Below are 57,671 nucleotides of genomic sequence, written 5' to 3' on the forward strand. Positions count from 1 at the left end.
TGCAAAAACTGCTCCCAATTCCAGGAGAGCGGGCGATCCACCAGACCGTCGAGCGCAAAGCTCCAATCCGCCGAATCGAATGTCGGAAGACGCGTCACGGTGTACACGCGAAAATGTCCTTGCGCCCCGCCTCCGATCACCTGCTGCGACTCGGGAAGCGGCTGCGGCGCGGGCAGCATCCGGTTCGGGTCCGTTTCCCCCGACCCGATGCCGCCGGCGGAGGAAAGTCCCGCCCCGCTCCCGAGCCATTCCAGAAAGGACGGCGCGACCGCCGCGGTCAACGCGATGCCGACCGACCAGCGGATAAACTGCCTGCGGCTCATCCACCGGGCGGGCGCCCCCGGAGCCGGAAACCGGCTTCCGGCGCCAAGCTCGCTTCCCTCCCCATCGGCGGCGGCATCCGGCCGGACCGCGCGGCGTTCCGGCTTCCGCATCCAGCGGAGCCTCGTGACGGAATGATAAAGGATGTACGGAATTCCGACCCACGTCAGCAAGTTGTGCGCGACGAGAGCGGCGTTCGCCCATTGCGGGGGAAAATGCCTCAGCTGCCACAGCACGATGCCGGACAACAGCCAGCCGACGAGCAACGCGGCGACGACCGCCAGATTGCCCTTTTGTCTCGGCCTCTCCTTAAGCTGCTTCAAATGGCGCTTCAGCATCGGAGCGTACATGACGAGCAAAATCCCCGACACGAGCCCGAGGTAAATATGCAGCTGCTTCACCCACGTTCTGCCGCCGCCAAGCCATCCGCGCGCGGCGCCCCAAGAAAGAACAAGCCCGCTTGCGGCAAGCGCGAGCACCAGCCATCCGTTCCAGCGATGCAAGTCTGCCAGCTTTTTTCCGAATCCGGGTTTGCGTCCGCTCACGACATTTTCCTCCCGCCCCATTTCAGGATGCCAAATTATAGCACCGCGACCTTAAAATAATATGAATTCGTTCGCTTACATACCGGAACATCCGTCGGGCTTTTGCGTCTAAACGTACAACACCACGTTTAACTGGAGGAATGATGATGATGCGCAGAATGCTCCCGCTGCTGCTTGCGGCTCTTCTTGCGCTTCCGTTTGCCGGCTGCGGCGCAGCGAGCGATAACGATTCCGGGCCGGCGGTGAAGGAAGCGCCTTCGACGGGTTCCCCGGCGCCGCAATCGCAGCTATCGTCGCCGCCTTCGGCGATCCCCGCCAAAAACCTCGAAAAGCAAAGACCTCCCGTGACGGAGGCTGCCGGGGAAGTCGTGGAAGCTCTGCGGGACCGGGACTTGTCCCGGCTCGCCGATTGGATCGATCCCGAGCTCGGCTTGCGTTTTTCGCCTTATGCCCATTTGAATAACGGCGATCTCGTTTTTATGCCTGACGAGCTGCCCTCCTTCCGGGATGCGTCCAAGCGTGTCTGGGGATCGTACGACGGTTCGGGCGAACCGATTGAACTGACGTTCCGGGAATACTTCGAAACGTTCGTTTACGACCAGGATTTCGCCGGAGCGCCGAACGTTTCCGAAGGGAAGCTGACCGGAACCGGAAATACTCCGTTTAACGGCCTGGAGGTTTATCCGGATGCCTCTTTCGTCGAATATCACTTCCCGTCGGCGGAGGCGCAAAATTCCGGCATGGATTGGAAAAGCCTCATCGTCATGTTCGTTCCAAATGGCGACGGATGGCGCCTGTGCGCGATCGTTCATTCGCAATGGACGATTTGACGGACGCCGACTCCAAAAAAACAAGCGGCCCGCGCAGAGATTCCCTGCCGGGCCGCTTGTTTGCCTTCTGGATTACAGTTGGCCTTGGATTTTCGCTTTGAGCGCGTCTTTGCTTTGCAGTCCGACCAGCTTGTCGACCGGTTGGCCGTCCTTGAACAGGATCAGCGTCGGGATGCTCATGACGCCGAACTTCGAAGCCAGTTCCGGCTCTTCGTCCACGTTCACTTTCGCGATCGTAGCTTGGCCTTTCAATTCTTCGGACAGTTCCTCGACGATCGGGAGCTGCATTTTGCAAGGGCCGCACCAGGGCGCCCAGAAGTCCAACAGAGATACGCCTTCGGAAACGGTCGTCTCGAAATTGTCTTTCGTTACGGCGACTGCCATTTGTCTCCACTCCTCTTGGGAATAATAGGTAAAGGTAAGCCAATTATAGATAAACCGGAAACCTGGGTTTCCGTTTCACCTCGCGTTCCAAGTTTTCACGCCATCTGGCGCTCCTTGATTCGGGACAGCATCTGCCCGATCGTAATCCCGGCGAAGTAGGCTTCAAGCTGCCGTTCCGCGCCGCTGAACACCGAATTCATGACTTCCTGCATATTCGCCGAAACCATGCAATCCATTTCCGGATCGCCGCTGCACCAATTGGGCGTCAAGGAGCCTCCCGCCATTGAACGGTAAATGTCGGCCAGCGTCAGGTCGTCGGGCTCTTTGCACAGGCGATAGCCGCCGCCGGATCCTTCCCTTGTCGCGACGAAGCCCGCTTTGCGAAGGCAGCCGAGCACTTTCCGGATACGGGCCGGATGCGTGCATACGTTGGCGGCGATTTCCTCGCTGGAAGCCATGCCGTCGGGCCGGTGAGCCAGCAGAACGAGACTATGAACCGCTATAATAAATTCGCTGTTCATTCCAAGCAGCCCCCCCGGTGATTACTGTAATAATATCAATTACAGTTGAGGTTGTCAAGCGTAAAATCGATCGGATTTCCGGCTGACGAAACCGACGGCTAATTTCATGATGAGCCTCCCTTTGCCCGCTTATGCATCTTGCCTTGCCGATTTTGCCGCCGTTCCCGGACTCAATCGCCGGCCGAGCCTTCTTCCGACGAGCCCGGCGGGGCCTTGCCCGTCACGTCTCTAAGCGTCTCCAGAAAAACCTCCAGCGTCCGCGTCCGCAAATCTCCGCTTCGAAACAGCACATGAAAGCTCCTTCGCACGGGCATGCCGGACACGGGGAGCAGCCGCAGCGAGCCGATCCGGAGTTCCTTCCGCAGCGCCCACCCGGACTGAAGCGTGATGCCGAGCCCGGCTTCCACCGCTTCCTTGATCAGTTGCGTGCTGCCGAGCTCCATCAGCCGCCGCGGCCGCAGGCCGAACTCCGCGAACATCCGATCCGTCGCCGCCCTCGTCCCCGAACCGGGTTCGCGGACGAGCCACGTTTCCTTTTCCAGTTCCGCCGGTTCGATCCGTTCGCTGGCGGCCAGCGGATGGCCGATCCCGGCCGCGACGTACATTTCATCCTCGGCCAGCTTTTCCGCCATCAGCCCGCTGCCGATGTCCTCCCCTTCCACGATGCCCACCTCCAGGTCGCGGCTGCGGACCCGTTCGGCGATATCCGCCGTATTGCCGATCGCGATCGAAGGCCGGATGCCGGGATAGTCCCGGTTCAGGCGCGCCAGCGTCAACGGAAGCACGTATTCGCCGAACGTGTAGCTGGCCCCGATCGGCAGCGGCCCTCCCGTATGGCGCATCAGCTCGTCCACCATCTCCTTCATCCGTCCGTACAAAAAATTGATTTCCTTCGCGTGATGCAAGACGATTTCCCCCGCCCGGGTCAGGGAAACGGATTTATTGCTTCTCGTCAGCAGCCGGGCGGCGAACGTTTCCTCCAGCGCCCGGATTTGCTGGCTAACGGCCGGCTGCGTCATATGCAGCTTCTCCGCGGCGCGGGTGAAATTCCTCAGCTCCGCCACGACGGCGAACACATGCAGGTGTGCGTCCATGTTCGGCTCCCATCATAATTATTTGCTTATGGTTATGATAATAATAATTCATTTTTCTTATTTTATCCGGAGCGCTATGCTGGAAACAATCCCGACAAACCGAACCTTTCCCAACCGAGGTGTTCCCCTATGACCGGCTCGTTTACTTCGCATAACGCAGGAACCGCCGCGCTGCCTCCTTCCAACGGAATCAAGCGATATTCCGGCTTGTTCGGAGGAGTGCTGCTCGCCTTGATTCTGACCCTTGCCGGGTGGCAGCTGGCGAATTTCCCCGGACTTTCGGCCGCAGGTCCGATGGCGTGCACGCTTGCCGTCGCCATCGTTTTCCGCCGGATTTTCGGCTATCCGGAGGCGCTGCGCCCGGGCCTCGCGTTCGCTTCGACCAAGCTGCTTCGGCTGGCCATCATCCTGTACGGCCTGAAGCTGCCGATCGGCGCCGTTCTGCACGGCGGCCTGCCCTTCCTGGCGCGCGGCGCGGCCGTACTCGCCGTCTCGCTTGCCGCCGGCATCGCGCTCGGCCGGCTGCTCAAGGCCGATCGCGAGCTGACGCTGCTGCTCGCGATCGGCACCGGCATTTGCGGCGCCGCCGCCATTGCGGCATCAGCGCCGCTGCTTGGGGCCAAAGCGCAAAAAACCGCGCTTGGCGCCGGCCTGATCGCAGCCGTGGGCACCTTGTTCGCGGTTGCGTATACGCTTCTTCTGCCCGTGCTGCCGATCGGCGATGCGGCGTTCGGCGCGTGGGCCGGCCTGACGCTGCACGAGCTCGCGCATGTCGCGATGACGGCCGGCACCGCCGGCCCCGAAGCGATGAACGACGGCATGCTGGCAAAGCTATGCCGCGTCGTGCTGCTCGTCCCGCTCTGCCTGGCGCTGTCCGCCCGCTCGAGTTTCCTCCGCCGCCGGGAAGCCGGGGAAGCCCGGGAAGCCCGGAAATCGACGGGTTTCCCTTTCCGCCCGAATGAGACGCAGGGCACGGACAACGCGCCTAGCACGGACGATGCGCCGGACACGGGCGACGCGCCGGGCAGCGGCCGGGCGCAAAGCGCAAGCCGCGCCAAACCGGCCCTGCCGTGGTTTTTGCTCGGCTTTTTGGCGATGAGCCTGCTCGGCTCCGCATCGCCGGAAGCGTGGCTGCCGCTGCCGGCCGGCTGGCGCGACGGCGTCTCGCAGCTGACGGCCGCGCTGTTCGCCGCCGCCATGGCCGGCCTCGGGCTAGGCGTCAACCTGCGCGACTTCCGGCTCGCCTGGCGCCCGCTGCTCGCGCTGCTCGCCGTCTCGCTCCTCGTCTCGGCCGGCGTCTACGTCACGCTCGCGTTTTAAAGCCCGGCCAGGCTCCAGTCCAGACTGCCCGGCCGATGCCGCCTCGCAGGCTCAGCCCGTCGCCAGCCGGACGTCTACCTGGACCGTCAGCGTCTGGTCCGACGTTCCGCGGTACACGCCTTTGACCGGGACGATGTCGAGATAATCCCGCCCGTGCGCCAGCTTGACGTACCGCCAATCGATCAGGTTCCGGTTGGTCGGATCGAAGCCCTGCCAGCCGACGCCGGGCACGTAGGCTTCGATCCACGCATGCGAGGCCTGCTCGAAGTCCGCGTCCCTTCCCTGCAAATCGCCGACAAAATGGTACCCGCTTACGTACCGAGCGGGGATCCCTTTGAGGCGGCAAACCGAAAGCAGCAAATGCGCAAAATCCTGGCATACCCCGGAGCCGATCCCGATCATCTCGTCGGCGGTCGTATGAACCCCGGTGGACAGGGGCTTGTACTCAAAATCAGCATAAATGCGCTCCGATGCCTTCTGCACGTAGTCGAAAACGCCTTCCCCCTCCACGCCGATGCTGCCGGCGTACGCCGCCACCGTCGGATGAAAGCTGGCGAACACGGACGGAAGCAAATACTCCGCATTGTCGTTCGCGAACGCTTCGCTGCGGATTTTGGCCCAGGCCAGCTCCGGCGGCAGCTCCGATTCCCGCTTGATCGGCGAATCCCGGGTGACGACCGTCGACTGCGACGTGATCGCAAGCTCCTTATGGGCATCGCTGGCCGTAAAGGAGTATACCCGATTGCCGAAATAATCCTCGTAAGACATCATCGAGACGTTGGGCTCCACGATCAGCCGGTGCTGGTAGCACGCCTGCCGTTCGTCCGTCCGCGGGGCGAGCCGAAGCTCATTGACACTGTCCGCCACCGGGTCGGCGTAAGCATACCTGGTCGTATGACAAATTTCCAGCCTCAAACGATAACCTCCCGTCCCGGGGAAAAAAACGTCTTCGCCATCGACTCCCCCAGCAGCCGATTGCCGTCCTGCAATCGAAGCAGCACGTCGCTGAGCGATTGAAGCGAAATCTCTTTCGGTTCGAGCCAGCTGAGCTCCGAACGCGCCTTGCCCGCCATCCGGATCGTCCGTTCGAGCGCGGCGACGCCGCCTTCCGATTTGCGGCGGAATTCCTTTAAATGGCTTTCCAACGAACTCAGCGAAAAATAAACGGATCGCGGAAAACTCTCCTCCAGCAGCAGGAACGACGACACTTCTTCCAGCGTCACGCCCTCGATCGCCAGTCTCCGGTACGCTTCGTAGCCGCCGACCGACTTCAGCACCGCGAGCAGGTACGCGTACGAGGAAGCGCCCGAATCGGCCGCCGATTGATAGACGGATTGCAGCAGCCGGACGATATTTTCCGAGCGTTCGAGACTTCTTCCGCTCTCCATCATGCTCCAGCATTCGTCCCTCAGGACGATCGACACCGCCGTGCCCTGATACGACGCAAGCCCCTCCTTGATCCGCTCGAAAAAGCGGTGCGGCTCGGCCCCGATCTCCTCGACGCTGATCTGCCGAAGCCAAAGATAGAAGCTGTTCAGCATGTTCCACAGCTCCGAAGGCAGCCGTTCGCGGACTTTTCGCAAGTTGTCCCTCGCCTGGGCGATGCACGTGATGAGCGAGTTGGGCTGGGACGCATCGAGCGTCAAAAACTGGAGCACGTCGCGCTCGCGGTACTCGCCGTACATCTCTTCGTAGCTCCGGGGGTCCCCGATCGCGCCGACGATGCGCCGCCATACGATTTCTCCCGTACCGTTCGATTCCTCGCGCAGATGATAATAAACGTCGATCAGCCGCGCATGGTTCTCCGCCCTTTCCGTGTAGCGTCCGATCCAAAACAGCGATTCGGCAATCCGATCCAGCATGGCGTCACCCTCCTTTTATCTCGTCAATACCCAAGTATCCTTGCAGCCGCCGCCTTGCGAAGAGTTGACGACGAGCGACCCTTCCTTCATGGCGACGCGCGTAAGCCCTCCCGGAAGCACATGGACGTTGCGCCCGTTCATGAGCGCGAACACCCGCAGGTCGATATGGCGGGACACGAACTGACCGTCCAGGCACACCGGCGCCGTCGACAGCTTGATCGTCGGCTGCGCGATGTAATTATCCGGGTTCTCGCGGATTTTCTCGGCGAAGCGTTCCCGCTCCCATTCCGTCGACGAAGGTCCGATCAGCATGCCGTATCCGCCGGACAGGGACGTTTCCTTGACGACCATCTGATCCAGCCGGTCCAGCACGTATTCTCTTTCCTCGGGTTTGCTCATCAGGTAGGTGGGGACGTTCGAAAGAATGGGCGTTTCGTTCAGGTAGTAGCGAATCATCTCCGGAACGTAAGAGTAAATGGCTTTGTCGTCGGATACGCCGGTACCCGGCGCATTGGCGATCGCGATGTTGCCGAAGCGGTAGGCGTTCATCAATCCGGGGACGCCCAGCAAAGAATCCGGACGGAAAGCGAGCGGATCGAGGAAATCGTCGTCGATTCGGCGGTACAGCACATCCACCTTGCGCAGGCCGTTCAGGCCGCGGATGTAAATTTTGTGGTCCCGGCAGACGAGATCCCGGCCTTCGACCAGTTCGATCCCCATTTGCTGGGCGAGAAAAGCATGTTCGAAATAAGCCGAGTTAAAGCTTCCGGGCGTGAGCAGCGCGATAAGCGGATCGCTCTTGTCGGGAGCCAGATTGCGCAGCGCGGCGCGAAACGCATGCAGCGAATGGTCGATGCCGCGTACGGAGTAGGAAAAATACAATTCGGGGAAATCGTGCGTCATAATGGAACGGCTCTTGAATATATAGGAAAAACCGGACGGCGAGCGCAAATTGTCCTCTAGAACGAAATAGCGCCCCTGGTCGTCCCGAATGAGATCGATTCCGGAAGCGGTAATATACGTTCCTCCGGGCACCGACATCCGCATCATCTCGGGCCGGAAGTAGCGGTTGCCGATCACCATCCGCCGCGGAACGAGGCCGTCCTTGAAAATGTTCTGATCGTGGTAAACGTCATTCAAAAAGGCGTTCAGCGCCCGCACTCTTTGGCTGACGCCCCGTTCGATCGTCTCCCATTCCTCGCTCGGAATAATGCGCGGAATGAAATCGAACGGGATCGTCCTTTCCAGGGCATCCGGCTGTTCGGGCTGCATGAGGGTAAACGTAATGCCTTCCTCCATCAGCCGGCGGTTCATCGCGGATTGCCGCGCGGCGCGCTCGTCAAAGCTGAGACGGGAAATGACCGTCCGAACCTTCTCATAATGAGGGCGTACGTTGGCCCCTTCGAACATTTCGTCATAAAACCGGGAGGAGGTTGGCACTCTTGAAGATACGGCATTCCATAGTTCCATTCGGAGCGGCTCCTCCTCAAGCAGAACGTGGAGGAGAGAAGCCTTTCCTCCTTTCAGACGGATTCAGCAATCCGAGCCGTGCGCACGCTGAGGATTGTTATTGATTGTTATCATAGTCCGAACGAACCACAATGTCAATATTTATTACATAATTACAATAAAAAATCAGAAGACATGACTTATATGTAACTTTTTCAGTTATATTTAGGTTAGGTTTTAACAAAAAATGTTCTTCTTTCTCGCTTGTCGCGTCCCATGCTTGCCCGCCTTGGGCTCGCCGCTATCTTCGCTAAAAAAGCAAAAGCGTCTTCGACGTCCGCAGACGGAAGACGCTTTATGCCGGCTTGCCGATCTCTTTGGCGGCTGCCCTGAATTTTTTCGCCATTGCAAGCCGCCAAGGCAGCAGCATGCCGAACGCCAGCAGAAAAAACAACGCCCCGGTCTGGGGGACGGTCACGTACCGCTCCACCGCGTCGTGCAGCAAAATCCGCACCGCAAGCAGGCCGACAATAAGCGCGACGAACAGCTTCGACCGCTTCAGGTAAACGGACCCGTTCGACACTTCGAAGCTTGACGTGGCGATCAGCGGGTAAGCGAACAGCAGCGCTCCCGCTCCGAAAGCGGCAAGCCCCCAGCTCCAGGGAATCCGTGTTATCGGAAAAAGGAACATCAAAAAACCCGTCGCCATCCCGAGCGGGGGAGCGATAATTTTGCGAAGCGTGGCCGGCTTGCGGCCCGCTCTCAGCCGTATCGCGATGACCGCCGCCCCGCCGAGCAGGGAAGCCAGCAAGAACAGCCCTTGCAGCCGGGAATCGTCCATGCTCCGCGCCCCTTTCGTCCATTCGGCCGTTCCGTTCCTTCTATTGTAAGCCGCCTGTCCGCCCGGAGCAAATCAGATTCTTCCGCCCGCCTGCACCGCGGGTCCGCGTCGGCATAGGAGGACATGGAGGCGACCCGACGCACCGCTTCGCGGGAAATGCAGGATCGAGCGGGTCGGTCGGGATAGCGCGGGCGCCGGAAGCTGCGCGTGGTTGTGCGTGATCAAACAGGGTTCGGCGATGCTTGGTTGGATTTTGTCCAATTAAAATCAGTCTTTTTACGAAATACGTCATCTTCGTTGGATTTTGTCCAATCAGGCGGGGCCTTTTCCGCGTTTTCACCCAAATTCCATGTTCCTCATTGGATAAAATCCACTCTAGCCAACGGTTTCCCCGTTTTCCGCTCCCTTGATTGGACAAAATCCATCCTAGACCCCATCCGCTTGGACGCCCCCCTTCCGCCCCTTAATGTCCAGAAGCTCTTTCGCAGGGCGAAGAAGTTAAACCCTTCCGACAGGCCAAAAAAAGACCGGCGGTTCTCCCGCCAGCCTCGTTCAAATGCTCTCGCAAGTCCGCTCAAGCCATATAGCTCCCGCGCAGCAGCAGCTCGTACAGCTCGGACAGCGCGCCCACCGTCACCGTCGGGACGACGGCGCGCGCTTCCCCGTCCGGCGCAGGCAGGAACGAATGGCGCACCCATACCGTCTTCATCCCGCTTCGCTCCGCCCCGGCGATGTCGGTCGCCAGATTGTCGCCGACCATCACGCATTCGGACGGAACGACGCCGTATTTGCGCATCGCCAGTTCGTACAGCCAGGCATGCGGCTTGCCGACGCTCGCGATCGGACCGCCCGCGATCGACTCGACGGCGGCGAGCAGGGAACCGGTCTCGGGCACGAGCCGCCTGCCTTCGCCCGGATGCGAGTAATCCGGATTCGTGCCGATGACGCGCGCACCCCGGGCGATTTCGTTGACGATTTGCTCCAGCCGGCGGTAGTCGAACTCGGTGTCCCGGCCGATAACGATAACGTCGGCGGAATCGGGACGCGCCCAGTCCAGCACACGATGGCCGGCGGCGGCCAGCGCGCCGCTCAGGCTCGCGCTGCCCGCCGCCTTCACCGCCACCCGCCCGTAGACGTCCCTCAAATATTCCGCGACCGCCTCCGTGGCGCTGACGATCAGCTCGCCCTCGAGACGGTGCCCCATCTCCGCCAGCCTGTCGCGTATTTCCGTTGCATTCTCCCGCGAGTTGTTCGTAATGAAGCCGATCCGATAGCCCTGGTCCCGAAGCAGCTCCAGCAAGTCGTTGGCCCGTTCGGCGAGCTTCCGGCCGAAGTAGATGCAGCCGTCGAGATCAAAAAACAAGGCGCGGGTTCCGTCCATCCATCGATTCATCCCGAAGCTCCTACCGCGACTCGGCCGCCTTTTTCACGTATGCGTCCAGCGTGTCCGTGCCGCCCTCGCCCTCCAGCAGGATGACTTCGAAGCGAGGAACGCCGCCGCGCATTTTGACCGACAGGATATGGTGAATGTCGCCCTTGCCTTCGAAGCAGTGCAGCCCGCCCGTTTTGCCGATCTGAATATATTGACGCCCGCGCTTCTCGGTGACTTCCAAATAGTGCACATGGCCGGATACGACGGTGTACGGACGGTCCGCCAGCAGGCTTTCCAGCCGCTCGAAGATCGGGTCCGGCTTTTTCAAGGCCGGCTGGTGCAGGCAGACGAACGTCCAGTCGACGTCCGCGTTGTCCGCCAGCACCCGCTCGAAAAAGTCGATCTGCTCGCCGCTTAAGTGCGGGTCGATGAGCGTATCCTCGGTCATCTTCAATACATCCGCCGAAAAACCGTCGCCCGCCAAATCCCGGAACAGATCGACGAACAGCGCCTCCGGATTGCGGATCAGCGCCCGATTCGCCTGCTGCATCAGCTCCAGCATCGTTTCGGGCAGCGACAGCGGCGCCGTCTCCGTGTTCGCGACGAGGAAGAGCGTACGGCCGTAGCGGAACGCGTAGTAATCGACCCCTTTGCGCTCGCGCCACACCCGGATCATCGCTTCCGTTTTGTAGTCGTGGTTCCCGACCGTCTGGAACACCGGAACGCCCAGTCCCGCCAGCATCGGATCGATGCGGTCCCACTCCTCGCGAGCTTCCGCCTCGTCCGTCCAGTATCCCTCCACCAGGTCGCCGATCGAGACGACGAAGTCGGGATTCAGCTTTTTCGCGGCCTCCAGCCCTTTTTCGAACATCTTGTGCACGGCGCCGCCGGTCCGGTCGCTGATGAAGGCGAAATCGAAATCGCCGCCCCGCGGGACCGGCAGTTCCCCGAACCAGGGACCTTTTGCCGTTCCCTTGCCGAATTTGGCCTCATCGATGAATAGTTGGCGAATCGTTGTCATGTTCGCATTCTTCCCGTTGCCCGTATTATTGGATTAACGCATTCGCTTGCTTGGCCGCTTCCTTCATCGCGTCCTCGGGCGTCCTTCTGGCCCTGCAGCGCGGCCTGAATCTGGTCCGTAATGATCTTCTGCACATCTTCTGCACGCGGGTGCCCCCCTCGCCCGGGAAGTTGAACCAGGGCACCATCTCGTCGATCTGGTCGTAAGTCGCTTTGTAAACCGGGTTTTCCTCCAAAAACTTCTCCATGTCCGGATCGTCCAGCGCCGTCTGCCGCGATACCATGTAGCCGGTGGACTTGGAGATTTGAACCGAACGCTTCGGATCGACCAGGAATTTGATGAAGTCCCATGCCGCCTCCTGCCTCGCCGGATCCTGGGCGAATGTACGCGGAGCACCCTTTTTTGATTAAGCGAATGTAAAAGCGCCGCCTCCTTCCTTCCGCGGGCGGAAGCAAGGGGCGGCGCTTGTGGCGTCATAACGTATCAGTACGTCACCTGGTTGTTCAGCATGATCCAGATGGACCCGACGATGATGATCAGGACGATCATCAGGCCGAGCAGAAGCGTCATCAGGTTCCAGCGCGGACTCGCTTCTTCCTTCAAGTGCATGAAGAAAAAGAGCTGGACGACGAATTGCAAAATCGCGGTCGCGAACAGCACCACGTAAGCGGCAGTGCCTTCAACGATGTCGTTGAGAACGAGAACGATCGGAATGATCGTCAGAATGATCGACAGGACGAAGCCGATGACATAAGACTTGAGCGACCCGTGCGCTTCGTGCGATTCGCCGTGCGAGCCGTGTCCGCCATGGGAACCGTTCGATTGCGCGGAATGCGGATGTTGCGCCATCTTACATCACCTCCATCATGTATACGACGGTAAAGACGAAAATCCAGACGACGTCGAGGAAGTGCCAGTACAGGCCGATGACGTTCACCTTCCGGCGGGTAACGGGCGTAATGCCGTGTTTGCCGAGCTGGATCATGATCGCGATCATCCAGAAAAGGCCGATCGTGACGTGAATTCCGTGCGTGCTGACCAGCGTATAGAAGGCGGACCAGTAAGCGCTCGTGCCGATCGTGACGCCCTCGTGCACGAGGTGGACGAACTCGTTCAGCTCAAGGCCGATAAAGCAGGCGCCGAGAGCGGCCGTGACGGCGAGCCAGCCGATCAGCCCTTTGCGGTCGCCGCGGTTCATGCACAGCAAGGCCAGGCCGCTCGTGAAGCTGCTCGTCAGCAGGATGAACGTTTCGGCGATAATGCCGGGCATCTCGAACATTTCGGCGCCGGTCGGCCCGCCGGCCGTGCTGTTGCTCAGCACGGCGTAGGTGGCGAACAGCGTTCCGAACAAAATACAGTCGGTGATCAGGAAGATCCAGAAGCCCATCAGGCGAAGGGATTCGAGATCGTGATGACCGTCGTGCCCGTGATTTCCGGCGTGGGCTTGCGCCGCGTGATTTTTGTTGCTGGCCATCAGACAGTCCCCCTCGCCGCGGCTTCCGTTCGTTCGATTTCGTCGACCGGAATGTAGTAGTCGGTATCGTAATTAAAGGAGTGGGCGAACATGCAGGCGAAGACGCCGAGGAAGCCCGGTATCGCCATCCACAGCCAGTCGAACACGAGACCGAAGCCGGCCAGGAACCAGAAGCCCGACATGATGATCGGGATGCCCGAATTTTTCGGCATGTGAATCGGTTCGAGCGGCGCAAGCGGCTTCTCCGGTTCTCCTTTTGCCTTGCGCTGTTTTTTCTCCCACCAATCGTCCAAATGCTCGACGACCGGCGTGCGGGCGAAGTTGTACATCGGAGCCGGCGACGGAATCGACCATTCGAGCGTGCGCCCGTTCCACGGATCGCCCGTCGTGTCGCGCTCCATGAACTTGATGCTGTGCAAAATTTGCCACACCATGATCAGGAAGCCCGCTCCCATCAAGAAGCCGCCGATCGTGGAGACGAGGTTCAGCCCCCACCAGCCGCTGTCCCAGCTGTAGGTGCTGACGCGACGCGTCATGCCCATCAAGCCGACGACGTATTGCGGCATGAAACAGACGTAAAAGCCGATGTTCCAAAACCAGAACGACCATTTGCCGAGCTTTTCGTTCAGCTTGAAGCCGAACACCTTCGGCCACCAGTACACGAGGCCGGCAATGTAACCGAAAACGACGCCGCCGATCAGCGTTTGGTGGAAGTGCGCGATCAGGAAGTAGCTGTTGTGGAACTGGAAGTCGGCCGGCGCGACGGACAGCATGACGCCGGTCATCCCGCCGACGACGAAGCACGGAATGAAGCCGAGCACCGTCCACAGCATCGGGGTTTCGAACGATACTTTCCCCTTGAACATCGTAAATATCCAGTTGAATACTTTAACGCCTGTCGGGATGGCGATAATCATCGTCGACACCGCGAAGAAGGCGTTGACGTCGGCGCCCGACCCCATCGTGAAGAAGTGGTGCGCCCATGTAATAAAGGAAACGACGCTGATCGCCATGATCGCAAACACCATCGATTTATAGCCGAACAGCTTTTTCCTTGCGAATGTCGCGACGATTTCCGAAAAAATGCCGAAAGCGGGAAGAACGACGATATACACTTCCGGGTGTCCCCACATCCAGATCAGGTTGATGTACATCATCGGGTTGCCGCCGCCGTCCAGGGTGAAGAAGTGCGCCCCGAAGTAGCGGTCGATAAACGAAAGCGCGAGCGTTACCGTCAAAATCGGAAACGCCAGAATGATGGCGAGACAGCTGCCGAGAACCGACCAGGAAAACATCGGCATCTTCATCAGCTTCATGCCGGGGGCGCGCATTTTGAGAATCGTCACGATAAAGTTGATCCCCGTCGCCAAGCTGCCGATCCCCGATATTTGGATGCCCCAAATATAGAAATCCTGCCCGACGCCCGGGTTGAACATCGTGCCCGACAACGGCGGATAGGCAAGCCAGCCGGCGTTCGGCGAACCGCCGATGACAAACGAAATGTTGAACAGCATCGCGCCGGCGAAGAACAGCCAGAAGCTGAGCGAGTTCAGGAACGGGAACGCGACGTCCCTCGCCCCGATTTGCAGCGGCACGACCAGGTTGAACAAGCCGAACATGAGCGGCATCGCCATGAACAGAATCATGATGACGCCGTGCGTCGTAAAAATTTCATTGTAGTGTTCCGGAGACAGAAATTCCATTTCCGGCATGACCAATTGCGTCCGCATCAGCAGCGCGTCCATGCCGCCGCGGAACAGCATGAGCAGCGACGCGATGACGTACATGATGCCGATTCGCTTATGGTCGACCGTGGTCAGCCATTCGGTCCAAAGCCACTTCCATTTTTTGAAATACGTCAGCACGAAGACGATGGCGGACATCGTCAGGACGATCGCCACGTCGGCGCCGTAAATGAGCGGGTCCCCCGTCACGAAAAAGTCCGCGGCGAAGTCCTTAATGTTTTGCCACATGGGACACCCTCCTTTTCTTAAGCTTTAATGATGCGCATGTTGTTCGGAACCCGTTTCCGTTCCCGATCGGCCGGCAGGCAAAGCGGCGGCATGCCCCGCATGCTCGTCGCTCCCCTCCCCGGATTCGGCGGAATCGGATTCGGCCTCCGTTGCGGAGTGCCCGCTATGGCCGCCATGGCCGCCATGGCCGCCCGATCCGTATTTCACCACGATCCAGTCGAAGAGGCCTTCAGGGAACGAGGAGAACGACAGTTCTTCGGTTACGCCCGGCAGGGCCAGTTCATTGTAGCCCTCCTGCGTCAGCGCCTCGGAGCCGTCCTTCACTTCCTGCACCCATTGATCGAATTCTTCCTGCGAGGTCGCCTTCGCGATGAAATTCATCTCGCCGAAGTGCTCGCCGCTGAAGTTCGCGCCCGACCCGTAATATTCGCCGGGCTCGTCGGCGATCAGGTGCAGCTTCATCGCCATGCCCGACATCGTATAGATTTGTCCGCCAAGCTGCGGAATCCAGAAGGAGTTCATCGGCGCGTCGGACGTCAGCTCGAAGCGAACCGGCACGTCTTCCGGGAATTGAAGGTAATTGACCGTCGCGATCCCCTGCTCGGGATACAGGAAAAGCCATTTCCAGTCGAGCGAAGCCACCTGGATCGTGATCGGCTCGTGCTCGGATTCGAGCGGCTTGGACGGCTCGAGCTTGTAAGTATAATGTATCGTTACGCCGGCAAGCACGATGATGATCAAAACCGGGATGCCCCACATGAAGGCTTCGATTTTCGTGCTGTGGGACCACTCGGGATCGTAGTCGGCTTTTTGCTTGCGCTTGATCCGGTACTTCCAGGCGATCCAGAACGCCATGACGATGGTCGGCACGACGATGATCAGACAAAGTACCGTCGAAATCATGATCAGATCGAGCTGCTCCTTGCCGACGGTTCCTTTCGGGTTGAGCACACCCATTTTGTCGCCGCAGCCCGCTAACATAACGGCCATTGCAGCCAACGATATCGTAGCGGCGAGGCGTCGATACCCTCTCTTCATTTTGCAAACTCTCCTTCCCTCGCTGCCACTTTGAACCGTTGACGGCAAAGTTGGCCGTGTTGGTACGTAATTTGAACATCTCTGTTATACCAGAAAGTCTTGTGAAATAGCGCACAGTTAACAAATGCGTCATCGAACCGTCTTAATTTCGCAATATTTTGTTCACCGTTTTGCCCCATGTTGAAAACCGGACCCGAACGGACATGAAAAAAGCCTGCGCAGCCATCCCGCGCAGGCATTTCCGATCTTTCGTTTAAACCGGCTCCCGGTTCCGGTCCGGGCCGACTTTCTTCCTCTCGTCTTGCATCTTCTGCATCAACGGCGCCGCAACGCCGAAAATCCAAATTTGCAGCCCGCCGACCAGAAATCCGATTCCGATCATCAAGCCCAGATTTTTATCGTTGAACTCCGCAATGTGAATCGCCGAAAAAACGACGCCGAACGCGATGATCACCAGCGCGATCCATTTGAGCATTTTGGACATATCCCGGTTTTGCATGCCGCAGACCTCCTTTTTGCAAACGCTATCTGTGAACATTGTATCACAAAAATGTGACGAAGTCTTGGATTTGTGAATATTTTTTGAACGGACTGCGCCCATTTTTATCGGTTATCCCCTTCCCCGTTTCCCCTACTTAAGTCGGGGAGCCGGTTCCTCCCTCCGATGGTTCGAACCGATTGGCGGATTGTGTAAAATGAACAAAGCAAGTACATGGATCAGGAGGAACCGGCGTATGATGAAGAGAGGGTTGTACACCGCAATCGGTCTCGTGTTGATAGCGATCGGCTGCGTGGCGCTTTATAACATGTTGAATGAAAAACCCGAAGAGGATTTTCGCCATGAGTGGCGTTTCGAGGCTGGCGAGCTTCGCGATTTGGCCATCGAGGGCGATTCCCGCGGGCTCAACGTCAAATACGAGGCAAGCGGGGACGGAACGGAATCGGTAAGCATCGAGGGCAGGGCCGACGGGGATGTCGTCGATCGAATCAAGCAAGCGAAGCTGCGGGACGGCCGGCTCGCCATCGACACGGATCCGGAATCTTTCCGGATCGGGATCTTCGACTGGGGCGATTGGAATAGCATAAACGACCGCTTCACAATCACGGTCAAGCTGGCCGATCCGGACGCCTTGGAGAAGCTTGAGGTGGAGAGCGATTCGGGAGGCGTGCAAATCGAAGGACTGTCCGCATCTTCGGCAAGCGTTTCGACGGAGTCCGGAAGCATCCGGATGTACGATTTCAAAGGCGAACGGCTGGAGGTCGAAGCGGACTCCGGCAGCATTCGGGGGGAACGGATCGAAGCCGACCTCGCGGTGGCCGCCCAATCCGGGAGCGTCAAACTGCAGGACGTCAAAGGAGAACGCCTGACGGCCAAATCGGACTCCGGAAGCATTCAGGCGGAGCGGATCGAGGCCGAGCTCGAGGTTTCCTCCGACTCCGGCAGCATTCAAATTCAGGGGCTGACGGGCAAAAGCGCCATCTCGTCCGATTCGGGGAGCGTCCGCCTGGATAAGCTCGACGACTCCGACGCCGATATCAAGACGGAATCCGGAAGCGTCAAAATCGACCTCCCCGCGTCGTTCGCCGGCTTTTACGACCTGCAAAGCGATTCCGGATCGATTCGGGCTCCGGAGTCGAAACGGGAGACGAACGGCTATATAAAGGTAAGGACGGATAGCGGAAGCATTCGCGTCGACGAAAAATAAGTTCCGGGCACGACGGGCCGGATACGATTGAATTTGTTCCGGAGGGATCGAGTATGAGTACGGTTTGGACTTTAGCGGAAAATGGCTGGCTTGCGTTGACGGCGTTGTTCGGATGGCTTGCGGCCGCGGGCGCCGCAGGACTTCGTCATGGCGGAAGCGCCGAGCGCGTGCGGCGAAAAGCCCGCAAGCCGCTCGTCCGAAGCGCCTGGCTGCTGTTCTCTATCGCCGGAGCCGTCAGTGCGGCGCTGCTCAACTGGAAGGCCGCCGGCTGGCCGGCGGCGCAGGATGCCCTCACGCTGCGGCTGCCGCTCGTGCTGCTCCCCGCCCTGCTGGCCGCATCCGTTTCGTTTCCGCGCATCGCCCGCACCCGATGGCCCTCGGCCGCCGCAGCCAAGCGCGAGACGGGCGGCGCCGAATGGCGGGCCGTTCATCTCGCCCATCCGCTCGTGGTCGTCCCTTACCAGGCGACCGCTCTCGGAGCGTTGGCGGCGTTGTGCCATTCGGTGCTCGCGCCGCTGACGCCCGGGCCGCTGCTAGCGCTCGCGCCCGTCGCCGGAGCGGTTTTTCTCGTCGCCGCGCTTTATTTGCTCCAACTAAAAAAGTGCAACCGGCACCGGCATCCCGAAGTTCGCCATTCCGTGCTCCCGCCCCTGCTGAGACGCGCGCTGGGCGTCCTGACCGTAGCCGGCGCCGCCGTCGGCATGTGCATCCTGTACGGAACGCATATCAACCACTCGCCCGTCGAGCTCGCCCTGACCGCCGAAAACGGGCGCGCCCCGGCAATCGGGGCGGCGGACGGCCCCCGCTGACGTCTATTCTTTCCGCCCTTACTGGCGAATATCGACAAAGTATGAGAGAATAAGCGTATATTGTTTTTTGGGGGCTGAAACGTGACGAGGCATGAAGAAGTGGTCGAACTGTTTTCCATGGTACGGCGGCACTCCCGGATGTGGAGACAGGAATGGTCTAAAGACAATCCGCAGGATCTATCTTTAAGCCATGCGCAAACTTTGGACATTCTCGTTACGGAGGGACCTAAGCCCAGCACCTATTTGTCCCTATCCCTGGGCGTCACTTCCGGCGGCATGACGGTCATCTCCGACAAGCTCGTCAAGATGGGGCTGGTCAGGCGCCTGAACGACGAGAAGGATCGCCGGGTGGTCATGCTGGAAATTACCGATGCCGGGAAAGCCGCGCACAAGGAACTGCAGGAGAAGCGGCTGTCCTTAATGGAGAAAATGTTCGCCCCCCTCGACGAATCGGAGCTTCATCAGATGGTGGATATTTACCGCAAATTGATGAACGCATACGACGACGCGTTCAATAAATAAGTCGTGCGCGCGAGGCCGGAACGGCCGGGCAGCCAAAGCATTTGCCGTCTAATTCCTGTCTTAAGACTGAAGGGGCTGTCCCTCAGGCCGATTTCGGCCTTTTGGGACAGCCCCTTGTTTCGTATCGTTTTACCACATGACGTAACCGGGCGAACCCGTTCCTCCCGTCATCATGCCGATCAGCGGAACGGTGTAAGCGATCAGAATGAGCACGGCCGAAACCGCGATCCACAGCCCCCACCGCTCGAACAGTCTGGGCGTCCGCTCCGCCTCGTCGTAAACCTCACCGACCGGATATTCCGTTTCTCCTTTCGGGGATTGCAGCAACCCGACGACGACCCGGATCAGCACGAGCAGGCTGATGAACAGAATGATGCCGCCGACCGCCATCGCGGTATGATACGGCATCCACAGCACCGCTTCGGGGCTGTCGTTGTACGTCGTGTAGTCCGTGCGGCGCGGATCGCCGAGCAGGCCCGAGCCGTGCATCGAGCCGGACATGAACAGCATGCCGAGGCACCAAAGCACCGTCTGCACGATGCCCAGCTTGTTCATTCCCGCCGTCAGCGTGCGACCGGTCACGGCCGGGATCAGCCAGTAGCCGATGCCGAAAAACGTAAGCGCGACGCTCGTCGCCACCGTCAAATGGAAGTGCCCGGTGACCCACAGCGTATTGTGAACGACGGCGTTCATCTGGTGACTGGCGTTGATGAGACCGCCGGCCCCGGCCGGGATGAACACGAGCATGCCCATAAACGGCGCGAAAAATCGGACGTCTTTCCAGGGGAGCTTGCGCACCCAGCCGAACAGTCCCGTCGAGCCCTTGGCCCGGCCGCTGAGCTCGAAGGTGGCGAACAGCGAAAACGCCGTAATGAGCGTCGGCACGACGACCATGAAGGTCAGCACGACCTGCAGGAACTTCCAGAAGGGCGAAATGCCGGGCTCCATCAGCTGATGGTGGAAGCCGACCGGGATCGAGAACAGCAGCAGCAAAATGAACGACAGCCGCGCGAGCGCGTCGCTGTAGATTTTTCCGCCGATGATTTTCGGGATGATGACATACCAGCACATATACGCCGGCATAAGCCAGAAATAGACGAGCGGATGCCCGAAATACCAGAACAGCGTCCGGCTTAGCAAGACGTTGATCGTTTCCGTCCAGCCGAACGACCACGGAATGAACTGCAGCAGCACCGTCGCCGCTACGCCGAGCGTCGCGATCTGCCACATGAGCATCGTCACGACCGCCATAAAGGCCAGCAGCGGGGACAGCTTGCCCCGGTTCACCTTCCGCCACCCTCGGTATTGCGCGAACACGCCGTAGCCGCTGATCCAGCTGCCGACGACGAGCAGCACGAGCGCGATGTAGAAGAACGGAGAGGCTTTGAGCGGCGCATAGAAGGTATACAGCACCGTCGCCTTGTTCAGCAAAATCATGACCGTGCCGAGCAGCGTCCCCGCCCCCATCAGGAAGAAGCCGATCCAGCCCATCCTGCGGGCAGCGTCGCCAAGCTTGCCGCCGAGCGTGCGGCTGACCGCCGAATACAAAAATCCGATGATGAAAAACGTGGTGAACACGAGCGCCATCAGCACGCCGTGGGCCGTCAGCAGCTGATAGTAGCCGATGCCGGCCGGCAGCGTAATGGAGCCGCTTTTGACCATGCTTTGAAGCATGCCGCAAACGCCTCCAAGCAGCAGCGCTCCGTAAGCGAACAGCAGGTGGGCAAGCACGAGCTTGCCGTCCTTGCGGTCGAATGTCGAATTCATGGCTATCGTCCTTTCGGCCTGTTAGGTCACGACCAGCTTCGTGAACATCGCCTGATGTCCGGTCCCGCAATATTCGTTGCACAAAATGAGATACTCTCCCGGCTTGTCGAACGTGTACGACAAATGGCCGACCTCGCCGGGGATCGCCATCATGTTGACGATGGTGCCGGGGATTTGGAAGCCGTGCACGACGTCCGCGCTCGTAACGGTAAAGTTCACCGTCGACCCGGCCGGAACCTCGAGCGTGTCCGGGCTGTAGCCGAACGCGTAGGCGATCAGGACCGCGTCGTACTCTTTGTCTCCGATTTGCGTCAGGCCCGGCTTGTCGAACGGCGCGGTCTCGTCGAGCTTCGTCGGATCGACCGAATGCGAATGCTCGCCGATCGGCGTTCCCAGCCCCATCGAAAAGGCGGATACGCCCAGAATCAGCAAAAACAGCGCCAGCATCGACATGCCGAAAGCCAGCCATATTTTTTCCAGACGGTGAATATGCATGATGCGCTCCTCCCGCTTCGCGCGATTATCGGTTCGGATTAACTTCTATGAAGATACAGAACGAACACCGCCGCCCATGCCGCCGCCAGAAAAGCGCCCAGCAGCATGACGGAGACGAACGCCCCTTTCAAAGAAGCCGGTTCCGGAGGCTGAATCCCGGGTGTCGGCCCCTCCGGAGCCGCATCGCCCCGGTGCGTCGGAGCTCCCGATCCCGGTTCCTGCCGGTTCGGAATCGCGCCCTTGCCGGTCGCGGGTTGTGCCATGTCCAACGCCTCCTTTCCGTTCGTTTATTCGACAATCAGCTTGCCGACCATGTCCGCGTGCCCCGTTCCGCACATCAGATCGCAGTAAAATTCGAATTCGCCCGCCTGATCGGCCGTAAACGAGATCGTCTTGCCCGCCTTCACCGTCTGCTCGTAGCCGTCGATTTTGAGCGTGTGGTTGCCCTGCTCGTTTTCCAGCGTCAATTCGATCGTCTGCCCTTTCGCCGCCCGGATCTCGGGCTGATCGAACTTGAAGTTGCTCGCTTTGATCGTCACGGCTTTGACGTCCGAAGCGGCGGCCGACGAAGCCGACGGCGCCGAATCGTCCGCGGGCGCATTCGCCTTCCGGTCTTCCCCTCCCCCGCATCCGGCGAGCAGCAGCGCCGCCGCCATCGTCCATACAGCCGCAGTCAAACCCCATTTTCTTGCCGCCATTGAAATCCCTCCACCTTGATCGGTCCAAATTGGTGATCCGCGTTCATCATAACGATTGCCGGCTTCCTGTCACTGTGAAAAAAATCACATGAACAAACGGCGGGAGTGAACATTGTGTGAAAAACAAAAAACCGCCGCCGCGGAGCGCGGGACGGGTCAGACGGGTTTGACGGCGTTGCGGTTCGATTCGGCGTTCAGCCGCCGTAGCCCGGCGGCGTCGGATAGTAGTAGCCCGGATAAGCGCGGGGCACGTCGTACGGAGAGTAAGCGGGCTGCGCTTGCAGCCACGCGTTCGGATAAGCGTAACCGACGGGAAAACCGGACGCGAACGGCTGGCCTTGGAACGGTTCGGACAGCGCCTGGGGCTGCGGTTGAGCCGGTTGTCCTTGAACCGGCGGCTTCTCTGCCCCATCGCGTCTTTGGCAATCGGCCGGCGGCCCGATGACGACCGTTTGCTTGATCGGGGCGATCGCCTCTTGATACTCGGCCTCGTTCAGGCAATACGTGTGGGCCATCACGCTCGCGGGCGTCAGACGCAGCATATCCGACGCGAAAATCGCATCGGGCACCGGAGCGTCGAAAATGGCCAGCAAGTGCGTATTGTCCTCGGTCGCCATTTCGTAATGCCACCAGCCTTGCGGGACGTTGGCCACTTCGCCGGGTTTGATCGCGAAGTTCAGCAGCTTTTTCGTGAACGGGTTGATCAGGGAGACGATGGCGCCTCCCGCAATGCAGTAGACCAGTTCGGAAGCGTTCTGGTGAATGTGGGGCTCGACCACGTTGCTTTTGCTCAGGAAAATGTCGAGCAGCGACACGTTGCCGAGCGTGTTCAGCTGGTTGATCGAGAGCGAGTTGATATAATTTTGCTCGTCCTTTTTGAACAGAGGGTTTTCGTCGAGATCGTAAGTAAATTGCACGGACGGAGCGGTGAAGTCCATGTACGATACCGCCACTTGCGAGCCACCTTTCGGATAGGATAGGCGCGAACCTATCGATATCGTATGTGGCTGCCCGCCGGAAGGTTCGCTTATCGCCGATTCGCGTCGCCGCCGCTATCGCTCGCCGCGTCCTGCCTCTCGTCTCCTTGAGCCTCAGGCCCGGGGGCGCAAGGGCTTGTCCGCTTACGCCTGCGGAGAGCCCGTTTGCTTTTGATATTTTTCCCCCCAGGACTTCATCTGCATGACGAGAGGAACGAGGGAACGGCCCAGCTCCGACAGCCTGTAGCCTACGCGCGGCGGGATTTCCTGATAAACGATGCGGTCGATGATGCCGTTTTTTTCGAGATCGCGCAGCTGCAGGGTCAGCATCCGCTGCGTAATGCCGGGCATCTGCCTGCGCAGCTGGTTGAAGCGGATTTCGCCTTCGATCAAATGATAAAGGATGATGCCCTTCCATTTGCCGCCGATAATTTGCACCGTCGTTTCAACGGCTATTTCAGGCCACTTGCGGGCCGTTTCTTCTTTTTCCATCAGCTTGCCCATAGGATCCTCCCGCTTTCGGTATATAGAATGGTTCTACAATCCTTTTTAACACTTTCCGCTGAACAAATTCTGAAAAAACGGCTGGAAGCCGATCGAAAATCCCGAGAAATTACGATTTTTAACAAATCTTAATCCTAAAAGCGCCAATGTTTCCGCAACACTCCTTTGACATTGACTGCCGGTAGCCGCATAATGTTAATGCATGATTACGGTATTGTAAAATTGTTGAATATTTATAGAAGAGCAGGCGATTCGAGTTTTCGGCCTGTATTTAGGGTTGGGAACGCAAGTTCGCACAGCTCTCGTCCGTTTTAGGAGAAAGGAAGGGTTATCATGTCGTTGCTTCCGCCCCATCGATTGCTGCGGAACAAGCCTTTTGTCTTTTTTACCCTTATTTTATTATTAAAAAGCTGCGTGGCCTGGTTCGTCATCTTCGACAACGGGCCCTCGTGGCGGACGGTGTTGACGGAAATTCCGTTTTTCTGGATTTTGTTTTGCCTGATCGAATGGTTTTCCCGCAAACATAAGCTTGTGTGGTATTTGGTCGTCAATTTGTTCGTCACGATTATTCTATTTTCCGTGTTTATGTATTACAAGTATTACGGCGTTATCGCGACCTACCACGCCCTGGAGCAGGTCAACCAGGTGACGGCGGTCAGCAACAGCGTGTTCTCGTTGATGGACCCTTATTACGTGCTCATTTTTATCGACGTCGTCATTATCGGCATCATGCTGTTCTCGAGCAAAAAGGTGCAAAACTGGAAGCAGATGAGCGCGCGGCGGGAAAGCCGCAAAGTCATTACCGCGTTGTTCGTTTTGTCCGTATTTTTGTGCCTGTTCAACATCTTGCCGAACCGCGCGAGCATGAACGAGCGGACGAAAGCGCAGGAAATGGGCATTCTCAACTACGAGCTCTATTCGATTCTCGATCAGTCCGAAGAAGAAGTCGTGGACAAAAACGAGATCACCCAGGAAGCCATCAATGCCTTGAAAGGCGTTCAGCCGAGCCAGACTCCGGCGTTCGCGCAAGCGGCCGAGGGCAAAAACCTGATCATCATCCAGATGGAATCGTTCCAGAATTTCCTGATCGGCATGAAGCTTGACGGGCAGGAGATCACGCCGAATCTGAATCAGCTCGCGAAAGGAAATTTCTATTTCCCGAACTTTTATCAGATGGTGGGCCAAGGGAATACGTCCGACGCCGAATACGTCGTCAACACGTCCTTGTACATTCCGCCTCACGGCGCGGCGACGATGAATTACGTGGAAAAGGCGCTGCCGAGCTTGCCGAAGCTGCTGAGCTCGCACGGGTACGATACCGCTACGTTCCACACGAACGTCGTGGAGTTCTGGAACCGCGGAGAGCTGTACAAATCGGTAGGCTTCGACCGGTACTACGACAAGGAATTTTTCGGGACGGAGGACGAAATCTTTTTCGGGCCTTCGGACGACGTGCTGTATGAAAAAACGGCCGCGGAGCTTGCGAAGATGGATGCGGCGGAAAAGCCGTTTTACGCCCATGTCATTTCGATGACCGCGCATCATCCGTTTACGATTCCGGAAGACAAGTATAGAATGGAGCTGCCGGAGCGCTTCGAAGGCACGTTCGTCGGCGACTACATCCGTTCGCAAAACTATGCCGACTACGCCTTGGGCGAGTTCATCGCGGAGCTGAAGGCGAACGGCGTATGGGACAACAGCCTGATCCTGCTGTACGGCGATCACCTCGGCCTGCCGATCTATTCGCTGGACAACGACGAGAAGGCGCTGATGGAGGAAATTTTCGGCCGTCCGTACGGATACACCGACATGATCAACATTCCGCTTATTGTCGCCTCGACCGGCATGACTTATCCGGCGGAATTCACGCAAACCGGCGGCCAGGTCGACGTGCTGCCGACCGTCGCCAACCTGCTCGGCGTACCGCTTGACGGCCAGATCCATTTCGGCCAGGATCTGTTCAACTCGACGCAGAACTTGCTGCCGGAACGCTACTACCTGCCTTCGGGCTCGGTCATTGACGGCAGCACCCTGTTTATCCCGGGAAGCGGCTACGAGGATGGCGTTCAGTATTCGCTGGAAGACGATTCGGTCGCCTCGAGCGGCATCACCGAAGATCAATACGAGCGCGCGCTCCAGCTGCTGCGCCTGTCGGACAGCTACGTGAAACAGCTTCCCGACAAGGATCCGCAAGCTTCGGACGAGGAATAGGAGAAAGATTTTCTCGTTTAGCATCGGGCCTTGTTGGCCCCTTGCCTCCCCCCTTGCGTTAATCCACCCCTGCCCCCCACCTCCGTTCCGCCTGGCGGTGCGGGGGTATTTTTTTGCGATGCCGACCGCTCGATGGCCCATGTAGTGCACCGGGTGCACTTCTTTACGCTCGTTCGGCCGCTTCATGTTCGATGTAGTGCACCGGGTGCACTTCTTTACGCTCGTTCGGCCGCTTTATGCCCGATGTAGTGCACCGGGTGCACTTCTTTACGCTCGTTCGGCCGCTTTATGCCCGATGTAGTGCACCGGGTGCACTTCTTTGCGCCCGGTCGGCCGCTTTATGCCCGATGTAGTGCACCGGGTGCACTTCTTTGCGCTCGTTCGGCCGCTTTATGCCCGATGTAGTGCACTGGGTGCACTTCTTTGCGCTCGTTCGGCCGCTTTATGCCCTATGTAGTGCACCGGGTGCACTTCTTTGCGCCCGGTCGGTCGCTTCATGCCCGATGAAGTGTACTGGGTACACCTCTTTACGTCCGTTTGACCGCTCGGTGCCTCATGTAGTCCGTCTAATCCCCTTCTCGGCACGCAAACACGCCCGTTCCCCCTCATGTAGTCCGCCCAGTCCCCTTCCAACGATCTCTCCGAACAACCGTTCGCTTCGCCCGTCTCCGGATAAAGAAGACCGCCCCGCCAGACGAGTGGCGAAGCGGTCCGATATGGATGGCCGATTTCGTATGCGACGCGCATGCTCAACCGTTATAAAAAGCCTCCAGCTCGCGCGCCACTTCCTCCAGGGAAGCGTCCACGACCTTCTGGCGCTGCGGCTTGTCGAACAGGCGCGCGATTTCATCCGGGAACGTCTGCTCGATCCCGCACAGCCGGATCGCCTCGTCGAACTTCGCCGGATGCGCGGTGGCGAGCGAGACGCAGATGACGTCGTCGTCGCTGCAATTTTCCGCTGCCGCTACGCCGCAGGCGGAGTGAGGGTCGAGCAGATAGCCTTGCGCGTCGTGCTTTTTGATCGTTTCCAGGCACTCGGGCCCGTCAACGCCGTAAGCGTCGAACTCGATTTGCGCGATGGCGAGAAGATCGCGCGCAATGGCGATTTTTCCGTCGCGCTTGTACCCTTCCATCAGCTCGGCAACCTTGTCCGGATTTTCGCCTACGAGGTAGTACAGGTAGCGCTCGAAATTGCTGGCCACCTGGATATCCATCGAAGGGCTGTACGTGCTCTTGAATTCGCCCGGCGTATAGATGCCTTCGCGAATGAACCGCTCCAGAATATTGTTCTCGTTCGTCGCGATGATCAGCTTATGAACCGGCAGCCCCATCCGTTTGGCAAGGTAACCCGCGAAGATGTCGCCGAAGTTCCCCGTGGGAACGCTGAACTCGACCGCGGCCGCGCCCGTTTGCTTCCGGACTTGAAAGTAAGCGTAAAAATAGTAGACCGTTTGCGCCAAAATCCGGACGAAATTGATCGAGTTGATCGCGGCCAGCCGGTTTTTCTGTTTAAATTCGAGGTCGGCGAACAAATCCTTGATCATGCCCTGGCAGTCGTCGAAATTGCCGTGAACCGACAAGTTGAGCACATTTTCGTCCTGGACGGTCGTCATCTGCAGTTCCTGCACTTTGCTCACTTTCCGGTGAGGGTGCAAAATGCAAATTTTGATGCCTTCCTTGCCCCGCACGCCCTCGATCGCGGAAGCCCCGGTGTCGCCCGAAGTCGCCCCGAGGATGTGGATTTTCAAATTCCGCTTGGCGGCAACGTACGAATAAAATTGGCCCATGAACTGAAGCGCGATATCTTTGAACGCGAACGTGGGTCCGTGGAACAGCTCCAGCAGGTACAGACGATCGTTCAGCTTGCGGACCGGGGTTACCTCGGGATGGCGGAACGATGCGTAGCTGGCCTGCACCATCGCCTCGAGGTCCTCCTGCGGCACTTCATCGTTCGTATAATAGGAGAAAATCTCCAGTACAAGCTCCTGGTAGCTCAGCGACTCCCATTCCTTCAGCTTGGCGGCGGAAACGACGGGAATTTCCTCCGGAACGAGCAGGCCGCCGTCGTTCCCGAGTCCCATCAGAAACGCGTCGATGAACCCGATTTTCCCGACGTTGCCGCGGGTACTGACATATTGCATGAATGGCTCCTCCTTAGTGTGCAGCAAATAAAAACGTCTACCGCGTCCTTGAACGCGATGAAGCTTCGATATGTGAACGAAGCCGTCCGCCCGGGATCGGCTTCCTCGTAGGACTCCGGTCGCGAATACACTTTATTATCGCTTAACGTCCAGTCCGAATCAATGCGTTTAGGCGTATTTTCCGCTTCAATCGACAAAAAAACCGCATGATCCGAATCCTTTTCGCGCGTTTCGGATTATGGCGGTTATTCGGTTTCCAAATATGCGCAATCAACCCGTAAGCCATCTAGATCCTTTGGGCGATGTCGAGACTGATGTCGGCCATCGTCACTTTGGCCAATTCGTTCTCCATCGCAAGCTGCGCCCGGCCGAACGTCGTTTCGAGCGCTCCCTGAATGTTGCGGCCGACCGGACATGCCGGGTTCGGGTTCTCGTGCATGGAAAACAAGGCCTCCTGCTCGCCCTGAACGGCCCGATAGACATCGAGCAGCGTAATTTCGCTCATTTCCCGCGCGAGCCTCGCCCCCGCCACGCCCGCGCTCGTATGCACAAGCCCGGCTTTGTTCAGCATCCCCATGATGCGCCGGATGACGACCGGATTCGTATTGACGCTGTCGGCGATCGAATCCGAGGTCAGGCGCTGATCCTTGAACATGTCCAGCAAAGACAAAATATGAGCCGCCACGGAAAAACGGCTGCTGATCGTCAAATCTGCCACCTCCATTCGCCGAGCTCAGGCTTCTTCGACGCTTAATTTTCCGTGGGCTTCTCCGGCCCGCCTCCGCGCTTCTTCGACCGTTTCGGCCGTCGCCAGGGCGACCGCCACGCGGCGGCCGGCTTTCGTAACGGGCTTGCCGAACAAGCGGAGCTGGGTATCTTCGACCGCAAGCGCTTCTTCCGCTCCCGCAATGCGGTAGTCGCCAAGCTCGCGCTCCGCTTTCAGCGGACGGCTCGCGCCGCAGGCGGCCAATTTGATTTCCGGAATGGGCAAGCCGAGAATGGCCCGGACGTGCAGGGCGAACTCCGACAGATTCTGGCTGACCAGCGTCACGAGGCCGGTATCGTGCGGCCGCGGCGACACTTCGCTGAAATACACTTTGTCCCCGGACAAAAACAGCTCGACGCCGAACAGCCCCGACCCGCCAAGCTCATCCGTAATAATTCGGGCAATCCGTTTCGCTTCGGACAGCTGCGCTTCCGTCATCGCGTGCGGCTGCCACGATTCGATATAGTCGCCGTCCTGCTGAATATGGCCGATCGGCGGGCAAAACAACGTGCCGGAAGCCGACCGCACGGTCAGCAGCGTAATTTCCGATTCGAAGCGGATAAACTCTTCGACGATGACGCGGCCTTGCTGCACCCGCCCGCCTTCCATCGCGATTTTCCAGCTGTCGGCAATGCCCTCTTCCGAGCGGCATACGCTCTGGCCTTTGCCCGAGGAGCTCATCAGCGGCTTGACGACGCAGGGAAAGCCCATCTCGCGCACGGCGGCGGCGAACTCCTCGTACGTATCGGCAAACCGGTAGCGGGCGGTCGGAAGCCCGAGCTTCTCGGCCGCGAGCCGCCGAATGCCTTCGCGGTCCATCGTAAGCCGGGCGGCACGGGCCGTCGGAATGACGCGATAGCCTTCCTCCTCCAGCTTGACCAGCTCCGATGTCGCGATCGCCTCGATTTCCGGGACGATGAGATCGGGATTTTCCTTCTCGACCAGCTCCCGCAGCGCCCGGGCGTCCAGCATATCGATCACATAGCTGCGATCGGCGACATGCATCGCCGGCGCGCCTTCGTAGCGGTCGACCGCCACCGTCTCCGCGCCCAATCGCTGCGCTTCGACGATCACTTCCTTGCCCAGTTCCCCGGAGCCGAGCAATAACAGCTTCTTCGTATGGTACATCGCGTCGCAAGCCCCCTGCGATTCATTTGGATAAGCCCATTATACACGAAAAAGCGGCCCCCGGGCCGATCCCGAACCGACGAAAAAGAGCCCGGGATTTTTTCCCGAGGCTCTAATGGGTTATTGTTGTCTCGCGATCAGTTCGTTATGCCGTTTGACGATGCTCTCCATGGCTTCGTCAAGGGTTTTCGGTATGAACGGCCGGTTTTTCACCCATCCTAAGAGGAGGATCGGAGGTGATCTGACGATGGCCAAGGATGTGCTTTGCGAAGTGAACTCGTGCAAGTATTGGGCGGCAGGCAACCAATGCGCGGCATCCTCGATTTACGTGGTGAACAACCGCGAACGGGACGCGCGCAATTCGGGCGAAACCGACTGCAAAACGTTCGAGCCGAAGATTTGACGGACGGAAGCAGCCGCGGCGATACCGAGCCCCTAACCGCGCGAATCGCGAGCGCCGAAGTCTGACGGCAATCCTGTGCCGCCGACGATCTGGCAGCCCGAAAGCGGCCCGGACTGGCTGCTTTTGGGCTGTTTCGCTTCTTTTTGCAGTATGCCCGTTGATGAGAACAATTATCAGAGAACGGAAAAATTTTTGCGAGAGCCGGAGTGAACGTTCCCGATCGGTTTATTTGCGGGCGGACGGCCGTTTGTTGTAGCCGCGCTCGCCGTACGGTTCGATTTTTTCCAGCCAAATTTCCTTCAGCACTTCAAGCTCGTCCTTGTACGGCTTCAAATCGGCGATGTTGTCCACATATTCCTCGCGCGGCTTGATCTGCTCCAAAATTTCGAACTCGAAATCGGCTTCTCCCAACTCGTTCCAATCCTGCTGCAGCTCCCGGTTGCTGAAATTGCCGAAATCGAGCATAAACCGGTCGCGGTTGAACGCGCCGTCAAGATCCATGCTGGCCCCGACGTACACTTTGCCGTTCGTCTTGCCGCGAATCTGGTACACGCCCATCTTGCGAAAGCTGTGCGCGTATTCGTTCGCGATTTCTTTTCTTTTCTGCTTGTCCATCTTCGTGGCTCCTTTCGTTTTTGCCGGCGCCGGCGCGCGTTTGTCCGTCTTGACCCAGTACCGGCTTCCGTCCGGTTCCCGGTCCATGAATCCGTACTCGATCAAGTACCGGCGCAGCGTGACGTAATCTCCGAAACGGCGCTTCAGCACCTCGTTGACTTCCTTTTCGGCGTATTTCCGGCCCGGCTCGAACGATCCGATCAAATGCTGCAAAATCGCCAGCTTCCGCTTTTCCTTTCGCGGAAATTCTGCGAGCGGACCGTCCGGGCCTTCCGGAAAATAGGCGCGGATCGTCTCCTCCTGCTCCCGCTCCGTCATCGCGTAGCGGTCGTCCGTCATCGTCGCCGCGGCGTGGACCGGAACGAACCGTCCGCGCCGATCCGCCTTCTCCTCCGCCAGCTCCATCGCGGCGACGAAAAGCTTGGCCTGCTTCGCCCGCTCCCGAAGCGCGAAACGATGATTCCGCACGGTGGAGGCGCTTCCGCCCAGCTCTCTTACGATCTCGTTATCCGGCAGCCCTTGGCGAAAATAGCGGAGCATCGTTTTCTGCACGTCGGTCAGGCCGGTCGCCTTCTTGTCCAAGGCCAGCAGCACCTCGAACATCGAGCCGTGCTCCGCCTCGACGTGACGTTCGGCGAATTTGGCCGCCTCGTACAATACGCCGTCCGACGGATAAACAATGCCCTTCACGAACCGCGCCCCGCAAACGAGACACGAATAAGCCTGTTCCGCCTCGCTCCATACGTATCCCCGTTTGATCTCTTCGATGGAGACATCCGGCAGGGATTCCGAAAACTCGAATTTTTTCATAGACAAACCACCACATTATTTTATTATTTATGGACAATATAACCATAACGTTTGGTTATTTCAAGTTTTTCGTAAAAAAACGCCCCCGACATAAAACGGGGTCGATCACTATCGGCCGCCGCAAAGTATGTGCATGGCGAGTTGAGACGGGCAGCCGCGACTCGATTCGATCCGCGGAAAGCCGAGCCGACTTCCGGATTGGATGGGAGATGTCGCCGGAGAAACGTCTCCGCTGTCCGGGCGGCGCGCCGCCGCCCTGCAAAAAAAAAAACGCACGGAATTCCGTACGGTTTGACGAACCTATGTTATTGCCGGCCCCGAACCCCGCCGTCTCCCCACGCGCCACGGCTGAGAAAACTTCGGGATCGCACGGCCGGCCGGCGAAAAGGCTCAGGCAAACTTGCCGTTGCGATAATCCTCGTACGCCTGAACGATCTCCTCTTGCGTGTTCATGACGAACGGGCCGCGGGCGACGACCGGCTCGCGAATCGGCTGGCCGGCATAGAGCAGCGCGCGGAGCTTCGTCTCGGCCGTCAGCCGGATCTCGCTCGCCGCATGGCCCTCGGCCGATTCGAGGAACAGCACGTCGCGCGCCTCTCCCTTCGCGTCCCCGCTGCCAAAACGTCCTTCCCCTTCCAGCACGAACAAAAACCCGTTGTACGAACCGGGAAGCTCCTGCTTGACCGACGCTCCCGGCTCCAGCGTAAATTCGGCCATCGTGACGGGCACGATGTTGGCCGTGGCCGCCACGGCCTCGCCTGACGAACCGGAAAAGACCCGGATCGTCGCTCCCGGTTCGGAGCGGACCGGCATGTCGGCGGCGCGCAGATTTTGATACCGCGGCTCGGTCATTTTGTGCGAGCGGGGCAAATTGACCCACAGCTGAAGCGAATGAACCGTTTCCCCCGGCGCCGGGTCCTCCTTATGGATAACCCCGCGTCCGGCCGTCATCCACTGGGCGTCCCCCGGCAGCAAATAATCGACCTCGTTCGTATTGGTGTCGAAATGCTCCAGCCTTCCTTCCATGACATAGGTGACCGTCTCGATTCCCCGGTGAGGGTGGAGGTCGAAGGAGCCGCGCTGAAACCAGTCCTCCGCCAAAAACAAAAACGGATCGTGCTTCTCCCACAGGCCCGGCTCCAAAATATAGCTGTTCCGATGCCCCGAACCGACCTGCCGAATACCGGCATGCCGAACCTGGCGGATGCCGCGTGCGTAGACATTTGCTTGTTGCTCGTGCTTTTGCGTCATTTTGCGCCCTCCTCGGTCGAACGGATTGCTTTTTTTTTAAAGTATACACCTTTTACTTATAATTTTAAAGTAACTATAGAAATTTATCCGCATTATGAACTGGAGGAAGGTTTTGGCGCGATGGTACGAGTAGCGGCAATATGGATGCGCGGTGGGCTGTTTGGGAGGTTAAACAGATGGCGGTAGCTTGCGGGTGCGCCACGGGCTGTTAAGGGAGGTTTATGCGAGGGGGCGGCTTGCTTGGACTAGTGCGGGCTTCTTGGCGGACACGCGAAGGCGATAGTTTGTTGAACCTAGACCGGATTCTTGGCAGGTTATGCGAGGGCGGCAGCTTGTTGGGACTTGAACGTGCTTCTTGGCAAGTTTGCGCGGGACCGTCTAAGCTTTCGTTGGATTTTGTCCAATCAAAAACGGCTTTTTCGCGATACTCGCCGGCTCCGTTGGATTTTGTCCAATCTGGCGAGGCTTTTTCGGAGATTTCGTCCGAACATCAAGTTCCTCGTTGGATAAAATCCATTCTAGACCGAGGTTTCCCCGTTTCCCGCCCCGGCGGTTGGACAAAATCCAACATAGGCTCCTTCCGCTTGCGCCGATCTCTTCACCGTCTCGCAATTGGAATTGCATTGCACGCAGCTTCCACGAGTGGCACGAGCCAGAAACCGCACATCCCGCTAGGCCCACGGGCCGCAAGCCGCACGGCCGCTAGGCGCACGGCCGCTAGGCGCACGGCCGCTAGGCGCACCGCGCGCGGCTTCGACGCGCGGTGCGGCGTTGCCGAACCCAGTCTTCGCTTCGTCCCGGCGAAGAGGATCGATCGTCAAAACGGCCGCTTATGACGCAAGCCGGTCAGCCGATGACGTACAGCCGGCTCGTTTCCTCCCACAGCTCGCCCGGCTCAAGGCCGAGCAGCCCGATCTCCTCGGCCGGCAGGTCCACGTTTGGCGCGTTGACCAGGTTCACCTGCGGCTCGGGACAGAAAAATCCGCCCTCCGCGCCGTTGTTCCAGATCATCCACATTTTGTACGCGGTGCCGACGTCGTACACGAGCTTGACGCCGATGCGCGTGTCCGTCAGCTCCATCCGGTTGCGGCCGCCCTGCGGGCTCGCGGTGTAATGATTGTCCATCGGCTCGAAGAACGGCGATTGCCCTTCCTTGATCCGCGCCTCGGCCTCAGTCAACGGCTGGAATTTGCCGGTCGGCAGCATTCGCTCGTCCATTTCCCAGCGTTCGCCGATCGTCGCTTTGAACCGCATGTCTTCATTCGCGCTCCCCGGCGCGAACGGCGCGTTGACGGCGGTATGGAACGCCAGCAGGCACGGCATGCGCTCCGTCCCATCGTTGCGAATCCATACCCGCTGGCGCAGTCCCTCCTCCGACAGCCCGTACTCCAGCTTGATCGTGAACGCGAACGGCAAAAAAGCGTAAATCGCGTGCGAGGCGTCTACTTTGAGCGCGAGGACGACTCGGCTTTCGTTATCTTCTGCGCGAACGCTCTCGACGTTCCAGGCCGCCGTATGCAAGAAGCCGTGCAGATGGTTGCCCCGGGCGGGCTCGTTGACCGGAAATTCGAGCAGCTTGCCGTTCCACGGAAACCTGCCCCCGTCGTAACGGTTCGGCGGAAACAGCACCGGTATGCCGTGAACGCCCGGATTGGCCCGGAACGCTTCCATCCCGTCCTCTCCCGGCTCCCGCAAAAAGGCGTATCCTTTCTCCGTATCGCGAAAGGCGATCAGATTCGCCCCGATCCCCGGCAGCACCGCCGCTTCGTAAGGTCCCGACCGCAGCCATACCGCCGGCTCGCCGCAATATACGCCCTCGAATGCTTCATTCGCCATATCCAAAACGTCCTCCCGTCAACTCATGTGCTTGTACGTACATCTTCACCTTAAGATAGCACATTTGCCGCAAAAAGAGGAGATTTCGAAGCAAAGATAACCCCGCCCCGGAAGGGGCAATCCAGACAGAAGAAGATCCAGAAAATAAAGCGGGCCGAGCGGATGCAAGCCCGGCCGTCCGTACCGGTTCGGCGGAAAGGCAACGAAGCCGCCATCCGCAAAAAAAGTCTTTGACAATTCGCGAGCGACGAGGTAATTTAAATGTTAGTCAGCTAATTATCTAAAGGGGTCGATTTCGATGCTTCCGCCTTCCGAGCCTCTTTCCCGTTTAATGCGCCATGCGCTCAAGCGCCACCGCGATCTGGTCGACCGGCTGATCGCCCCGTACGACGTCTATCCGGGCCAGCCGCCGCTGCTGATGCAATTGTCCCGCGAGGACGGGCAAAGCCAGCGGGAGCTGGCGGGGAAAATGAGGGTCGCGCCCGCCACGCTCAACGTCATGATCGGACGAATGGAAAAAGCGGGCCACCTGCGGCGCGAATCCGACGACCGGGACCAGCGGGTGTCGCGCGTTTTTTTGACCGACAAGGGGCGGGCGGCCGCCCAAGCGGTGCAGGAAGCGCTGCAAACGGTGGAAACCCGGGCCTTTCGGGGCTTTTTGCCGGAGGAGCTGCTGCTGTTGCGCCGGTTCGTGCTGCATATGCAGGCCAATTTGGATGATGAAAATTCATTAGCCAACGAATGATTGAGGTGCCCTTTTCATGAAATGGATGTTTTCCTATTTGAAGCCTTACCGCGCGGCCGTCGTTCTCGCTCCGCTGCTGATGATTCTCGAGGTTTGCATGGACCTGATGCAGCCGCGGCTGATGGCCGGCATCGTCAATGACGGCATCCTCAAGGGGAACCTCGAGCACGTATGGCAAACCGGCGGCTGGATGCTCGCGGCCGCGGCCGCCGGCCTGATCGGAGGGGCAGGCTGCACCTACTATTCCGTTCGGGCGTCCATGGGATTCGCGACCGACTTGAGAGACGCGCTGTTTCAAAAATCGCAGACATTTACGTTCCGCAATCTCGACCGGTTTACGTCGGGCTCGCTCATTACCCGGTTGACCGGCGACGTCGTGCAGGTTCAAAACCTCGTCCAGATCATTTTGCGGATGCTGATCCGAAGCCTGTTTCTTTTCCTCGGCAGCATCGTCATGGCGCTCGCGATCAGTCCGAGCCTATCGCTGCTGCTCGCCGCCGCCGTTCCCGTGCTCTTTGCGTTTTTGTACGTGCTGCTGCGGCTGTCCGTACCGTTATACCGCGACGTGCAGAAGAAGCTGGACCGCGTCAACACCGTGCTTCAGGAAAATCTGGCGGGCATTCGCGTCGTCAAAGCGTTCGTACGTGAGCGGTTCGAAAATTCGCGGTTCCGCAAGGCCAACGAGGAACACTACGGCATGTCGGTCCGCGCGGGCCGGCTGCTCGCCGTGAACATGCCGTTCATGACGCTTGCGCTCAATTTGTGCATCGTCGCGGCGCTCTGGCTGGGCGGGGCCCAGACGTGGGAGGGCGGCCTTGAGGTCGGCAGCCTGGCGGCGTTTTTGACGTATACAACGCAGGCGCTCATGTCGATGCTGTCGCTCGGCAATACGCTCGTGAACATTTCGCGCGCCAAAGCGTCCGCCGAGCGGATCGACGAAGTGCTGCGCACCGTGCCGGACATGGCCGAGCCGGAGGCGGACCGTTCCCGGAGTGCCGAACCTGAGGAAAAAACCGGCGCGGCGGCTTCCCCGGTTTCGAACGGCCCCCGGCCGATCCGGATCGCGCCGGGCCGCATCGAATTCGACAACGTCATCTTCCGTTACCAAGCTTCCGAAGGGGAGCCCGAGCTGCAAGGCATTTGCCTGACGATCGAGCCGGGGCAAACGGTCGGCATTCTCGGCTCGACCGGCTCCGGCAAGTCGACGCTCGTCAGCCTGCTTCCGCGGCTGTACGATCCGACCGAGGGCCGCGTGCTCATCGGCGGCGTCGACGTGCGCGACATTCCGTCGGACCGGCTGCGCCAAGAGGTCGGCATCGTCCTGCAGCAGGCGATTTTGTTCAGCGGCACGATTCGGGACAACATCCGGTTCGGCCGGCCCGACGCCGCGCAGGAAGAAGTCGAGGCGGCCGCCCGGGCGGCGGAGGCGCATGACTTCATTTGCTCGTTTCCGGAAGGCTACGATACCGTCATCGGGCAGAAGGGCGTCAACTTGTCCGGCGGGCAGAAGCAGCGCATTTCCATTGCGCGGGCGCTCCTCGCCGAGCCGGGCATTCTCATTTTGGACGACAGCACGAGCGCCGTCGACCTCGCCACGGAAGCCCGGATCCGGCGGGCGCTGTCCGAACGCCTTCGGGGCTGCACCCGGCTCATCATCGCGCAGCGGGTCACATCGGTAATGGAAGCCGATAAAATCGTCGTGCTGGAGGACGGGAAAATCGCGGCCGAAGGCACGCACGAGCAACTGCTCGCCGGCAGCGCGATCTACCGCGACATTTACGAATCCCAGACGGGCAAGGAGGCGATCCGCCATGCTTAACCCGAACGCGAGGCCTCCGCGCGGGATGCCGGTCGCCAAGGAGCGCGCCCGCCATACGACGGCGACGTTAAAAAGAATATGGGACTACCTGAGCCGGAGCCGCTACGGTCTCGTCGCCGTCGTTCTGCTCGCGATCGCCGGAACCGGGGCCGGGCTCGCCGCCCCCTACCTGCTCGGCACGGCGATCGACCGGTTTATTTTGGAACGCGACCGCGAGGGGCTGCTTCGATTGTGCATGATTTTGGCGTCCATTTATGTTTTCAACGGGGTGGCCGGCTGGCTGCAGGCCCATTTGATGGCGGGAATTTCCCAGCGGACGGTCCGCAGCCTGCGCGACGATCTGTTCGCCCGCCTGCAGAAGCTGCCGGTCCGTTTTTTCGATCGGACCCCGCTGGGCGACTTGATGAGCCGGGCGACCAACGATATCGAAAACGTTTCGACGACGCTCAACCAAAGTTTTATCCAAATCATGACCAGCATGGTCACGCTCGTAGGTTCGTTGATTCTGATGCTGACCTTGAACGTCTGGCTGACGCTCGTCAGCATCGTGACGATTCCGCTCGTAACGCTGGCGACCAAGGCGATATCGGCGCGGACGCGACAGCACTTCGCGGATCAGCAAAGGAGCCTGGGCGAATTGAACGGGTTCATTCAGGAGACGCTGGCTAGGCAAAAGGCGATCAAGGTGCTGCGCCGCGAGCGCCCGTCGATCGAGCGGTTCGGCGCCATGAACCGCGAGCTGCGGGCGGCCGGAACGAAGGCGCAGACGCTGTCGGGCCTGTTCGGGCCGGTCATGAACGTGTTCGGCCACCTGAACTTCATCCTGATCGCGGCGATCGGCGGCTGGATGGCGTTCCGGGAGTGGACCACCGTCGGCATGATCGTCAGCTTCCTGAACTATTCCAAGCAGTTCAGCGGGCCGATCAACGAACTGGCCAACCAGTACAACATGATCCAGGCCGGGGTGGCGGGCGCCGAGCGGGTGTTCGAGATCGCGGACACGGCCACCGAGCACGAGGACGAAGCCGCCGTCGGCGGACTCGACCGGGTGCAGGGCCGCGTCGCGTTCGAAGGCGTCTCCTTCGGCTATCGTCCCGACAAGCAAACGCTGCGCGACGTCACGTTTGCCGCCGAGCCCGGCCAACTGATCGCGCTCGTCGGCCCGACCGGCGCGGGCAAAACGACGATCATCAACCTTCTCACCCGATTCTACGAGCTGGATGAGGGCCGCATTACGATCGACGGCAAGGACATCCGCGCCATCGACAAAAACGAGCTGCGCAGCCGGCTCGGCATCGTGCTGCAGGACGCGTACACGTTCTCGGACACCGTCCGCGAGAACATCCGGTACGGCCGCCTTGACGCAACCGACGAAGAGGTCGTCGCCGCGGCGAAGCTGGCCAACGCCGACGGCTTCATCCGGCGGCTGCCGCACGGCTACGACAGCCCGCTCGCCGCCGAAGGCGGCAATCTGAGCCAGGGCCAGCGGCAGCTGCTCACGATCGCCCGGGCGATTTTGGCCGACCCGGCCATTCTCATTCTCGACGAGGCGACGAGCAGCGTCGACACGCGGACGGAGCTGCACATCCAACAGGCGATGGCCGCGCTCATGCGCGGGCGCACGAGCTTCGTCATCGCGCACCGGCTCAACACGATCAAGAGCGCCGACCTCATCCTCGTCATCGACGGCGGCCGCATCATCGAGCGCGGCACCCATGACGAGCTGCTGGGACAGCAGGGCTTCTACGCGCGGCTGTACAACAGCCAGTTCGCGCAGCCTGCCGGTTAAACGCGCAAGGAGCGCCTTCCGAGGGAGGGCGCTCCTTGCTTCCTTTTGGTGCGGGTTTTGGGGGGTGGGGGTTGCTGTTTCGCTGATTTGCGGCCGGTTCCGGGCGATTCCGCTGCTTTTGGCGGTTTCGTCCGCTTTTTGCTGCACGAATCCGGCTCGATACACCCGTTTAACGGCCTCCCGAGGCCGCTATCCGCTCAAGCCCGGCTCGCTCTACACGTTTAACGGCCCTCCGAGGCCGTTATTCGACCATGTTCCGCTCCCTCCACCCAATTAACGGCCCTCCGAGGCCGTTATTCGACCATGTTCCGCTCCCTCCACCCAATTAACGGCCCTCCGAGGCCGTTATTCGACCATGTTCCGCTCCCTTCTCCCAATTAACGGCCCTCCGAGGCCGTTATTCGACCATGTTCCGCTCCCTCCACCCAATTAACGGCCCTCCGAGGCCGTTATTCGACCATGTTCCGCTCCCTTCTCCCAATTAACGGCCCTCCGAGGCCGTTATTCGACCATGTTCCGCTCCCTCCACCCAATTAACGGCCCTCCGAGGCCGTTATTCGACCATGTTCCGCTCCCTTCTCCCAATTAACGGCCCTCCGAGGCCGTTATTCGACCATGTTCCGCTCCCTCCACCCAATTAACGGCCCTCCGAGGCCGTTATTCGACCATGTTCCGCTCCCTCCACCCAATTAACGGCCCTCCGAGGCCGTTATTCGACCGTGTTCCGCTCCCTTCTCCCAATTAACGGCCCTCCGAGGCCGTTATTCGACCATGTTCCGCTCCCTCCACCCAATTAACGGCCCTCCGAGGCCGTTATTCGACCATGTTCCGCTCCCTCCACCCAATTAACGGCCCTCCGAGGCCGTTATTCGACCGCGCCCGGCTCGCTCCCACGATTAACGGCGGATGTGCTCGATTGCGGTCTTCTCTACTCTAAACAACTTATTTCCATCGTTATTCGACAAATTCGCGAACGCCCGCAGCCTCTTCTTCCTCTCGCCGGCCCTGCTTGCTCAGCTTTTGCGCCTCGCCGGTCCCATTTCGCTCCGCCAACGCAGCCCGGCCGCTCATGCGAAAAACGCAGCCCGACCAACCTCATCCCGAAACATAGTTGGCAATCTCGACGAGATTGCCGTCCGGGTCGCGGACGTACACCGATTCGATCGCCCCCAGCGCCCCCGTTCTCCTGACCGGTCCTTCTTCGACCGGAACGCCTTTCGCCTCCAGCATAAGCAGAACTTCGCGGATCGGCGTGCGCGCAACGAGACAAAAGTCGCCGGAGCCCGGACAAGGCGTCGACGCCTTCGGCTCGAATTCGCGCCCTTGCTCGTGAAGATTGATTTTTTGGCTGCCGAACGAGAGCGCTTTGCGACCCGCTCCGAACTCTACCGGCTCCATGCCCAGAACGTCCGCGTAAAAACGGATCGTCGCCTCGATATCCTTGACCGTCAGCACGAAGTGATCCAAACGATCGAGCTCCAATTTCAACGGTCTCGCCCCCCCTTTCCCCGAATGAATCTATTCTTCTTTGATGACCAGCTTTCCGATTTTGTGCCCGATCAGCACAAGCGGGATGACAAAAAGCCCGGCAGGCGCATACGTCAAAATCTCCCGGAGCGTCAAAATCTCATCCTCGATCAACCGATAAAACAGGTAAATCCCGTAAGGAAGAAGGATCAGCACGCTCGTCACGACTCCGGGCGTAAGCGACCTGGCGAACAAAGACTGCCCCACATGCGTCAATACGTGAAAAAGCATGAGCGCGTTCGCGCCGACGAACAAAACAAAGCTTTGCCGCTCGACCGCTAAGTAGGTGACGGGAACGAAAACGACGAATTCGGTCAATACGGCCGCCGCGAACTGCGACGATTTCACGCCGGCCATACCGTTTACCAAGCCGCCGGCCCAGCCGGGCGCGATTCCTTTTATTCTGGCGCCGTGCTTTTTCCACCAGGACTCGACGAAAATGATTTCTTCCAAATCGTGAATCATAAACGCGGCCAGAAACAGCCACATCAAGGAACCGATCGTGATCGCGGATTCGACGTGAACCAAATGTTCTTCACCCTTTTTGCCGAATTTAAGCCCTGTACCCTATTATTCTGTGCATATATACTAAGCCTGGGTCTAACGACTTTTCCGAGAGATAAAAGACGCTTTCGATCACGCCTTAAATATTTCGCCATGCAAATTGTTTGCCAGGCAAAAGAATACCCTCATTTAAGGTTCGCTGGAATAAGGTTCGCCGGAAAACCTGCAAAACCTCTTTTTTCCCTCCTCCGGAACGCTTCGGCCACCCGATTTTGCCAGTTCCGGCTTTCTATGCCTGGCTTCGCTTCAGTGGATTTTGTCCAACCCAAAATGGCTTTTTTGCCGATTTCGCAAGCTTCAGTGGATTTTGTCCAATCTGGCGAGGCCTTTTGGGCAATTCCGTCCAAATTCCAAGTTCCCCGTTGGATAAAATCCACTGTAGACCGGGATTTCCCCGCTTTCCGCTCCGCCGATTGGATAAAATCCAACACAGGCTCACGGTCACGGGCCTGCCACACTGGTTTGACGCACTAGCTCGCGGTCACCGGCCTCCGCCCCCAAAGCCATGCGCAACGCCCGCAAACGCCCCGCATCAAAAAAGGACAACAAGCCGCAAACCCGCGGCCCATTGTCCTCGTTCGATCAACTTCGTTCTTCAGTCCTTAACCTCACTCGGCCCCCCGCTCCCCAGCCGCTCCAGCAGCGCCAAATACTGCGCCCCGACCGCCTCGATGCCGTACGTCTTCCTCGCTTTGCGCTCGCCCTCGTCCGCCAGCCGGCTCCGCAGCCGCCCGTCGTCCAGAAGCGCGCAAATGCGATCCGCGCACGCCTCTTCGTCGTTCAGCTCGTACAACGAGACCGCCAGCTCGCCGGTCAGCAGCTCCGGCAGGGCGCCGACGCGCGGCACGACGGCCGGGCAGCGGCAGGCCATCGCCTCCAGCACGGTCATGCCGAACGACTCGTTCGTCGACGTGCTGACGTAGACGCCGCCGCCGGAAGAAACGGCGCTGTAAAAACGGTACATCGCGTCGTAATCGATTTTGGGGATCCACGCCAGATTGGCCAGCCCCATTTGCTCCGTTTTTTCCCGCAGCAGCCGCTTGACCTCCTCGGGAGCGGTGTACCCGCCGACAAGCCAAAACTTCAAATCGCTCCGCCGCTCATTCAGCCGGGCCGCCACTTCCAGAAACGACGTCCAGTTTTTGTGCGCATCCAGCTTCCCGACCCACAGCACGATTTTATCCTGCCCGGACCGCGCTGCGCCTGCGGCCGCCGGTTCGCCAAAACCGGCCCCTGACGGCGCCCCCGAATCCGGCAGTCGCCTCGACTCGCGCTCCCGACCGGACGCATCCGTTCCGAGCCCCTGCCTCGGCTCGCAATCCCGATCGGACGCATCCGTTCCGTGCCCTTGCCCCGGCTCGCGCTGCCGGCCGGACGCATCCTGCCCCCGCTCCGGAGCCGCCAATTCCGGCACCCCTGCCGCCGGATCGAACCGGAACAAATTCATATCCAGGCAGTTGTCGACCGCAATGGCCCCCGAAATGCCCATCTCTTCGAGACGCTCCTTCATATATGCGGAAGGCGTCAACACGTAGTCGAAAGGCAAATCGTCCTTCGCCTCGGCGAGCTGCCGCAGCGCGTGCTCGTACGTCGTGTGCACCTCGTGAATGACCGTCCCCGAAACGTTTGTCGACTTAAGCGCGTCGTACAGCTCGTACGTATCGATCGTGATGAGAAAATCGAAATCGTGCGCCTCGATGTACGCCCGAATCTCTTCGACGGTCGGAAGAATCCGCACCTTGTCGTAGCCTTCGAACGCAACCCGGCCGCCGTAATCCCCGACGAAGCCGAAATGAACCTCGCACCGGTCCCGCAAAAATTTCAGCCGGTTCGCGAGCTGCGTCGTCACGCCGCCGAGAATGCAAAATTGATACAAATAAAAGATTTTCATAAGCCCTCCGCTGAAAAAGGCGCCGCCCCCCGCTTTGCATCGCACCGATGCAGCACGGTTCCTTTGGCGTAGTACAAGCTGCCGTACCGATCCTCCGCCAGCAGGCGTACGCCCTCGTCCAGCACTTCGGCCCGATCGGCTTCCGGATCGTACGCGAAAAGGCGGTTCATGGATACGCCGTACAGCCGGCCGTCCCGCCAGAGCAGCTCGTTGCCCCCGCGCCAAAAATGCGTCTTCCCCGGCCAGCCGGCATCGAACAGCGAAACCGTTGCCAGCGTCCGTTTTTCCCGGGGATCGAACTTGAACAGCAAGCCGCCCGTAAGCCCCCACAGCATCCCTTCGTCGTCCGCGGCCAGCCCCGATATCGCCTTCTCGCCCGGCACCGGGACGCCTGTCCAGACCGTTTCGCGTCTTTCCCAGTCCCAAACGAGCAGCGAAGCCTCGTCCCGCGCCGGAGCGACGCCCAGCCCGCCCCATACCGAGCCGCCCGCGAACAGCAGGCGATCCCGGCACAGCAAGGAAACGACGCTTTGCTCCGGCAAAAGATGGCGGTACACTTCGACGATGCCGGTCTCCGGATCGTACAGCGTCACGGCGCCGCCATGCCGGCCGTAGCCGGGCACGGTGCCGATCGCGAGCATTCGCCCCGCCCAGGCGAAGACGAACGGCCGATCCTGCTCTTCTTCGCGCAGCGAAAACAGCATTTTCGGATTTTCGCCCGTCCGCCACGGCCTTGACGGATCGTATTCGAAAATGTTCGCCTTCGGGTACACTCCGATATACAGCCGGCCGCGCCCCGCGATCAAGCCTTCCGACTGCCCGATTCCGGCGAACGACGAGGCGATCCTTCCGGTTTCCGCATCGATTTTCGCCAATCCGCCGGCAAAATAGCCGCCGACAAACATCGAGCCCTCGGGACCGGCCGCGATCGATTGCAGGATGACGGGCTGGCCCGGAAGCTCGGGCTCGTACGTGCCGTGGCGGTCGCCCTCCGGATCGTAAACCCAGTAGCTTCCGTCCCGATGGACGCCGACGAGGCAGCGCCCCGAGGGATTCAGCGGGTGCCCGTCCAGCCAGCCGTAGTCGCCGGCCGGCTCCGGCATCGCGAGCGACGTAAACGCAAGCGACTTCGTTTCGGGATCGTAGCGGCACAGCCTGTCGTCTTTGACGAAATAAACGTTGCCGTTCGCGTCGGGCCGCGATACGCTCAGCCCGGAACATCCCTCGATCCGGTCGGCCCATTCGCCGCGCGCCAGATCGTACACGAACAGCCGATTCGACGGCGTCAGCCGGGCGAACAGCTTGCCCGATACGATATTCAGATCATAGACGAGCTGCTCGCCGCCGACCTCGTCCGGCAGCGTTAGCTCGGCCTTGTCTCCCGTCACGGGATCCAGCTCGATCAGGTGCGGGGCTTGCGTTCCCATGCCGATGTAGAGCTTGTCCTCCCACGCCTCCATCGACCGCACGTACTGCTCGCCCGGCACGATGACGCCGTAGTCGCGAAAGCGGCCCGTCCGCGGGTCGTATTGAAACGCCTTGCCGCCGGGATAGCAGCCGCCGTAGATATTCCCCGCCCGGTCGACGGCGAGCCGCCAGGTGTACGTTTCCCCCGGAATGATCTCGCCCAGGTTTTCCACGCCGCGCTCCCGCGTATAGCGGTACAGGATTCCGCTCCCGCCGATATAGACGCCGCTCGGCGCATAGACAACGCCCCAGCAGTGGTCGGAGCCTTCCAGCGGAAAGCTCCCCTCCCCGACGGCTTGAAACGGATCGATCACGTGAAGCATGCACGGCGCGCCGCAGGACACCGCGTAAATCCGCTCTTTTCCGGGATCGCCGCCATAGGCCGACGCCCATACCGCCATCCCGCGAATCGGCTCGCCGATTTCAAGCGCCGCGGAAGGCGCTTCCCCTCCTCCGGCTTGCCGGTTTCCTATCGTTGTCATCTCCGTCACTCCTTGTCGGCCAGCCGATCTTCAAGCGCTTCATCGCGCCAGCCCTTATTCGGTCGCCGTATTGCGCAACGCTTCTAGGCCGGCGCCCCGGGCCGTCCTCCGCGAGGCGCGCCGCTCCTTGCCCGTTCCCCGATGCCGTTTCATCGCCCCCTATCCCTGCCGGACCGCTTCCGATTCGGCGAGCTTGTACCCCGCCGCCCCCGGATACGCGAGCAGCGCGCCGAGCAGGCTGTTCGGCGATTCCGCATAGCGGCGGTAGGCATCGGCGCAGCGGTCGACCGGAAAAACGGCGCCGATCAACGGCTTGACGGAAATATCGCCTTCCGCGATGAGCCGGATATACTCGGCCATGTTGCGGCCTTCCGTCCAACGCACGTAGCCGGCGGGATAATCGATCCCGTCCTTCTCGTACACCGGATCGTAGCGCCCGGGACCGCCCGCCCGGGAAATGAGCACCTGGGCTTCCTTGGCGAACATCAAATCCCGGGAAAAATCCGGCTTGATGTCGCCGACGATCAGCACCTTGCCGCGATCCCGGACCCATTCCAGCGCACGGTCGATCAGCTCCCCCGTTTTGCCGCCGGCGCAGACGATCACCGCGTCGACTCCCGCGCCCGCCGTCATTTCCGCGACCTGCGCTTCGACTTCCTCCTGCGTGTACGCGACATGGCGAATGCCGAGCTCGCCGGCGATCGCCGTCCGTTCCGTCATTTTATCGTACAGCAGCACCCGGTAGCCGGCGGCTTTCGCGATTTGCGCGATCAGCTGGCCCAAAATGCCGGCCCCGACCAGCAGCAGCGATTCGCCGAATTGCAGCGACGTCTGCCGCAGCGCGTGCACGGCGATGGCGCCTAGACCGACCGTCGACGCTTCCTCCGGGCTGACGCTGTCCGGGACGGGAACGAGCAGCCGTTTCGGCATGAGCAGCCACTCCGCGTGCTTGGCGTAAGGGGCGCCGTAGCAGGCGACGCGCTGGCCGATCCGCCAGTGCTCCATTCCTTTTCCGACTTCCCGAACGATGCCCGCCGCGCTGTAGCCGAGCACAATCGGGTTCGCTTGATAAAGACCGTTCATCATCACTTCCGTTCCCGGACTGATGGCGGAATACTCGGTCTGAACGAGCGCGAAGCCGTCTTCCAGCTCCGGCCTCGGAACTTCCGACATGCGAATTTGCCCCAAATGGGAGATGACCGCCTTCATTTCCAATTCCACTCCATTCTCTCGTTCGTCGAATGGCTCCAGCGTAGGCGCTGCGCTCTATTCTTTGATCGCGCCGATCATGACGCCTTTTACGAAGTATTTTTGCAAAAACGGATAAATGACCAAAATCGGCACCGTAGCTACGATAATGGTGGCGTACTTGATCGCCTCGCTCATCCGGAACACGGCGTCCTGCGTCGCTCCGGACAGCATGTTTTGCGCCGAGGACTGGATCAAAATCTCCCGCAAAATCAGCTGCAGCGGATACAGGTTCGGGTCCTGCAAATAAATCATCGCCGAAAACCAGCTGTTCCAGTGGCTGACCGCGTAAAAGAGCGTCATGACCGCGATAACCGGCATCGACAGCGGAAGCACCATTTGCCACAAAATGCGGAAATCGTTTGCCCCGTCGATTTTGGCCGACTCGATCAGGCCTTCCGGTATCGATTGAAAAAACGTCCTCATGACGATCAGGTTGAACGCGCTCACCGCGCCCGGCAGCAAAATCGCCCAATAGGTGTCGTACAGCCCCAGCTCGCGGACGTTAAGGTACGACGGAATCAAGCCGCCGCTGAAAAACATCGTGAACACGATCAAGGCCATGAGGACGCTTTTGCCCGGTAAATTGGTCCTGGACAGCGGGTAGGCGCCCATCGTCGTCAGCACGAGGTTGATCAGCGTGCCGGCGACGACGTAAATCATCGTATTTCCGTAGGAGCTCCAGATTCTGTCGTCATCGAAAACGAGTTTGTAGGCATCGATGGTGAAATCGATCGGCCAGAACGTCACCTGCCCCGAGGCGATGGCGTAGGGATCGCTGAAGGAGGACACGAGCACGTACCACATCGGATATAAAAACGCGAACGAACAAACTAGCAAAAATACCACGTTCAAGCCGTCAAACACGATTTCTCCCGGACTGCGTTTCGTAACCAACGCTCTCCCCCCTTACCACAAGCTGTTCTTCGTCGTTCTCCGGCTGATGGCGTTCGCCACGACCAGCAACGTGAAGTTGATGATGGAATTGAACAGGCCGACCGCGGCCGAGAAGCTGTAGTCCGCTTCCATCACGCCCCGTCTGTACACGAACGTGGAGATGACGTCCGCCGTCTCGTACGTTCCCGGGTTGTAGAGCAGAATGATTTTGTCCCAGCCGACGCTAAGCAAATTGCCGATGTTCAAAATGAGCAAAATCAGCACGGTAGGAAGAATGCCCGGCAACGTAATATGAATAAGCTGCTTCCAGCGGTTTGCCCCGTCCACGACGGCCGCCTCGTACAGGTTCGGGTTGATGCCCGACAACGCGGCCAAATAAATGATCGAATTCCAGCCAACGCTTTGCCAAAGTCCCGATCCGACGTAAAGCGTCCGGAACCATTCGGGCAGGATCAGAAATTGAATCGGCTCCGAGATCAGTCCGAGGCCGACCAGCAGGCTGTTGATGATGCCGTCGGACTTCGTAAAATCGATGATCATGCCGCAGATGACGATGAGCGAAATAAAGTGAGGCAAATACGAAATCGTTTGCAAGACCGACTTCATCTTGCGGGAGCGAAGCTCGTTCAGCAGCAGCGCAAAGACGATCGACGCCGGAAAAATGATAATGAGCGAATAAAAGCTGATGAGGAACGTGTTTCTCAGCAGCCGCCAAAAGTAGTAGCTTTCGAAAAACTTTTCGAAATGCTCGAAGCCGACCCAAGGACTGCCCCAAAAGCCGGCGTACGGGTTGAAATCCTTAAACGCGATAATCAATCCGTACATCGGTTTATACTCGAAAATGAGAAAATACAGCATCGTCGGAAGCAGCATCAAGTATAAATACCGGTTTGCCGCTATTCGCCTCCACGTTCGCGCGAGCTTTTTGGAGGTCGTCGGCTCTTTCGGCCGGCTGGCCAACGTTTTTGCGGTCATGGCCATAGGTCGTCTCCTTTCGGGATGCGAGGGGTCAAAGAGCGGCCCCCATGCCGTGGGGAGCCGCTCTTATCCCATCGAAATTTGCCCTCGGATCAGTTTCCGTTAAACCGATCGTAAGCGGACTGGTATTGAGCCAGCACTTCTTTGATGCCCATTTTTTCAAGCTGCGCGATCACTTGATCGTAGGTGTCCGGCGAAGTGCGGCCCATGATCATTTGGTTGATCGTTTCGGTCACGTACGTCTGGATGTCGGCCATGAGCGGAGTGACGATGTCGTTCTCCTCCGAGGTGAACTTGACCGGCGGGAGCTTTTTGTCGTATTCGAGGTAGTCCGCGTACAGCTCGAGCGGATTTTCCGTTTGCCCGTTCGCGACGCGGATCTGCTCGGAATAGCGCGTATCCGCGACCGTCGACCACGTTCCGCCGCCGATCGTATGGTTCAGCAGCTCTTGCGTATTCGTCAGGCCGTTCGTCGGATACAGCACCTCTTGCTTGAATACCGGTTGGCCGTCCACGATGTCGTACGATTGGCCTTCGACGCCGAAGTTGTTTAGCAGAATGCCTTCTTCGGAGTATTGGTAATCCAGCCATTTGACGACTTCTTCCGGATTTTTCGTTTGCGAGGAGACGGCAAGGCCTTGATCGCCCACCTGCCAGCGGAAGGACACGTGTCCCCGGTCTCCGTTCGGGCCTTCCGGCGGCAATACCGGCAAAATTTTGAACGTGTCGTGCTTGCCGGCCATGAGCGTCGTGAAGTTGCCCATATAGGAGCCGGACCAGCCGAACCAGGCGCCGGCCACGTCGGTCGTCACCTTTTCCGTCAAGGTGTCGAACGTCGTGTCGACCAGGTATTCCGGATCGAGCAGCTGTTCGCTGTACAAGCGGTTGAGGAACGTCACGACATCCTTGAACCGCGGGTCGGCAGGACCGTATTTGACCTGGCCGTCTTCGACGAAGAACGGGCTGTTCATGCCGACCGGAACGCCGAATGCGGGCGCGAACAGCATGACGATGTTGTCCAGGAACACCGAAACGAGCGGGATTTCGTCTTTTTTGCCGTTGCCGTTCGGATCCTGCTCCCGGAACGCCTTCAGCACGTTGTACCAGTCTTCGGTCGTCGCCGGCTGCTGGAGATTCAGCTTATCCAGCCAGTCCTGACGGATTTGCGGGAACATTTGCACGAGGTCCTTCGACTCCAGAATGAGGTTGGGCATGTAGTAAATGTGCCCGTCCGGCGTCGTCAATTGGCCGCGAATGTCGGGGTTTTCATCCAAAATCTTCTTGAAGTTCGGCGCATGCTGCTCGATCAGGTCCTCCAGCGGAAGCAGCGCTCCCTGCTCGCCGTATTTGACCGCGTCCGCGCTCCATCTTTCGTAATAGATCATGTCAGGCAGCGATCCGGACGACATCAGCAGCGTGAACGCATCGGCGCTCGCGCCTTCCGCCGCGTGCTGGAAGTCGATGTGAACGTTCGTGTTCTCTTCCATTTTCTGAAACGAGGCTTTCTCGTTGAAGTTCGTGCCGCGGAAGTTGCCGCCGATCGGAGACCACAAGCTGAGGTTAAGCTTTTCTTCCGCGATCGGAAGCGAAAGTCCCCCGACGTCGCGTCCCCCGGACGGCGCGCTCGGCGAAGCCGCGGACGACGAGGAAGGAGATGACGAGGCGCTCCCCCCGGAGCCTCCGTTATTGTTCCCGCTGCACGCGGATAAAACGGCGGAAATCAGAAGCAGAGCGGATAATAGCAGCGCAAACCTTTTTTTCGCCACTTTCATGGTTCAACCCCCTGTAACTTGTTCGAAGTGATAATGGATGATCCGAAAAGCCGGGCAAGGCGAACGACGCTACTTGCCTTTTAATGGAACGGCAACCTTGGAATTGATACCCAACTGATTTATCATCACCCTCTTTTGGTTGGTCAAACCGTTAATCTGATTCCCAACTGATGTACACATTATATTTCACACCCATTCGAGTGTCAATATAATTGTTATAAACATAACCTGAGTAGTTATATTTATTAACATAAATAAGAGCATACCAAAGAGAATTCGGCTGGAAATCGCGAAAATAAAAGGAAATATGTTGGAATTCACGCATTAGAACGAGTTGGCACAAAATAATAAGCGCTTTCATTTTAACATGAATCGGAAGTTGCGGGAAGAGCATTAAGTTATTATACTGACTCACAATGAACATTATAACTTATATATTGTAAATTAGAAATACATCAATTGATGTTTTCTTGAAAATTTGCCGTTGCTGCGCGAGTTGCGTCTCCTCGCTCGCAGGCTTACGGCTGAGATTTCGCCATTGCATTCGGCGAAAACGCGTTTCGGAATCGCCGGAGGGGTCGCATCGGTTCGCCGATTTTAGCGCCGTATCGCGAATCGGATTTTCCGGCAGCCGCTTTCTTTCGCCTCTCAAGCTAACGAATCGCTCACCTGGCCTGCCGGGACCTTCGTCCGTTCCGAACCCCCGCCGGCCGCCAAACGCCACAACTTTTTCCGCCTTTGCCGGACCGGCTCTCCTTGCTCCGCCTGGCTTCATTGGATTTCGTCCAACCAAGGCCGGCTTTTTCGCCAGATCCGCCGTCTTCGTTGGATTTTGTCCAATCGGGCAAGGCCTTTTTGGAGATTTTGCCCGGAATCTCCCTTTCTCGTTGGATAAAATCCACTGTAGACCGAAGTTTTCACGATTCGCGTTCCGCCGATTGGATAAAATCCAACATAGGTTACCTAAGCTGGATTCTTACCGTATGAACGACAGCCGCCAACCCCAACAACACCTGCAAGTTTCTAAAATTCCCGGAAGCGCCGACACCCCTCTACTAGTCCCGCTATCCCCCTGGCCATTACCGAATCTGCCTACTTTTCCCTGCTAATTCACGCTAACCTCTGCCATTCACGTTCCCCCAGCTATTTACGCTAACCTCTGCTAAATCCCCCCCTGGCTTCTCCCCGCAATTCACACTAACCCCTACGAAAACTCTACTTGCCATGAAAAAAAGCGAAAAAGCCGGACGGCATCCGGCTTTCTCGCTTATTCGCCGCGATTGCGGCATCGGTCAATGACGCCCGCCATACGGCCTGCCGCGCCATCCTTGCGGTCAAATCGCGCGGCATTTTGCCAGCTTATAATCGCCATGCTGCCCGTCACGCCCATCCGGTCTTGCCGACCGCGCGGAGACGAGCGCTTAGCTTTCCAGGGAAACCGAGCTTCCGCTGCCCGGAACGTCTCCGGGCGCCGTCTTCGCCTTGCTTCCCATGAAGGGCCACCAGTTCGCTTCGCCGAACATGCGGACCATGACCGGAATGAACAACGGCAGCATCACCAGTGCGTAAAGGAACAGCCCGGACAACACGATGGTCGCGATTTGCAGCAAGGACAGAACCCCCGAGGGGAGCATTGCCGCGAACGTGCCGCCGAGAATGACGGCGGCGGACATGATGACCGTGCCCATGCTTTTCATCGCGCTAAGGATCGCTTCCTGCGGTCCCATGTGACGGTTCTCCTTGAAGCGGTCCATCAGGAAAATGCTGTAATCGACGCCGAGCGCCATCAGCATGACGAAGCCGAAAAACGGCACGACCCAGCTCGACCCGGAATACCCCAGCATGTCGACGAAGATCAGCTCATTGATCGCCATCGACGTGTAATACGTCGCGAGCAGCGACAGGATCAAATAGATCGGGATGACGACGGAGCGGAACATGACGATCAAAATCAGAGCGATGCCGACCAGCATAAGTACGACAGTGCGAGAGTAGTCCGCCTGCGAAATGTTCCGCAGGTCGTTGTTGATGCTGGACACGCCGCCGATCGCATAGTTCGCGTTCTCGTAATCTGTCCCTTGCAGCGCCCGGGCAACCGCCGCTTCCACGTCTTCCGTCTTGGTCAGCGTTTCGATTTCATACGGATTGCCCGCAAAGACGACGTCGAATTTCGCCGTCTGCCGGTCTTCCGACAGGTACGTGTCGAGCGCCACCTGGAAATCCTCGTTCGCCAGCGCCTCGTCCGGCGCGAACCAACCGCCCAGCTGCGGGTCGGAGGCGGACGAAAGCTCGCCCAGGTAACCGCGGGCCGATGCCAGCCCGTCCTCGATTTGCGTCAAGCCTTCGACGCTGTCGTTCAGCCCGTCCGTCAATTGCGCCAGTTGGCCGCTCAATTGCGAGAAGCCGTCGGCAAGCTGCTGCTGCCCGTCGGCGAGCTCGCCGATGCCGACCGTCATTTCCGGCAGCCGACCGATGATTTGCCCCTGCCCGGCGGCCGCTTGCTCGATGCCCTGCTGCAGGCTGGCGATGCCCGCGGACAGCGAGCGAAGCCCTTCGGTCAGCTGCGCCTGACCCGCCGCCGCTTGCGCCAGGCCGCCGTTGGCCTGGCCGAGCCCTTGCGAGATGCCCGCAAGCTGCTCGTTCAACTGCGCATATTGCGCCCCGATCTGTTCGGCGCTGGCCGCAAGCTCCGCGACCGCTCCTTGCGCCCGGAGAAAATCCTCATCCTGCCGCAGCTCCGGATATTTGTCCGCCAGGCCTCCGAGCCCTTGTCCCAGGTCGGACAGCCCGGCCGCAAGCCCCTTCTGCGCTTCCGCCGCCTGATTGTATCCCTGCGTCAGCTGCTCGAGCCCCGATCCGAGCTGATCGTAGCTGCCCGACAACTGCCCGCTGGCGGCCGCGAGCCGCTCGGCGCTTGCCAGCGCCTGCTTGAGCCCGTCGTTCAGCTCTCCGGCGCCGGCCGAGCCGTCCTTCAGCCCCTGCTCAATGCGCTTCAACCCGGCCCCAAGCTCCCCGATTCCCGCCTTCAGCGAATCGGTGCCGGCCGCAAGACGCTGCGCCCCTTCCGCAGCGTTTTCCAGCTGCGGGGCCTGCTCGACCAGACTGTCGCCCGCGCTCTTCAAGCCGGAGGCGACCTGGCCGATTCCGTCGGCTCCTTCTCCGAGGCCGCTGTCCAGCGTTTCCGCCTGATTGGCGACCTGGAAGTCGGCGAGCCCCTCGCCTGTCGGGCGGGTCGCGCTGCGGACCGCCTTCACGCCGTCCACTTTCGCAAGCTCGCGGGACACCTGCTCGATCATCGCGAGCCCGTCCGTATCGTCAAGCGGTCTTTCGCTTTTCAAAACGACGGTGGACGGCAGCGAATCGCCCGGTCCGAAGCTGCCGGAAATCAGATTGAACGCTTTGACGGAATCGTATTTGTCCCCGATTTCATCAAGCGAATTGTAGGAAACGTCCCCTTTGTACGAAACGAGCAGCGGCACGAGAATGACGCCCAGGATCGCCAGCGACCAGAGCGGGCGCCGCAGCGAAAACTTGCCGACCGCTCCCCAGACGCGGCTCGGCTTATGCTCCAGCGCGCCGCGCGACGGCCAGAAAATCGCCGGCCCGAGCACGGCCATGAAGAACGGCACGAGCGTAAGGAGCGCCACCAGCAACACGGCGACGCCGACGGCAACCGCAACCGCGGACCGGTAAAGCCCGAATGTCGAAAAGCCGATGGCGGAAAACCCGACCAGCACCGCAAGCCCCGAGACGAGCACCGTCCGGCCCGACGTGCGGTAAGTCGCCGCGATCGCCTCCAGCCGGTCCGCCCCGTGCGCGAGCTCCTCTTTGAACCGGCTGATCAGCAAGATGCAATAGTCCGTCCCGATGCCGAACATGACGGCGACCAGGAAGATTTGCGTAAAGTTCGAAAGCGGAAAATCCATGTACTTGACCAGGAACGCCACGACCGACTGCGAAGCGATATAGCTGATCCCGATCGTCAGCAGCGGGATGAACGGAGCGACCGCCGAGCGGAACACGACGAACAGAATCGCCAGGATGAATACGACCGTAATCCATTCGGTCTTTTTCAGACCTTCCTCCGAACTTTGAACGACATCCTCCTGGATGACCCAGTTGCCCGTCAAGTAGTGATCGACAGGCACGTTCGCCAGCGCCTCGTACAGCGATTCGGAAGCTTCTTCGTTCGTCCTGCCGTCCATCGTCACGTTCGCCAGCGCCAACACCGTCGTCCCATCCTCGGACACCATCTGGGACGCCAGCTCCGGCGTATCGAAATGCTGGATCAGCGAGGCGATGCCGAGCTCATCCTGACGCGCCTTGAGCGACTCCAGCCCGGTACGGATCGCCTCCATGTCGCGATCGTCCAAACCTTCGCCGTCGTGAAACACGAGGACGGTCGACTGGCCGCCCTGTCCCGATCCTTCGCCCGCCATCTCGTCCAGCATGGCCGCGGCGTTGGTCGACGAGTACCCGTCCGGCACTTCGATCTGCCCCTTCTCGCGAACGAGCTCCTGCATGTTGGGGGCGGTCAGTACGAGCGCCGCGACTCCCGCAATCCACAAAGCGAGCACAAGCCATCTGAGTTTGACGATTGTTTTCATGAGCCTTAACCCCTCTCTTGCCTGTAAACTAATACATCCGCCAGCTTCTCGTAAGTCGTCAGAAACCGGTCGGCTTCCTCATCCGTGAACGAAACCAGGTAATCGGCCAGCAAATGATCCACCTTCTCCCCCAGCTCCTCAGCCAGGCGCCTGCCTTCCTCGGTCAGCAGAAGCGAGATGACGCGCCGGTCCTTCTCGTCCGGGACCCGCAGCACGAGCTGCTTGTCGAACAGGCGGGTCATAATCGCGGTAATCGAGCTCTTGCCGACGCAAAACGCCTCCGCCAGCTCGGTGGACGTGCACTTGCCGTGCGTCAGCAAATAGTCCGTAATGAAATACTGGTCGACCGTCAAATCTTCCGGCATCAGTTCCTTGATCAGCGAATGCAGCCTTCGCTGAACCGTAAACATCGTGCGCTTGTAGCGGTCGATCGCCTGCTTGCGCACCTGATTGTCCATAATAGTTTCACCCTCTAATGGTTGTACAATAGAACTATTTTACGATAAAACAATATCAAATCGGAAAACCGGTGTCAATTGCCGGAAATCGCGAAGCAAGAAACTCGCTTGACTTGACGGCGTTCCTGGAAAGACAAAACTTCCGGGGACAATCCATGGTGGAGGTGTTAGCGGAATAATACGAGAGGAGGTCTTGCGGCCGCCGTCTTTCGTCAACCACCGCTAGCTTGCGAATGTCGGGTCGAGATGAGTCGTCACGACTCAACCGGGTCGGCCGCTTGCGTGCGATGGCGGCAAGATGAGTCATTTTTACTCAAATGCGTATGACTGCGTGCGTTTTGCAGGTCGAGATGAGTCGCTACGACTCAACCGGATCGGCTGCTTGCGTGCGATGGCGGCAAGATGAGTCATTTTTACTCAATTGCGTACGGCTGTATGCGTTCGGAGGGCCGAGATGAGTCGCTACGACTCAACCGGATCGGCCGCTTGCGTGCGATGGCGGCAAGATGAGTCATTTTTACTCAAATGCGTATGACTGCGTGCGTTTTGCAGGCCGAGATGAGTCGCTACGACTCAACCGGATCGGCCGCTTGCGTGCGATGGCGGCAAGATGAGTCATTTTTACTCAAATGCGTACGGCTATATGCCTTCGAACCCGCCCAAGGCCCCGGTTGCCGGGACGGCGGACGGACTTTAAGGCCTATTTACGCCGTCGGGTTATTCTTAGCTCTCATGCACAGGCGCGCGGGCTATGTTAGCCCGCATGCATGACGACTTACACGAGCTCCTGTCTTTGGCGCAGGCGAACGTACAGCAGCAGACAGGTCGCCGAGCATAAAAGCGCCAATACGGCGATAAACCCGTACCCCGCCTGCAGCCCAAGCAGCTCGCTGCCCGCCGTTCCCCGCGCCGAAAACAGCTGCCGCACCCATTCGATGATATACCCGATCAGCAAATTGCCGACGACGCTCGCGATGCCCATCAGCGTAACGGTGAACGTGATGGCCGTATCCACGCCTCCGGCATAGCGCTTGGACAGCATGGCCATCACCGTCGGATAGATCGGCGCGATGCCGATGCCGGCAATCGCGAACAGAACGGCCCCCTTTTCCCCGATCGCGATCGCCGCGAGACTGCACAGCCCGGAAAAGGCCGAGAAAATCATAACGGACACCGTGTACCCGATTTTATCGGTGATCGGACCGACCAGCAGCCTGGACAGCATAAAGCACAGGAAAAAGACCGACAGCATTCCGGAAGCGTCTCCCGTGTCCCAGCCGTACGCTTTTTCCAAAAAGTAAACGAGCCAGCTGCCCACCGCAAGCTCCGACACGACGCCGAAGGAAAGAACGGCGACGATCAGCCAGGCGATCGGATCCCGCAGCAGCCCCCGCACGGAAATCCGGTGTTCGCCTCCGCGGTCGCCTTCCGGAAACCGGCCGAACAGGGAAGGGATGACGGGAAGCAGGGAAAGCATCAGCATGATCAAGTACATGCCGCGCCATCCGAGCTCGCCGCCGCCGAACTGCCACCCCATCATCGAAGCGGCGAAAATCGGGGCGACCGTCGAACTGAGCCCGTAGAAAAAATGGGAGAGGTTCATCATCGTGCCGGTGTTTTTCGTGAAAATCCGGGCGGCCATGATCGCCAGGCCGATTTCCAGCATGCCGTTGGCGATGTACAAAAGAAAGTAAGATGCCGACAACGAGGCATACGATGCGGATATGTACATCAGCACGCCGGAGGCCGCCATCGCGACGAAAGCGATGATGCCGGTCAGCTTGATGCCGATTTTATTCGATAACGCGGACGTAAACGAGCACGCGAGCAAGTAGCCGAGCGAATTGAGCGACAGCAGCAGGCCGAGCTGCCCTTCGTTCAGGCCGAAATCGGTCTGCATTCTCGGAATGGCCGGTCCTTTTATATTTTCCGAAAATCCGAAAATCAAAAATCCGCCGAACACGACGAGCAGCAGCAAAAGATAGTTGGTACGGCTTGAATCGCGCAAAATGGGTTTCCTCCGGCAATATGAAATAGACGATGCGACGATAATACGATTTTATTTCGAAGATGACAAGAAAAATCGCGGATAAAAACGCAAAAACCGCAGGCGCCGCCGACGCTCGGCGAGCACCGGTGAACGGTCTCGGCAAGCGGACGGCAGCCCTGCGGGCAGCCGGACTTGCTATTCGCGGTTTGCGCTCGCGGTCTTTCGCCCCCGGACAACGTAGCATCGATGCGGGCTTACGACGGAGCAGGGGTCGGGATCGCGACGTTCGCCCGTTCCCCTTCGCCCGCTTCCGCCGCCTCCGGCGCTTCGGTTGCCGCTTCCGGAGCTTCCGGCGGTTCGATTGCATCCAGAGGCCGTGCCGGGACGCCGACTCCGTCGTCGATGCAGCGCTTCGCGAATTCGGCGACCGCCTTGCGGTACCCTTCGGGGTCGATCAGCAGCGAATTGCCGTGCTGCGCCTTGGCGACGATAAGCCTCTCTTTGGGCGACCGGATCGCCTCGTACAATTCGTCGGCCATCGAGGGCGGCACGAAGGCGTCCCTGCCCCCGTGGATGAGCAGGATCGGCCGCGAATTTTTCCGAACCTGGCGGACAACCGATGCTTCCCCGAAAAAAAATCCCGCCCTCAGCTTGCAAATCAGGCTCGTCAGCGGGATGAACGGAAATGCCGGCAGCCTGAACATTTGTTTTAACTGGTACGTTAGAATGCCCTTGAGCGAGCTGTACGCGCAA

At 59.2% G+C, this 57,671-nt stretch carries 50 protein-coding genes and 1 pseudogene (2 of these 51 running past the window's edge); 10 read left to right on the forward strand and 41 right to left on the reverse strand.

What is annotated here, in order from left to right:
- Nucleotides 1-866: the 5' portion of a molybdopterin-dependent oxidoreductase gene (locus tag B7E11_RS05750; RefSeq protein ID WP_338026223.1), read on the reverse strand. 391 nt of this gene lie to the left of the window's left edge; 866 of the gene's 1,257 nt are visible here — the first part of the coding sequence; the start codon lies at nucleotides 864-866; its stop codon lies off the left edge, out of view.
- A gap of 146 nt (nucleotides 867-1,012) precedes the next feature.
- On the opposite strand from B7E11_RS05750, the gene B7E11_RS05755 reads away from it, so the two are divergent.
- Nucleotides 1,013-1,696: a hypothetical protein gene (locus B7E11_RS05755; RefSeq protein WP_080832647.1), complete on the forward strand. Its 684-nt coding sequence runs from the start codon at nucleotides 1,013-1,015 to the stop codon at nucleotides 1,694-1,696.
- Between the two features lie 72 nt (nucleotides 1,697-1,768).
- On the opposite strand, the gene trxA is transcribed toward B7E11_RS05755, so the two are convergent.
- The 3 genes from trxA to B7E11_RS05770 form a co-directional block, all read right to left on the reverse strand.
- Entirely contained in the window at nucleotides 1,769-2,080 is a 312-nt protein-coding gene (trxA, locus tag B7E11_RS05760; RefSeq protein WP_080832648.1) for a thioredoxin, read from the reverse strand.
- A 95-nt stretch (nucleotides 2,081-2,175) separates the two neighbouring features.
- Nucleotides 2,176-2,601, reverse strand: coding sequence for an RrF2 family transcriptional regulator (locus tag B7E11_RS05765; RefSeq protein WP_080832649.1), 426 nt, complete (start codon nucleotides 2,599-2,601; stop codon nucleotides 2,176-2,178).
- A gap of 170 nt (nucleotides 2,602-2,771) precedes the next feature.
- Complete coding sequence (locus B7E11_RS05770) at nucleotides 2,772-3,695, reverse strand: LysR family transcriptional regulator (RefSeq protein ID WP_080832650.1); 924 nt, start codon at nucleotides 3,693-3,695, stop codon at nucleotides 2,772-2,774.
- 129 nt (nucleotides 3,696-3,824) lie between these two features.
- On the opposite strand from B7E11_RS05770, the gene B7E11_RS05775 reads away from it, so the two are divergent.
- Nucleotides 3,825-5,015 (forward strand): YeiH family protein, encoded by a 1,191-nt coding sequence (locus tag B7E11_RS05775; RefSeq protein WP_080832651.1) that lies wholly within the window; start codon nucleotides 3,825-3,827, stop codon nucleotides 5,013-5,015.
- A gap of 51 nt (nucleotides 5,016-5,066) precedes the next feature.
- Here B7E11_RS05775 and B7E11_RS05780 read toward each other — a convergent pair whose 3' ends face one another.
- The 12 genes from B7E11_RS05780 to B7E11_RS05840 all read right to left on the reverse strand — a co-directional run bounded on the left by B7E11_RS05780 (nucleotide 5,067) and on the right by B7E11_RS05840 (nucleotide 16,544).
- Nucleotides 5,067-5,930: a transglutaminase family protein gene (locus tag B7E11_RS05780; RefSeq protein ID WP_080832652.1), complete on the reverse strand. Its 864-nt coding sequence runs from the start codon at nucleotides 5,928-5,930 to the stop codon at nucleotides 5,067-5,069.
- On the reverse strand, nucleotides 5,927-6,877 hold the full coding sequence (locus B7E11_RS05785; RefSeq protein WP_080832653.1) for an alpha-E domain-containing protein: 951 nt from the start codon (nucleotides 6,875-6,877) through the stop codon (nucleotides 5,927-5,929). The genes B7E11_RS05780 and B7E11_RS05785 overlap by 4 nt, the downstream gene beginning before the upstream one ends.
- A gap of 15 nt (nucleotides 6,878-6,892) precedes the next feature.
- Nucleotides 6,893-8,347, reverse strand: coding sequence for a circularly permuted type 2 ATP-grasp protein (locus B7E11_RS05790; protein WP_080832654.1), 1,455 nt, complete (start codon nucleotides 8,345-8,347; stop codon nucleotides 6,893-6,895).
- A 334-nt stretch (nucleotides 8,348-8,681) separates the two neighbouring features.
- The gene (locus tag B7E11_RS05795; RefSeq protein ID WP_080832655.1) at nucleotides 8,682-9,167 is read right to left on the reverse strand and encodes a CcdC family protein; all 486 of its coding nucleotides are present in this window, start codon (nucleotides 9,165-9,167) and stop codon (nucleotides 8,682-8,684) included.
- Between the two features lie 574 nt (nucleotides 9,168-9,741).
- Nucleotides 9,742-10,560, reverse strand: coding sequence for an HAD-IIA family hydrolase (locus tag B7E11_RS05805; RefSeq protein WP_080832657.1), 819 nt, complete (start codon nucleotides 10,558-10,560; stop codon nucleotides 9,742-9,744).
- Nucleotides 10,561-10,570: 10 nt separating this feature from the next.
- Nucleotides 10,571-11,560: a metallophosphoesterase family protein gene (locus tag B7E11_RS05810; protein WP_080832658.1), complete on the reverse strand. Its 990-nt coding sequence runs from the start codon at nucleotides 11,558-11,560 to the stop codon at nucleotides 10,571-10,573.
- A 25-nt stretch (nucleotides 11,561-11,585) separates the two neighbouring features.
- Nucleotides 11,586-11,843, reverse strand: a complete 258-nt coding sequence (locus tag B7E11_RS05815) for a hypothetical protein (protein ID WP_080832659.1) — start codon at nucleotides 11,841-11,843, stop codon at nucleotides 11,586-11,588.
- 200 nt (nucleotides 11,844-12,043) lie between these two features.
- Nucleotides 12,044-12,409, reverse strand: a complete 366-nt coding sequence (gene cyoD / locus B7E11_RS05820; RefSeq protein WP_080832660.1) for a cytochrome o ubiquinol oxidase subunit IV — start codon at nucleotides 12,407-12,409, stop codon at nucleotides 12,044-12,046.
- A gap of 1 nt (nucleotide 12,410) precedes the next feature.
- The gene (cyoC, locus tag B7E11_RS05825) at nucleotides 12,411-13,034 is read right to left on the reverse strand and encodes a cytochrome o ubiquinol oxidase subunit III (RefSeq protein WP_080832661.1); all 624 of its coding nucleotides are present in this window, start codon (nucleotides 13,032-13,034) and stop codon (nucleotides 12,411-12,413) included.
- A complete protein-coding gene (locus B7E11_RS05830) occupies nucleotides 13,034-15,007 on the reverse strand; it encodes a cbb3-type cytochrome c oxidase subunit I (protein WP_080832662.1) in 1,974 nt (657 codons plus the stop codon). Before B7E11_RS05830 ends, cyoC begins: the two co-directional genes overlap by 1 nt.
- A gap of 24 nt (nucleotides 15,008-15,031) precedes the next feature.
- Complete coding sequence (gene cyoA, locus B7E11_RS05835; protein ID WP_080832663.1) at nucleotides 15,032-16,045, reverse strand: ubiquinol oxidase subunit II; 1,014 nt, start codon at nucleotides 16,043-16,045, stop codon at nucleotides 15,032-15,034.
- 253 nt (nucleotides 16,046-16,298) lie between these two features.
- Nucleotides 16,299-16,544, reverse strand: coding sequence for a hypothetical protein (locus B7E11_RS05840; protein ID WP_080832664.1), 246 nt, complete (start codon nucleotides 16,542-16,544; stop codon nucleotides 16,299-16,301).
- A 235-nt stretch (nucleotides 16,545-16,779) separates the two neighbouring features.
- Between B7E11_RS05840 and B7E11_RS05845 the strand changes: the two genes are divergently transcribed.
- The 3 genes from B7E11_RS05845 to B7E11_RS05855 all read left to right on the forward strand — a co-directional run bounded on the left by B7E11_RS05845 (nucleotide 16,780) and on the right by B7E11_RS05855 (nucleotide 19,082).
- On the forward strand, nucleotides 16,780-17,751 hold the full coding sequence (locus tag B7E11_RS05845) for a DUF4097 family beta strand repeat-containing protein (RefSeq protein WP_176220624.1): 972 nt from the start codon (nucleotides 16,780-16,782) through the stop codon (nucleotides 17,749-17,751).
- A gap of 53 nt (nucleotides 17,752-17,804) precedes the next feature.
- Nucleotides 17,805-18,560 carry a hypothetical protein gene (locus B7E11_RS05850; protein WP_080832666.1) on the forward strand — a complete coding sequence of 252 codons (756 nt, stop codon included), beginning with the start codon at nucleotides 17,805-17,807 and terminating at the stop codon, nucleotides 18,558-18,560.
- Nucleotides 18,561-18,641: 81 nt separating this feature from the next.
- Nucleotides 18,642-19,082 carry a MarR family winged helix-turn-helix transcriptional regulator gene (locus B7E11_RS05855; protein ID WP_139787083.1) on the forward strand — a complete coding sequence of 147 codons (441 nt, stop codon included), beginning with the start codon at nucleotides 18,642-18,644 and terminating at the stop codon, nucleotides 19,080-19,082.
- 129 nt (nucleotides 19,083-19,211) lie between these two features.
- On the opposite strand, the gene B7E11_RS05860 is transcribed toward B7E11_RS05855, so the two are convergent.
- From B7E11_RS05860 to B7E11_RS05885, 6 genes are all read right to left on the reverse strand, one after another.
- A complete protein-coding gene (locus B7E11_RS05860) occupies nucleotides 19,212-20,849 on the reverse strand; it encodes a b(o/a)3-type cytochrome-c oxidase subunit 1 (protein ID WP_080832668.1) in 1,638 nt (545 codons plus the stop codon).
- Nucleotides 20,850-20,870: 21 nt separating this feature from the next.
- Nucleotides 20,871-21,344 (reverse strand): cytochrome c oxidase subunit II, encoded by a 474-nt coding sequence (locus B7E11_RS05865; protein ID WP_080832669.1) that lies wholly within the window; start codon nucleotides 21,342-21,344, stop codon nucleotides 20,871-20,873.
- Between the two features lie 38 nt (nucleotides 21,345-21,382).
- A complete protein-coding gene (locus B7E11_RS30115) occupies nucleotides 21,383-21,607 on the reverse strand; it encodes a hypothetical protein (RefSeq protein WP_080832670.1) in 225 nt (74 codons plus the stop codon).
- A 24-nt stretch (nucleotides 21,608-21,631) separates the two neighbouring features.
- Complete coding sequence (locus B7E11_RS05875) at nucleotides 21,632-22,042, reverse strand: cupredoxin domain-containing protein (protein WP_080832671.1); 411 nt, start codon at nucleotides 22,040-22,042, stop codon at nucleotides 21,632-21,634.
- Nucleotides 22,043-22,236: 194 nt separating this feature from the next.
- On the reverse strand, nucleotides 22,237-22,995 hold the full coding sequence (locus tag B7E11_RS05880; RefSeq protein WP_080832672.1) for a cupin domain-containing protein: 759 nt from the start codon (nucleotides 22,993-22,995) through the stop codon (nucleotides 22,237-22,239).
- 168 nt (nucleotides 22,996-23,163) lie between these two features.
- Nucleotides 23,164-23,523, reverse strand: a complete 360-nt coding sequence (locus tag B7E11_RS05885) for a winged helix-turn-helix transcriptional regulator (protein WP_080832673.1) — start codon at nucleotides 23,521-23,523, stop codon at nucleotides 23,164-23,166.
- A 333-nt stretch (nucleotides 23,524-23,856) separates the two neighbouring features.
- Between B7E11_RS05885 and B7E11_RS05890 the strand changes: the two genes are divergently transcribed.
- Nucleotides 23,857-25,734: an LTA synthase family protein gene (locus B7E11_RS05890; protein ID WP_080832674.1), complete on the forward strand. Its 1,878-nt coding sequence runs from the start codon at nucleotides 23,857-23,859 to the stop codon at nucleotides 25,732-25,734.
- 749 nt (nucleotides 25,735-26,483) lie between these two features.
- On the opposite strand, the gene thrC is transcribed toward B7E11_RS05890, so the two are convergent.
- The 3 genes from thrC to purT form a co-directional block, all read right to left on the reverse strand.
- A complete protein-coding gene (gene thrC, locus B7E11_RS05895) occupies nucleotides 26,484-27,875 on the reverse strand; it encodes a threonine synthase (RefSeq protein WP_080832675.1) in 1,392 nt (463 codons plus the stop codon).
- 286 nt (nucleotides 27,876-28,161) lie between these two features.
- Nucleotides 28,162-28,584, reverse strand: coding sequence for an Rrf2 family transcriptional regulator (locus tag B7E11_RS05900; RefSeq protein ID WP_080832676.1), 423 nt, complete (start codon nucleotides 28,582-28,584; stop codon nucleotides 28,162-28,164).
- Between the two features lie 24 nt (nucleotides 28,585-28,608).
- On the reverse strand, nucleotides 28,609-29,769 hold the full coding sequence (gene purT / locus B7E11_RS05905) for a formate-dependent phosphoribosylglycinamide formyltransferase (protein ID WP_080832677.1): 1,161 nt from the start codon (nucleotides 29,767-29,769) through the stop codon (nucleotides 28,609-28,611).
- A 247-nt stretch (nucleotides 29,770-30,016) separates the two neighbouring features.
- Between purT and B7E11_RS05910 the strand changes: the two genes are divergently transcribed.
- Nucleotides 30,017-30,172 (forward strand): DUF1540 domain-containing protein, encoded by a 156-nt coding sequence (locus B7E11_RS05910; RefSeq protein ID WP_080832678.1) that lies wholly within the window; start codon nucleotides 30,017-30,019, stop codon nucleotides 30,170-30,172.
- A 663-nt stretch (nucleotides 30,173-30,835) separates the two neighbouring features.
- Here the strand turns inward: B7E11_RS05910 and B7E11_RS30120 are convergent.
- The 3 genes and pseudogenes from B7E11_RS30120 to B7E11_RS05930 form a co-directional block, all read right to left on the reverse strand.
- A pseudogene (locus tag B7E11_RS30120) lies at nucleotides 30,836-31,597 on the reverse strand (DUF2087 domain-containing protein); the annotation flags it as partial.
- A gap of 390 nt (nucleotides 31,598-31,987) precedes the next feature.
- Entirely contained in the window at nucleotides 31,988-32,848 is an 861-nt protein-coding gene (locus B7E11_RS05920; protein WP_080832680.1) for a pirin family protein, read from the reverse strand.
- A gap of 846 nt (nucleotides 32,849-33,694) precedes the next feature.
- Entirely contained in the window at nucleotides 33,695-34,684 is a 990-nt protein-coding gene (locus tag B7E11_RS05930; protein ID WP_080832682.1) for an aldose 1-epimerase, read from the reverse strand.
- A 298-nt stretch (nucleotides 34,685-34,982) separates the two neighbouring features.
- On the opposite strand from B7E11_RS05930, the gene B7E11_RS05935 reads away from it, so the two are divergent.
- The 3 genes from B7E11_RS05935 to B7E11_RS05945 are packed head-to-tail and all read left to right on the forward strand — an operon-like array spanning nucleotide 34,983 to nucleotide 39,037.
- Nucleotides 34,983-35,429: a MarR family winged helix-turn-helix transcriptional regulator gene (locus B7E11_RS05935; RefSeq protein ID WP_080832683.1), complete on the forward strand. Its 447-nt coding sequence runs from the start codon at nucleotides 34,983-34,985 to the stop codon at nucleotides 35,427-35,429.
- A gap of 16 nt (nucleotides 35,430-35,445) precedes the next feature.
- Nucleotides 35,446-37,248 carry an ABC transporter ATP-binding protein gene (locus B7E11_RS05940; protein WP_080832684.1) on the forward strand — a complete coding sequence of 601 codons (1,803 nt, stop codon included), beginning with the start codon at nucleotides 35,446-35,448 and terminating at the stop codon, nucleotides 37,246-37,248.
- Nucleotides 37,241-39,037 carry an ABC transporter ATP-binding protein gene (locus B7E11_RS05945; protein ID WP_080832685.1) on the forward strand — a complete coding sequence of 599 codons (1,797 nt, stop codon included), beginning with the start codon at nucleotides 37,241-37,243 and terminating at the stop codon, nucleotides 39,035-39,037. Before B7E11_RS05940 ends, B7E11_RS05945 begins: the two co-directional genes overlap by 8 nt.
- 1,095 nt (nucleotides 39,038-40,132) lie before the next feature.
- Here the strand turns inward: B7E11_RS05945 and B7E11_RS05950 are convergent.
- From B7E11_RS05950 to B7E11_RS06015, 13 genes are all read right to left on the reverse strand, one after another.
- Nucleotides 40,133-40,519 carry a VOC family protein gene (locus B7E11_RS05950; RefSeq protein WP_080832806.1) on the reverse strand — a complete coding sequence of 129 codons (387 nt, stop codon included), beginning with the start codon at nucleotides 40,517-40,519 and terminating at the stop codon, nucleotides 40,133-40,135.
- 36 nt (nucleotides 40,520-40,555) lie between these two features.
- Entirely contained in the window at nucleotides 40,556-41,092 is a 537-nt protein-coding gene (locus B7E11_RS05955; RefSeq protein ID WP_240353154.1) for an HXXEE domain-containing protein, read from the reverse strand.
- Nucleotides 41,093-41,253: 161 nt separating this feature from the next.
- Entirely contained in the window at nucleotides 41,254-41,505 is a 252-nt protein-coding gene (locus B7E11_RS05960) for a hypothetical protein (RefSeq protein ID WP_139787084.1), read from the reverse strand.
- Nucleotides 41,506-41,723: 218 nt separating this feature from the next.
- Complete coding sequence (locus B7E11_RS05965) at nucleotides 41,724-43,019, reverse strand: glycosyltransferase family 4 protein (RefSeq protein WP_080832687.1); 1,296 nt, start codon at nucleotides 43,017-43,019, stop codon at nucleotides 41,724-41,726.
- Nucleotides 43,016-44,968, reverse strand: coding sequence for a ligand-binding sensor domain-containing protein (locus tag B7E11_RS05970; RefSeq protein WP_080832688.1), 1,953 nt, complete (start codon nucleotides 44,966-44,968; stop codon nucleotides 43,016-43,018). Before B7E11_RS05970 ends, B7E11_RS05965 begins: the two co-directional genes overlap by 4 nt.
- 159 nt (nucleotides 44,969-45,127) lie before the next feature.
- On the reverse strand, nucleotides 45,128-46,189 hold the full coding sequence (locus B7E11_RS05975) for a zinc-dependent alcohol dehydrogenase (protein WP_342744452.1): 1,062 nt from the start codon (nucleotides 46,187-46,189) through the stop codon (nucleotides 45,128-45,130).
- A 45-nt stretch (nucleotides 46,190-46,234) separates the two neighbouring features.
- Nucleotides 46,235-47,113 (reverse strand): carbohydrate ABC transporter permease, encoded by an 879-nt coding sequence (locus B7E11_RS05980; RefSeq protein WP_080832689.1) that lies wholly within the window; start codon nucleotides 47,111-47,113, stop codon nucleotides 46,235-46,237.
- Nucleotides 47,114-47,125: 12 nt separating this feature from the next.
- Nucleotides 47,126-48,094 (reverse strand): ABC transporter permease, encoded by a 969-nt coding sequence (locus B7E11_RS05985; RefSeq protein WP_080832690.1) that lies wholly within the window; start codon nucleotides 48,092-48,094, stop codon nucleotides 47,126-47,128.
- Between the two features lie 89 nt (nucleotides 48,095-48,183).
- The gene (locus B7E11_RS05990) at nucleotides 48,184-49,863 is read right to left on the reverse strand and encodes an extracellular solute-binding protein (RefSeq protein ID WP_080832691.1); all 1,680 of its coding nucleotides are present in this window, start codon (nucleotides 49,861-49,863) and stop codon (nucleotides 48,184-48,186) included.
- Between the two features lie 1,421 nt (nucleotides 49,864-51,284).
- Complete coding sequence (locus B7E11_RS06000; protein ID WP_080832693.1) at nucleotides 51,285-54,470, reverse strand: MMPL family transporter; 3,186 nt, start codon at nucleotides 54,468-54,470, stop codon at nucleotides 51,285-51,287.
- A 5-nt stretch (nucleotides 54,471-54,475) separates the two neighbouring features.
- Nucleotides 54,476-54,928 carry a MarR family transcriptional regulator gene (locus B7E11_RS06005; protein WP_080832694.1) on the reverse strand — a complete coding sequence of 151 codons (453 nt, stop codon included), beginning with the start codon at nucleotides 54,926-54,928 and terminating at the stop codon, nucleotides 54,476-54,478.
- Nucleotides 54,929-55,703: 775 nt separating this feature from the next.
- On the reverse strand, nucleotides 55,704-56,936 hold the full coding sequence (locus tag B7E11_RS06010; RefSeq protein WP_245809633.1) for an MFS transporter: 1,233 nt from the start codon (nucleotides 56,934-56,936) through the stop codon (nucleotides 55,704-55,706).
- 236 nt (nucleotides 56,937-57,172) lie between these two features.
- Nucleotides 57,173-57,671, reverse strand: partial view of an alpha/beta hydrolase gene (locus tag B7E11_RS06015; protein WP_080832696.1) — the 3' portion only. It continues 581 nt past the right edge of the window; 499 of the gene's 1,080 nt are visible here — the last part of the coding sequence; the start codon falls outside the window, past its right edge — the gene reads right to left on this strand; it ends in the stop codon at nucleotides 57,173-57,175.

Source organism: Cohnella massiliensis (genome assembly GCF_900169535.1).
Classification (GTDB): Bacteria; Bacillota; Bacilli; order Paenibacillales; family Paenibacillaceae; genus Cohnella; species Cohnella algarum.

What these genes read in the sequence shown, in the direction of transcription:
- B7E11_RS05755 (WP_080832647.1), top strand. Translation starts at nt 1,013, where the DNA reads ATGATGCGCAGAATGCTCCCGCTGCTGCTTGCGGCTCTTCTTGCGCTT.
- trxA (WP_080832648.1), bottom strand. Translation starts at nt 2,080, where the DNA reads ATGGCAGTCGCCGTAACGAAAGACAATTTCGAGACGACCGTTTCCGAA.
- B7E11_RS05765 (WP_080832649.1), bottom strand. Translation starts at nt 2,601, where the DNA reads ATGAACAGCGAATTTATTATAGCGGTTCATAGTCTCGTTCTGCTGGCT.
- B7E11_RS05770 (WP_080832650.1), bottom strand. Translation starts at nt 3,695, where the DNA reads ATGGACGCACACCTGCATGTGTTCGCCGTCGTGGCGGAGCTGAGGAAT.
- B7E11_RS05775 (WP_080832651.1), top strand. Translation starts at nt 3,825, where the DNA reads ATGACCGGCTCGTTTACTTCGCATAACGCAGGAACCGCCGCGCTGCCT.
- B7E11_RS05785 (WP_080832653.1), bottom strand. Translation starts at nt 6,877, where the DNA reads ATGCTGGATCGGATTGCCGAATCGCTGTTTTGGATCGGACGCTACACG.
- B7E11_RS05790 (WP_080832654.1), bottom strand. Translation starts at nt 8,347, where the DNA reads ATGGAACTATGGAATGCCGTATCTTCAAGAGTGCCAACCTCCTCCCGG.
- B7E11_RS05795 (WP_080832655.1), bottom strand. Translation starts at nt 9,167, where the DNA reads ATGGACGATTCCCGGCTGCAAGGGCTGTTCTTGCTGGCTTCCCTGCTC.
- B7E11_RS05805 (WP_080832657.1), bottom strand. Translation starts at nt 10,560, where the DNA reads ATGAATCGATGGATGGACGGAACCCGCGCCTTGTTTTTTGATCTCGAC.
- B7E11_RS05810 (WP_080832658.1), bottom strand. Translation starts at nt 11,560, where the DNA reads ATGACAACGATTCGCCAACTATTCATCGATGAGGCCAAATTCGGCAAG.
- B7E11_RS05815 (WP_080832659.1), bottom strand. Translation starts at nt 11,843, where the DNA reads ATGGTATCGCGGCAGACGGCGCTGGACGATCCGGACATGGAGAAGTTT.
- cyoD (WP_080832660.1), bottom strand. Translation starts at nt 12,409, where the DNA reads ATGGCGCAACATCCGCATTCCGCGCAATCGAACGGTTCCCATGGCGGA.
- cyoC (WP_080832661.1), bottom strand. Translation starts at nt 13,034, where the DNA reads ATGGCCAGCAACAAAAATCACGCGGCGCAAGCCCACGCCGGAAATCAC.
- B7E11_RS05830 (WP_080832662.1), bottom strand. Translation starts at nt 15,007, where the DNA reads ATGTGGCAAAACATTAAGGACTTCGCCGCGGACTTTTTCGTGACGGGG.
- cyoA (WP_080832663.1), bottom strand. Translation starts at nt 16,045, where the DNA reads ATGAAGAGAGGGTATCGACGCCTCGCCGCTACGATATCGTTGGCTGCA.
- B7E11_RS05840 (WP_080832664.1), bottom strand. Translation starts at nt 16,544, where the DNA reads ATGCAAAACCGGGATATGTCCAAAATGCTCAAATGGATCGCGCTGGTG.
- B7E11_RS05845 (WP_176220624.1), top strand. Translation starts at nt 16,780, where the DNA reads ATGATGAAGAGAGGGTTGTACACCGCAATCGGTCTCGTGTTGATAGCG.
- B7E11_RS05850 (WP_080832666.1), top strand. Translation starts at nt 17,805, where the DNA reads ATGAGTACGGTTTGGACTTTAGCGGAAAATGGCTGGCTTGCGTTGACG.
- B7E11_RS05860 (WP_080832668.1), bottom strand. Translation starts at nt 20,849, where the DNA reads ATGAATTCGACATTCGACCGCAAGGACGGCAAGCTCGTGCTTGCCCAC.
- B7E11_RS05865 (WP_080832669.1), bottom strand. Translation starts at nt 21,344, where the DNA reads ATGCATATTCACCGTCTGGAAAAAATATGGCTGGCTTTCGGCATGTCG.
- B7E11_RS30115 (WP_080832670.1), bottom strand. Translation starts at nt 21,607, where the DNA reads ATGGCACAACCCGCGACCGGCAAGGGCGCGATTCCGAACCGGCAGGAA.
- B7E11_RS05875 (WP_080832671.1), bottom strand. Translation starts at nt 22,042, where the DNA reads ATGGCGGCAAGAAAATGGGGTTTGACTGCGGCTGTATGGACGATGGCG.
- B7E11_RS05885 (WP_080832673.1), bottom strand. Translation starts at nt 23,523, where the DNA reads ATGGGCAAGCTGATGGAAAAAGAAGAAACGGCCCGCAAGTGGCCTGAA.
- B7E11_RS05890 (WP_080832674.1), top strand. Translation starts at nt 23,857, where the DNA reads ATGTCGTTGCTTCCGCCCCATCGATTGCTGCGGAACAAGCCTTTTGTC.
- thrC (WP_080832675.1), bottom strand. Translation starts at nt 27,875, where the DNA reads ATGCAATATGTCAGTACCCGCGGCAACGTCGGGAAAATCGGGTTCATC.
- purT (WP_080832677.1), bottom strand. Translation starts at nt 29,769, where the DNA reads ATGTACCATACGAAGAAGCTGTTATTGCTCGGCTCCGGGGAACTGGGC.
- B7E11_RS05910 (WP_080832678.1), top strand. Translation starts at nt 30,017, where the DNA reads ATGGCCAAGGATGTGCTTTGCGAAGTGAACTCGTGCAAGTATTGGGCG.
- B7E11_RS05920 (WP_080832680.1), bottom strand. Translation starts at nt 32,848, where the DNA reads ATGACGCAAAAGCACGAGCAACAAGCAAATGTCTACGCACGCGGCATC.
- B7E11_RS05930 (WP_080832682.1), bottom strand. Translation starts at nt 34,684, where the DNA reads ATGGCGAATGAAGCATTCGAGGGCGTATATTGCGGCGAGCCGGCGGTA.
- B7E11_RS05935 (WP_080832683.1), top strand. Translation starts at nt 34,983, where the DNA reads ATGCTTCCGCCTTCCGAGCCTCTTTCCCGTTTAATGCGCCATGCGCTC.
- B7E11_RS05940 (WP_080832684.1), top strand. Translation starts at nt 35,446, where the DNA reads ATGAAATGGATGTTTTCCTATTTGAAGCCTTACCGCGCGGCCGTCGTT.
- B7E11_RS05945 (WP_080832685.1), top strand. Translation starts at nt 37,241, where the DNA reads ATGCTTAACCCGAACGCGAGGCCTCCGCGCGGGATGCCGGTCGCCAAG.
- B7E11_RS05965 (WP_080832687.1), bottom strand. Translation starts at nt 43,019, where the DNA reads ATGAAAATCTTTTATTTGTATCAATTTTGCATTCTCGGCGGCGTGACG.
- B7E11_RS05970 (WP_080832688.1), bottom strand. Translation starts at nt 44,968, where the DNA reads ATGACAACGATAGGAAACCGGCAAGCCGGAGGAGGGGAAGCGCCTTCC.
- B7E11_RS05985 (WP_080832690.1), bottom strand. Translation starts at nt 48,094, where the DNA reads ATGGCCATGACCGCAAAAACGTTGGCCAGCCGGCCGAAAGAGCCGACG.
- B7E11_RS05990 (WP_080832691.1), bottom strand. Translation starts at nt 49,863, where the DNA reads ATGAAAGTGGCGAAAAAAAGGTTTGCGCTGCTATTATCCGCTCTGCTT.
- B7E11_RS06000 (WP_080832693.1), bottom strand. Translation starts at nt 54,470, where the DNA reads ATGAAAACAATCGTCAAACTCAGATGGCTTGTGCTCGCTTTGTGGATT.
- B7E11_RS06005 (WP_080832694.1), bottom strand. Translation starts at nt 54,928, where the DNA reads ATGGACAATCAGGTGCGCAAGCAGGCGATCGACCGCTACAAGCGCACG.